The organism is Rhizobiaceae bacterium, from assembly GCA_023953835.1.
Classification (GTDB): domain Bacteria; phylum Pseudomonadota; class Alphaproteobacteria; order Rhizobiales; family Rhizobiaceae; genus Mesorhizobium_G.
Genome location: JAMLJB010000001.1, coordinates 2498040 through 2555710, shown reverse-complemented (window position 1 = coordinate 2555710; position 57671 = coordinate 2498040). Strand labels below are relative to the sequence as shown.

Annotated in this window: 55 protein-coding genes (2 of these 55 cut by a window edge); 35 read left to right on the top strand and 20 right to left on the bottom strand. The window is 62.7% G+C overall.

Going from position 1 to position 57671, the window contains the following annotated elements; genetic code table 11:
- The 9 genes from pgeF to ychF form a co-directional block, all read left to right on the top strand.
- On the top strand, positions 1 to 624 hold the 3' portion of the coding sequence (gene pgeF / locus M9924_12050; GenBank protein MCO5065132.1) for a peptidoglycan editing factor PgeF. The gene continues 171 nt to the left of window position 1, outside the view; the window shows 624 of its 795 coding nt (coding positions 172-795); its start codon lies beyond the left edge, outside the window; its stop codon occupies positions 622 to 624.
- Complete coding sequence (locus M9924_12045; protein ID MCO5065131.1) at positions 624 to 1775, top strand: Xaa-Pro peptidase family protein; 1152 nt, start codon at positions 624 to 626, stop codon at positions 1773 to 1775. The genes pgeF and M9924_12045 overlap by 1 nt, the downstream gene beginning before the upstream one ends.
- 133 nt (positions 1776 to 1908) lie before the next feature.
- Positions 1909 to 2844 carry a ribose-phosphate pyrophosphokinase gene (locus M9924_12040; GenBank protein ID MCO5065130.1) on the top strand — a complete coding sequence of 312 codons (936 nt, stop codon included), beginning with the start codon at positions 1909 to 1911 and terminating at the stop codon, positions 2842 to 2844.
- A 204-nt stretch (positions 2845 to 3048) separates the two neighbouring features.
- Entirely contained in the window at positions 3049 to 5343 is a 2295-nt protein-coding gene (locus M9924_12035; GenBank protein ID MCO5065129.1) for an Ig-like domain repeat protein, read from the top strand.
- 176 nt (positions 5344 to 5519) lie between these two features.
- On the top strand, positions 5520 to 6146 hold the full coding sequence (locus tag M9924_12030; GenBank protein ID MCO5065128.1) for a 50S ribosomal protein L25/general stress protein Ctc: 627 nt from the start codon (positions 5520 to 5522) through the stop codon (positions 6144 to 6146).
- Positions 6147 to 6173: 27 nt separating this feature from the next.
- A complete protein-coding gene (gene pth, locus M9924_12025; protein ID MCO5065127.1) occupies positions 6174 to 6872 on the top strand; it encodes an aminoacyl-tRNA hydrolase in 699 nt (232 codons plus the stop codon).
- A gap of 73 nt (positions 6873 to 6945) precedes the next feature.
- A complete protein-coding gene (locus M9924_12020) occupies positions 6946 to 7203 on the top strand; it encodes a hypothetical protein (GenBank protein ID MCO5065126.1) in 258 nt (85 codons plus the stop codon).
- The gene (locus tag M9924_12015; GenBank protein ID MCO5065125.1) at positions 7190 to 7639 is read left to right on the top strand and encodes a PIN domain-containing protein; all 450 of its coding nucleotides are present in this window, start codon (positions 7190 to 7192) and stop codon (positions 7637 to 7639) included. The genes M9924_12020 and M9924_12015 overlap by 14 nt, the downstream gene beginning before the upstream one ends.
- An 11-nt stretch (positions 7640 to 7650) precedes the next feature.
- Positions 7651 to 8754, top strand: coding sequence for a redox-regulated ATPase YchF (gene ychF, locus M9924_12010; protein MCO5065124.1), 1104 nt, complete (start codon positions 7651 to 7653; stop codon positions 8752 to 8754).
- A 56-nt stretch (positions 8755 to 8810) separates the two neighbouring features.
- Here the strand turns inward: ychF and M9924_12005 are convergent, their stop codons facing one another.
- The 6 genes from M9924_12005 to M9924_11980 all read right to left on the bottom strand — a co-directional run bounded on the left by M9924_12005 (position 8811) and on the right by M9924_11980 (position 16624).
- Positions 8811 to 10346, bottom strand: a complete 1536-nt coding sequence (locus tag M9924_12005; GenBank protein ID MCO5065123.1) for an autotransporter outer membrane beta-barrel domain-containing protein — start codon at positions 10344 to 10346, stop codon at positions 8811 to 8813.
- Between the two features lie 797 nt (positions 10347 to 11143).
- Complete coding sequence (locus M9924_12000; protein MCO5065122.1) at positions 11144 to 11383, bottom strand: hypothetical protein; 240 nt, start codon at positions 11381 to 11383, stop codon at positions 11144 to 11146.
- 838 nt (positions 11384 to 12221) lie between these two features.
- On the bottom strand, positions 12222 to 12536 hold the full coding sequence (locus M9924_11995) for a hypothetical protein (GenBank protein MCO5065121.1): 315 nt from the start codon (positions 12534 to 12536) through the stop codon (positions 12222 to 12224).
- Between the two features lie 2 nt (positions 12537 to 12538).
- Positions 12539 to 14386 carry an ABC transporter ATP-binding protein/permease gene (locus M9924_11990; GenBank protein ID MCO5065120.1) on the bottom strand — a complete coding sequence of 616 codons (1848 nt, stop codon included), beginning with the start codon at positions 14384 to 14386 and terminating at the stop codon, positions 12539 to 12541.
- 48 nt (positions 14387 to 14434) lie between these two features.
- Entirely contained in the window at positions 14435 to 16303 is a 1869-nt protein-coding gene (locus M9924_11985; protein ID MCO5065119.1) for an ABC transporter ATP-binding protein/permease, read from the bottom strand.
- Positions 16304 to 16342: 39 nt separating this feature from the next.
- Positions 16343 to 16624 carry a hypothetical protein gene (locus M9924_11980; GenBank protein MCO5065118.1) on the bottom strand — a complete coding sequence of 94 codons (282 nt, stop codon included), beginning with the start codon at positions 16622 to 16624 and terminating at the stop codon, positions 16343 to 16345.
- Between the two features lie 252 nt (positions 16625 to 16876).
- Between M9924_11980 and M9924_11975 the strand changes: the two genes are divergently transcribed.
- The gene (locus M9924_11975) at positions 16877 to 17332 is read left to right on the top strand and encodes a tRNA (cytidine(34)-2'-O)-methyltransferase (protein MCO5065117.1); all 456 of its coding nucleotides are present in this window, start codon (positions 16877 to 16879) and stop codon (positions 17330 to 17332) included.
- A 168-nt stretch (positions 17333 to 17500) separates the two neighbouring features.
- Here M9924_11975 and M9924_11970 read toward each other — a convergent pair whose 3' ends face one another.
- Positions 17501 to 18340, bottom strand: a complete 840-nt coding sequence (locus tag M9924_11970) for an SDR family oxidoreductase (GenBank protein MCO5065116.1) — start codon at positions 18338 to 18340, stop codon at positions 17501 to 17503.
- 124 nt (positions 18341 to 18464) lie between these two features.
- Here M9924_11970 and M9924_11965 point away from each other — a divergent pair, with 124 nt between their 5' ends.
- Positions 18465 to 18830, top strand: coding sequence for a helix-turn-helix transcriptional regulator (locus M9924_11965; protein ID MCO5065115.1), 366 nt, complete (start codon positions 18465 to 18467; stop codon positions 18828 to 18830).
- Here the strand turns inward: M9924_11965 and M9924_11960 are convergent.
- Positions 18827 to 19297 carry a MaoC family dehydratase gene (locus M9924_11960; GenBank protein MCO5065114.1) on the bottom strand — a complete coding sequence of 157 codons (471 nt, stop codon included), beginning with the start codon at positions 19295 to 19297 and terminating at the stop codon, positions 18827 to 18829. The two genes, M9924_11965 and M9924_11960, sit on opposite strands and share 4 nt — an antisense overlap.
- Positions 19294 to 19752 carry a MaoC family dehydratase gene (locus tag M9924_11955; protein ID MCO5065113.1) on the bottom strand — a complete coding sequence of 153 codons (459 nt, stop codon included), beginning with the start codon at positions 19750 to 19752 and terminating at the stop codon, positions 19294 to 19296. Before M9924_11955 ends, M9924_11960 begins: the two co-directional genes overlap by 4 nt.
- A gap of 602 nt (positions 19753 to 20354) precedes the next feature.
- On the opposite strand from M9924_11955, the gene petA reads away from it, so the two are divergent.
- The 4 genes from petA to M9924_11935 all read left to right on the top strand — a co-directional run bounded on the left by petA (position 20355) and on the right by M9924_11935 (position 23790).
- Entirely contained in the window at positions 20355 to 20918 is a 564-nt protein-coding gene (petA, locus tag M9924_11950) for a ubiquinol-cytochrome c reductase iron-sulfur subunit (GenBank protein ID MCO5065112.1), read from the top strand.
- Positions 20919 to 20937: 19 nt separating this feature from the next.
- Complete coding sequence (locus M9924_11945; protein ID MCO5065111.1) at positions 20938 to 22239, top strand: cytochrome b N-terminal domain-containing protein; 1302 nt, start codon at positions 20938 to 20940, stop codon at positions 22237 to 22239.
- A 26-nt stretch (positions 22240 to 22265) separates the two neighbouring features.
- Positions 22266 to 23132, top strand: coding sequence for a cytochrome c1 (locus M9924_11940; GenBank protein MCO5065110.1), 867 nt, complete (start codon positions 22266 to 22268; stop codon positions 23130 to 23132).
- Positions 23133 to 23244: 112 nt separating this feature from the next.
- A complete protein-coding gene (locus M9924_11935; protein MCO5065109.1) occupies positions 23245 to 23790 on the top strand; it encodes an adenine phosphoribosyltransferase in 546 nt (181 codons plus the stop codon).
- Positions 23791 to 23883: 93 nt separating this feature from the next.
- On the opposite strand, the gene M9924_11930 is transcribed toward M9924_11935, so the two are convergent.
- Positions 23884 to 24141, bottom strand: coding sequence for a hypothetical protein (locus tag M9924_11930; GenBank protein MCO5065108.1), 258 nt, complete (start codon positions 24139 to 24141; stop codon positions 23884 to 23886).
- A 94-nt stretch (positions 24142 to 24235) separates the two neighbouring features.
- Between M9924_11930 and hemF the strand changes: the two genes are divergently transcribed.
- Positions 24236 to 25141, top strand: coding sequence for an oxygen-dependent coproporphyrinogen oxidase (gene hemF / locus M9924_11925; protein ID MCO5065107.1), 906 nt, complete (start codon positions 24236 to 24238; stop codon positions 25139 to 25141).
- Positions 25142 to 25229: 88 nt separating this feature from the next.
- Positions 25230 to 25415 (top strand): DUF1059 domain-containing protein, encoded by a 186-nt coding sequence (locus tag M9924_11920; protein MCO5065106.1) that lies wholly within the window; start codon positions 25230 to 25232, stop codon positions 25413 to 25415.
- A 34-nt stretch (positions 25416 to 25449) separates the two neighbouring features.
- Here M9924_11920 and M9924_11915 read toward each other — a convergent pair whose 3' ends face one another.
- The 3 genes from M9924_11915 to M9924_11905 are packed head-to-tail and all read right to left on the bottom strand — an operon-like array spanning position 25450 to position 27979.
- Positions 25450 to 26715 carry a CCA tRNA nucleotidyltransferase gene (locus M9924_11915; protein MCO5065105.1) on the bottom strand — a complete coding sequence of 422 codons (1266 nt, stop codon included), beginning with the start codon at positions 26713 to 26715 and terminating at the stop codon, positions 25450 to 25452.
- The gene (locus tag M9924_11910) at positions 26712 to 27350 is read right to left on the bottom strand and encodes a CoA pyrophosphatase (protein MCO5065104.1); all 639 of its coding nucleotides are present in this window, start codon (positions 27348 to 27350) and stop codon (positions 26712 to 26714) included. The genes M9924_11915 and M9924_11910 overlap by 4 nt, the downstream gene beginning before the upstream one ends.
- Complete coding sequence (locus tag M9924_11905) at positions 27350 to 27979, bottom strand: DUF1285 domain-containing protein (protein MCO5065103.1); 630 nt, start codon at positions 27977 to 27979, stop codon at positions 27350 to 27352. Before M9924_11905 ends, M9924_11910 begins: the two co-directional genes overlap by 1 nt.
- A 387-nt stretch (positions 27980 to 28366) precedes the next feature.
- On the opposite strand from M9924_11905, the gene M9924_11900 reads away from it, so the two are divergent.
- From M9924_11900 to M9924_11885, 4 genes are read left to right on the top strand one after another with little or no spacing between them, the layout of a single operon-like run.
- Complete coding sequence (locus M9924_11900) at positions 28367 to 29371, top strand: MoxR family ATPase (GenBank protein ID MCO5065102.1); 1005 nt, start codon at positions 28367 to 28369, stop codon at positions 29369 to 29371.
- A complete protein-coding gene (locus tag M9924_11895; GenBank protein MCO5065101.1) occupies positions 29368 to 30276 on the top strand; it encodes a DUF58 domain-containing protein in 909 nt (302 codons plus the stop codon). The genes M9924_11900 and M9924_11895 overlap by 4 nt, the downstream gene beginning before the upstream one ends.
- On the top strand, positions 30273 to 33089 hold the full coding sequence (locus M9924_11890; protein ID MCO5065100.1) for a DUF4159 domain-containing protein: 2817 nt from the start codon (positions 30273 to 30275) through the stop codon (positions 33087 to 33089). Before M9924_11895 ends, M9924_11890 begins: the two co-directional genes overlap by 4 nt.
- 1 nt (position 33090) lies before the next feature.
- Entirely contained in the window at positions 33091 to 35175 is a 2085-nt protein-coding gene (locus M9924_11885) for a glutamine amidotransferase (GenBank protein MCO5065099.1), read from the top strand.
- A gap of 1 nt (position 35176) precedes the next feature.
- Here M9924_11885 and clpS read toward each other — a convergent pair whose 3' ends face one another.
- The 4 genes from clpS to choX all read right to left on the bottom strand — a co-directional run bounded on the left by clpS (position 35177) and on the right by choX (position 38758).
- Complete coding sequence (gene clpS, locus M9924_11880) at positions 35177 to 35482, bottom strand: ATP-dependent Clp protease adapter ClpS (GenBank protein ID MCO5065098.1); 306 nt, start codon at positions 35480 to 35482, stop codon at positions 35177 to 35179.
- A gap of 201 nt (positions 35483 to 35683) precedes the next feature.
- Positions 35684 to 36868 carry a choline ABC transporter ATP-binding protein gene (gene choV, locus M9924_11875; GenBank protein ID MCO5065097.1) on the bottom strand — a complete coding sequence of 395 codons (1185 nt, stop codon included), beginning with the start codon at positions 36866 to 36868 and terminating at the stop codon, positions 35684 to 35686.
- Entirely contained in the window at positions 36865 to 37719 is an 855-nt protein-coding gene (gene choW, locus M9924_11870; GenBank protein MCO5065096.1) for a choline ABC transporter permease subunit, read from the bottom strand. Before choW ends, choV begins: the two co-directional genes overlap by 4 nt.
- A 97-nt stretch (positions 37720 to 37816) precedes the next feature.
- Complete coding sequence (gene choX, locus M9924_11865; protein MCO5065095.1) at positions 37817 to 38758, bottom strand: choline ABC transporter substrate-binding protein; 942 nt, start codon at positions 38756 to 38758, stop codon at positions 37817 to 37819.
- A gap of 251 nt (positions 38759 to 39009) precedes the next feature.
- Here choX and M9924_11860 point away from each other — a divergent pair, with 251 nt between their 5' ends.
- From M9924_11860 to M9924_11830, 7 genes are all read left to right on the top strand, one after another.
- The gene (locus M9924_11860) at positions 39010 to 40098 is read left to right on the top strand and encodes a hypothetical protein (GenBank protein MCO5065094.1); all 1089 of its coding nucleotides are present in this window, start codon (positions 39010 to 39012) and stop codon (positions 40096 to 40098) included.
- Between the two features lie 9 nt (positions 40099 to 40107).
- Positions 40108 to 41253, top strand: a complete 1146-nt coding sequence (locus M9924_11855; protein MCO5065093.1) for a hypothetical protein — start codon at positions 40108 to 40110, stop codon at positions 41251 to 41253.
- 12 nt (positions 41254 to 41265) lie between these two features.
- A complete protein-coding gene (locus M9924_11850; protein MCO5065092.1) occupies positions 41266 to 43176 on the top strand; it encodes an ATP-binding protein in 1911 nt (636 codons plus the stop codon).
- Between the two features lie 15 nt (positions 43177 to 43191).
- Complete coding sequence (locus tag M9924_11845; protein ID MCO5065091.1) at positions 43192 to 44478, top strand: hypothetical protein; 1287 nt, start codon at positions 43192 to 43194, stop codon at positions 44476 to 44478.
- A gap of 12 nt (positions 44479 to 44490) precedes the next feature.
- Positions 44491 to 45660 (top strand): DUF2333 family protein, encoded by a 1170-nt coding sequence (locus M9924_11840; GenBank protein ID MCO5065090.1) that lies wholly within the window; start codon positions 44491 to 44493, stop codon positions 45658 to 45660.
- A 110-nt stretch (positions 45661 to 45770) separates the two neighbouring features.
- Positions 45771 to 47450: a formate--tetrahydrofolate ligase gene (locus tag M9924_11835; GenBank protein MCO5065089.1), complete on the top strand. Its 1680-nt coding sequence runs from the start codon at positions 45771 to 45773 to the stop codon at positions 47448 to 47450.
- A gap of 82 nt (positions 47451 to 47532) precedes the next feature.
- Positions 47533 to 48753 (top strand): MFS transporter, encoded by a 1221-nt coding sequence (locus M9924_11830; GenBank protein MCO5065088.1) that lies wholly within the window; start codon positions 47533 to 47535, stop codon positions 48751 to 48753.
- Positions 48754 to 48804: 51 nt separating this feature from the next.
- Here M9924_11830 and M9924_11825 read toward each other — a convergent pair whose 3' ends face one another.
- Positions 48805 to 50097 carry an NCS2 family permease gene (locus M9924_11825; GenBank protein ID MCO5065087.1) on the bottom strand — a complete coding sequence of 431 codons (1293 nt, stop codon included), beginning with the start codon at positions 50095 to 50097 and terminating at the stop codon, positions 48805 to 48807.
- A gap of 164 nt (positions 50098 to 50261) precedes the next feature.
- On the opposite strand from M9924_11825, the gene M9924_11820 reads away from it, so the two are divergent.
- From M9924_11820 to M9924_11805, 4 genes are all read left to right on the top strand, one after another.
- Positions 50262 to 50498, top strand: a complete 237-nt coding sequence (locus M9924_11820) for a hypothetical protein (protein ID MCO5065086.1) — start codon at positions 50262 to 50264, stop codon at positions 50496 to 50498.
- Positions 50499 to 50594: 96 nt separating this feature from the next.
- Complete coding sequence (locus M9924_11815) at positions 50595 to 51767, top strand: alpha-hydroxy-acid oxidizing protein (protein ID MCO5065085.1); 1173 nt, start codon at positions 50595 to 50597, stop codon at positions 51765 to 51767.
- Positions 51768 to 51877: 110 nt separating this feature from the next.
- Entirely contained in the window at positions 51878 to 52300 is a 423-nt protein-coding gene (locus M9924_11810) for a VOC family protein (protein ID MCO5065084.1), read from the top strand.
- A 125-nt stretch (positions 52301 to 52425) separates the two neighbouring features.
- Positions 52426 to 52707 carry an SCP2 sterol-binding domain-containing protein gene (locus M9924_11805; GenBank protein MCO5065083.1) on the top strand — a complete coding sequence of 94 codons (282 nt, stop codon included), beginning with the start codon at positions 52426 to 52428 and terminating at the stop codon, positions 52705 to 52707.
- Between the two features lie 165 nt (positions 52708 to 52872).
- On the opposite strand, the gene M9924_11800 is transcribed toward M9924_11805, so the two are convergent.
- Together M9924_11800 and odc2 are read right to left on the bottom strand one after the other, a co-directional pair.
- Positions 52873 to 53430, bottom strand: a complete 558-nt coding sequence (locus M9924_11800; protein MCO5065082.1) for an N-acetyltransferase — start codon at positions 53428 to 53430, stop codon at positions 52873 to 52875.
- 89 nt (positions 53431 to 53519) lie between these two features.
- Positions 53520 to 54656, bottom strand: a complete 1137-nt coding sequence (odc2, locus tag M9924_11795) for an ornithine/lysine decarboxylase (GenBank protein ID MCO5065081.1) — start codon at positions 54654 to 54656, stop codon at positions 53520 to 53522.
- Between the two features lie 543 nt (positions 54657 to 55199).
- On the opposite strand from odc2, the gene M9924_11790 reads away from it, so the two are divergent.
- The 3 genes from M9924_11790 to M9924_11780 form a co-directional block, all read left to right on the top strand.
- Entirely contained in the window at positions 55200 to 56099 is a 900-nt protein-coding gene (locus M9924_11790) for a LysR family transcriptional regulator (GenBank protein ID MCO5065080.1), read from the top strand.
- Between the two features lie 71 nt (positions 56100 to 56170).
- Positions 56171 to 56830, top strand: coding sequence for a DUF1007 family protein (locus M9924_11785; GenBank protein MCO5065079.1), 660 nt, complete (start codon positions 56171 to 56173; stop codon positions 56828 to 56830).
- 1 nt (position 56831) lies between these two features.
- Positions 56832 to 57671, top strand: partial view of a nickel/cobalt transporter gene (locus tag M9924_11780; protein ID MCO5065078.1) — the 5' portion only. The gene runs 177 nt beyond the window's last position; only the first 840 of its 1017 coding nucleotides appear in the window; it begins with the start codon at positions 56832 to 56834; its stop codon lies off the right edge, out of view.

Genomic DNA, 57671 nt, shown 5'->3' with positions numbered 1-57671 from the left:
AACCGCGAGCGGGTCGCCGCATGGATGGGCGTCGAGATCGAATCGCTCATGTCGGCGCACCAGATTCACTCACCCGACGCGCTTGTCGTGCGCGAGCCTTTTTCCGGCCCTCGCCCCAAGGTCGACGCGCTGGTGACGGACAGGCCGGGCATTGCCGTCGGCGCATCCAGCGCCGATTGCGGGCCGATTCTTTTCGTCGAGCCGCAGGCCCGCGTCATCGGCGCGGCGCATGCGGGCTGGAAGGGCGCGCTGACCGGCGTTCTGGAAAGCACCGTCGATGCCATGATCTCGCTTGGCGCAGAGCGCGAGCGGATCAGGGCCGCGCTCGGGCCTTCGATCAGCCAGGCCAATTACGAGGTCGGGCCGGAGTTCGTCGAGCGGTTCATCGAGCAGGACCGGGACAACGCCGCCTATTTCACCATGTCCGCCAATGCCGGGCATTCCATGTTCGACCTCAACAGCTATACCGTGGACCGCCTCAGGAAGGCCGGCGTTCAGGCCGAGGCGCTCTATCTGTGCACCTATGCGGACGACGCCCTCTTTTACTCCTATCGCCGTTCGACCCACCGGCGGGAGCCGGACTATGGCCGGCACATTTCGGCAATCGTCATGGAGGAAGGTTGATGGCCCTGCACTTTGAACGCGCAGAATTCGATGCACGCCGCGACCGGCTGGTGCTGGAAATGGCGGACAAGAAGCTCGACGCGATCCTGCTTTTCGCGCAGGAAAGCATGTACTGGCTGACCGGCTACGACACGTTCGGCTTCTGCTTCTTCCAGTGCCTCGCGGTCAAGGCGGACGGCACCATGTTCCTGCTGACGCGTTCGGCGGACCTCAGGCAGGCCAAGCACACCTCCACCATCGAAAGCATCACGGTGTGGACCGACCGCGCCGACGCCAACCCCGCGCTGGACCTGCGCAACCTGCTCAACGATCTCGGCCTGCTCGGCATGCGCATCGGCGTCGAATACGATACGCACGGCCTGACCGCCCGCAACGGCCAGTTGCTGGACGAGCAATTGAAAACATTCGGCCAGGTGGTCGATGCGTCCGGCATCGTCTCTCGCCTGCGGCAGTTCAAGAGCCCCGCCGAAATCAAAAAGGTGGAAAAGGCCGCGGAACTCGCCGACGAAGCCTTCGACGCGGCGCTGAAGCTGATCAAGCAGGGCGCGGACGAGGGCAAGATCCTCGCGGCCATGCAAGGCGCGATCTTCACGGGCGGCGGCGACTATCCGGCAAACGAATTCATCATCGGCTCGGGCGCGGACGCGCTTTTGTGCCGCTACAAGGCGGGGCGGCGCAAGCTGACGAAGAACGACCAGCTAACGCTGGAATGGGCCGGCGTTTTCCATCACTACCACGCGGCCATGATGCGCACCGTGCTGACCGGCAGGGCCAGCAAGCATCATCAGGAACTGTTCGAAGCCGCGCGCGACGCCCTCGTCGCGGTCGAGCGTGCCATGACGCCCGGCAACACATTCGGCGACGTGTTCGACGCGCATGCGCGGTCGCTGGAGGCGCACGGCCTCACGCGCCACCGCCTCAACGCCTGCGGCTATTCGCTTGGCGCGCGCTTCACGCCGTCCTGGATGGACATGCCGATGTTCTATCAGGGCAACGCCGAACCCATCGCGCCCGACATGACGCTCTTTGCGCACATGATCATCATGGATTCCGAAACCGAAACCGCGATGACGCTCGGGCGCACCTACCTGACAACCGACGCGGCGCCCAGACCGCTCTCGCGGCACGGGCTTGAACTGATCGTCAAGTGAGCCTGCTAACGCTGCGTTAGGTCGGAATTTTTCACTGGGTTATGGTCGGGATTCCGAACGACGCCGCTTGCATTGCGGCGTGATGGCGCTAAAAGCCCCGCATATCCGAGCGGCGCGTCGCCAGGGAATCTGCATGAAACTTTTCGCGGGCAATTCGAACCGGGTTCTGGCGGAAGCCGTCGCCCGCTACCTCAATATCCCGCTGGGCAAGGCGACCGTGAAGCGCTTCGCCGACCAGGAAATCTTTGTCGAGATTCAGGAAAACGTGCGCGGCGAGGATGTATTCATCCTCCAGTCCACCTCTTATCCGACCAACGATCACCTGATGGAACTGCTCATCATGATCGACGCCTTCATGCGCTCCTCCGCCCGGCGCATCACGGCGGTCATACCCTATTTCGGCTATGCGCGGCAGGACCGGCGCTCCGCCGGGCGCACGCCGATCTCCGCCAAGCTCGTCGCCAACATGATCACGCGCGCGGGCTGCTATCGCGTGCTGACACTCGACCTGCATGCAGGCCAGATACAGGGCTTCTTCGACACGCCGGTGGACAATCTCTTTTCCGTTCCGGTCATGGCTCGTGACGTGAAGGCCAAATACAAGCAACTCGCCAATGTCATGGTCGTTTCGCCCGATGTCGGCGGCGTGGTGCGCGCCCGCGCGCTGGCCAAGCGGCTCGACGCGCCGCTGTCCATCGTGGACAAGCGCCGCGATCAGCCCGGCCAGTCGGAGGTCATGAACATCATCGGCGACGTGGACGGCAAGGACTGCCTGCTGTTCGACGACATCGTCGATTCCGGCGGCACGCTCTGCAACGCCGCCGAAGCCCTGCTCGACGCGGGCGCGGCCAGCGTGACGGCCTATATCACGCACGGCGTTCTGTCGGGCGGCGCGGTCGCTCGCATCACCGGCTCGAAACTGCAGGAACTCGTCATCACCGATTCCATCCAGCCGACGCAGGCGGTCATGGACGCGCACAACATCCGAGTCGTCTCCATCGCAGAACTTATCGGCGAGGCGATCTCCCGCACCGCGCTGGAAGAATCCGTCTCCAGCCTGTTCGACTAAGTCAGCCCTTAATCTTTTTCCGTTGAACGCAGTCCTACCGGGGTGCGTCAGGATGCGGCTTGTCAGTCTGTGGATTGTTCAAGCGGCAGTACCGCCTACTAATTTTAGATTTTGCAAATTTAGAATCTGCTTCTATTATCTTCCGGAGATATGCCGACAGCAATCCATCGTTGAATCGATGTGCAAGGAAGCGGGAGACGCATTTTGCTGCGAAATTTAGGTTTGTTCCTGGCGCGCCTCGCCTTCAGTATCGCCCTTTCAGCCGCCGCAACGTTCCTCATTCCCGCCTTGGCCTTCGCCTCGGACGGCTGCGATGCCGTGAATAATGGCGCTTTCGACAAGACCGACTATGAGCCGGGCGGCCCGCGAGTTCTCAACACCCAAAGCGACTTTGCCATCGGCGACACGATTGTGTTGATGGTCTCCGGCAACAGCCCATCGGGTGAGACCATCTTCATGCTGTTGAATGATGCGTTTGGCGGACCGCTTGCGTCCTCGAACTTCGGAGATACGCCCGAACGTCTGGAATACACCGTTACCGGAACCGGCGATCTGACGATGCACACCCACGTCACCCCCATGCCCACTGGACCAACTTCAATCACGATAGAAGCCTCGTGCGAAAGCGCTCTTGCCACGCCTACAATCACGGTTTCGTCCTCAAACCCCAACCCTGCTCAGGGCGCGTCCGTGACATTCACCGCAACCTTGTCCGACGGTTCGTCGCCTTCTGGAACCGTCACCTTCAAGGATGGCGCCACCACGCTTGGAACCGGCACGATCTCCGGCACGACCGCGACCTATTCAACCTCGGCGTTGACCGTCGGCGCGCATACCATCACCGCGGAATATGCCGGCGACGACAGCAATGACGCCGCGACATCGGCTCCCATCACAGTTACGGTTGCGGTCGCCCCAACGACATTCGTTTTCAATCCAGCCAGTGGAAACCTGGCGGATGCCATGGCCGGCGGGGACTACAGCCAACCGATTTCGGCCACCGGCGGGTCTGGAACGCTGGTCTACAGCCTTATATCCGGCACATTGCCCGACGGCGTGGTGCTCAATGTCTCCACCGGCGCGTTGACCGGCCCCGTCGAAGCCGATGCCGAAGTCAGGGACTACACCTTCACCATTCAGGTCACCGATGGCAACGATGCGACCGGAACCGCGAACTATACGATCAAGGTCAAATCACGCACGGTGAGCATGCCCGACAGGACAATCGAGGTTGCCGCCGGGACCACGCCCAGAAACGTCGACCTGACCAGCGGAGCGACTGGCGGCCCGTTCGCTTCCGCGGATGTCGTATCGGTCGTCCCGGCCAACGCCGGAACGGCAACCATCGTCAATGGAGAATTTGCAAGTGCCGGCCCGATCACGTCGCTCGGCTGGTATCTGAAGTTCATCCCGAACCCGGCCTATTCAGGCCACGCGACCGTCCAATACCGGCTCACAAGTTCGCTCGGTGTATCCAGCACCGGAACGATCACGTACCTTCTGACCTATGATCCGGCACAGGTGGCAACAGAGATTGACGGGCTTGTCCACGGTTTCGTCAAGACGCGTCAGAACCTGATTTCATCCACGATCAAGGTGCCCGGCCTTATGGAACGTCGCCGCATGTCCACCTCTCGCGGTCCCGTCACCGCGAGCCTGACACCGTTGGCAGGCGGTATGACGACCACATTTTCCACCAGCCTCGCGCAGATCGAAGCAGCGGCAGCAAATGCGGATAACGAGGCCGGCACGGAGCCATCGCGATTCAACATCTGGATCGACGGCGCGCTCATGTTCCACAATCGCGACGAGAACGGCAGCCGATGGGGCACGTTCGGTCTCGTTTCCACAGGCGCGGACTACATGCTTTCGGACAAGGCGCTGATCGGCCTTTCCTTCCACTACGACCGGATGAGCGATCCGACCGATGAGGACGCCGAGCTTACCGGCAATGGCTGGCTTGCTGGTCCCTATGCCTCTCTGGAAATCCACAAGGGCGTGTTCTGGGATACGAGCCTGCTCTACGGCGGTTCCTCCAACGACATCGACACCGCATTCTGGGACGGGTCGTTCGATACGAGCCGTTGGCTGCTCGACACGGCCATCTCGGGACAGTGGCAATTGGATGAGGTGACGACTGTGACGCCGCGCCTGCGGGCGGCCTATTTCTCGGAAACCATCAAGGACTATGCAGTTCAAAATGGTTCCGGCGATCTGCTCGAAATCAAAGGGTTTTCGGAAGAACAGTTGCGCGTCAGCCTCGGCGCGGAGATCGCTCGGCAGTTCACCCTTGAAAACGACTCTGTCCTGACGCCGAAGATCGGCCTGACCGCCGGTTTCTCCGAACTCGACGGCTCAGGAGCGTTCGGGCGGCTTTCGGCCGGGCTGTCGCTCAACACCGCAAACAACTGGAACGTCGATTTCGGACTCTTGCTGAACGTCGAGGACCACAGCCAGGTCTCGACGGGCGCAAAGCTCGGGATCGGCGTGCGCTTCTGACCTGCCTGAATGCCCCGCGCTTGCGCTTTGGCGGCAGTTGCTATATGCAGCCGCCACCCGCGTAGACACCCTTGGAGGCAACGCGGCGGAGAGCCGCCTCATCCGGCGGCTTTCGACGTTTACGGATCGGCTCCAGCCGTCCCGCAGACGCTCCATACAACGCGAAAGGAAAAGCCATGAGCCACGATACGTACGAGCTCAAGGCCGAAGCGCGCGAACAGGTCGGTAAGGGGTCCGCCCGTGCAGTTCGCCGCAACGGTAAAGTACCCGCCGTCATCTACGGCGACAAGCAGTCACCCCTGGCCATCGCCCTGTCCTACAAGGACGTCTATTACAAGATTCACGGCGGCGGTTTCCTGACGACGGTCGCCACGATCGACGTCGACGGCAAGAAGATCCGTGTCCTGCCCAAGGACTACCAGCTCGACCCGGTGAAGGATTTCCCGCTTCACGTGGATTTCCTGCGCGTCAGCAAGGACACCGAGGTCAACGTGCAGGTTCCGGTTCACTTCATCAATGAAGAGAAATCGCCCGGCATCAAGCGCGGCGGCGTGTTGAACGTCGTGCGCCACGAAGTCGAATTCCACTGCCCCGCCGATGCGATCCCCGATTTCATCACGGTCGATCTGGACGGCGCCGACATCGGCGATTCCATCCATATCTCGGCGGTCAAGCTTCCCCAGGGCGTCAAGCCGGTCATTTCCGACCGTGACTTCACCATCGCCACCATCGCCGGCTCGTCCGCGATGAAGTCGGACGAGAGCGAAGCCGCGCCGGCCGCTGCGGGCGAGAAGGAGGAATAGTCCTCCTCCGCGCTGGAGATTGCTGCGATGCTCATCTTTGCAGGTCTCGGCAATCCCGGCGCGAAATATGCGAACAACCGGCACAATGTCGGCTTCATGGCGGCGGACGCGATTGCCCGCCGCCATTCTTTTTCTCCGTGGACGAAGAAGTTCAGCGCCGAGATTTCCGAAGGCAGGCTGGGCGGCGATAAGGTGCTGCTCGTCAAGCCGCAGACCTTCATGAACCAGTCCGGCCAGTCGGTCGGGGAAGTGCTGCGCTTCTACAAGCTCGACCCGGCCTGCCTCACCGTCCTCTATGACGAGATCGACCTCGCCGCGGGCAAGGTGCGCATCAAGACAGGCGGCAGTGCCGGCGGCCACAACGGCATCCGCTCCATCGACCAGCATGTCGGCAACGACTACCGCCGCGTGCGCATCGGCGTGGGCCATCCGGGCGCGCGCGAACTGGTGCACGGCTATGTGCTCGGCGACTTCGCGAAGGCAGACCATGATTGGCTGGACCCGCTGCTGGAGGCAGTCGCCGCCCATGCCGACCTGCTCGCCGGGGGGGACGACGCCAGCTTCATGAACAAGGTTTCGCTCGCCGTCGGCGGCAATGTCGGCGCGCCCAAGCCCGAAAAAGGCCAGAGCCATATCCGCCAGGCCCGGCCGCACCAGCCGCAGGTCAAGCTGCCGCAGGACGGCCCGATGGCCGCCATGCTGAAAAAACTGCTCGGCAAGGAATAACCCGTCCTTGAATCAACGACGGGTGCGGTATAGATACGAAAACACGAAGTTCGTGTTTTCGTGAGACAGCACAATGAAGAATGTCACCATTTCGATGGACGATGAACTGGCGAGCCAGACGCGCATCGCAGCCGCCAAGGCAGGCATGAGCGTGTCCAGATATCTTGCCGACGCCGCGCGCGAGAAGATCGATGCGGATGAGAAGCGGGCCGCGGTCCAGACGCGCAACGAACATCTGGACGCGCTGGAAAAAGTATGGGCCCTTCCCAGATGGGATGTGACGGAGGATGGCCGGATGCCCACCGCCGAGGAACGAAATGCCCGGCGCTAGGGTCTTCATCGACACCAATATTCTTCTGTATTCGCATGACCGCAGGAGCCCGGAAAAGACGGTCCGGGCAAGAGACTGGGTGCGTGAACTGGCAGGCGCGCAACTCGCGGTGTCGAACCTGCAAGTGCTCAACGAGATGACCAATGTGCTTCTGGCAAAGAAGTGGCTCGACACGCGTGAACAGGTTTTTGAGGCGGTTGCGCGCTTTTCCTTCCTCGGGAGCGCGCCTGTTACAATCTGGGAAATGGAAGAAGCCCGCACTATTCATCTCCGCTATCGCTATTCCTGGTGGGATTGCCTGCTGCTTGCTTCCGCCACCAATCTGGGCTGCACGCACTTCCTGTCCGAGGACCTTCAGGACGGACAGGCGATTGAAGGCTTGACGATCGTCTCTCCCTTCGCCCATACGCCGGAGCAAATTCTGGTTTCCCGATAGGATTCACCGCCATGGGTTTCAAATGCGGCATCGTTGGCCTGCCCAACGTTGGCAAATCGACGCTTTTCAATGCGCTGACGCGGACGGCGGCGGCGCAGGCGGCGAACTATCCCTTCTGCACCATCGAGCCGAACACGGGCGAGGTGGGAGTTCCCGACCCGCGGCTGGAGAAAATCGCCGCCGCCGCGAAGTCGAAGGAGATCATCCCGACCCGCATCTCCTTCGTGGACATCGCCGGCCTTGTGCGCGGCGCGTCGAAGGGCGAAGGGCTGGGCAACCAGTTCCTCGCCAACATCCGCGAGGTGGACGCCATCGTGCATGTGCTGCGGTGCTTCGAGAATGACGACATCACGCATGTCGAGGGCCGCATCGATCCGGTGGCGGATGCCGACACGGTCGAGACCGAGCTGATGCTGGCCGACCTCGACAGCCTCGAACGCCGCATCGTCAATGTCCGCAAGCGCGCGCAGGGCAAGGACAAGGAAAGCATGGAGCAGTTGCCTGTCATGGAGCGCGCGCTCGCGCTGCTCCAGGAGGGCAAGCCGGTGCGGCTGATGCGCAAGGACCTCGACCCGGCGGAGCTTCGCCTCCTTGAAGGGCTGAACCTCCTGACCTCGCATCCCGTCCTTTATGTGTGCAACGTTGCCGAAGCCGATGCGGCCACCGGCAATGCACACACCAGGGCGGTCGAAGAGATGGCCGCGAAGCAGGGCGCGTCCGTGGTGGTGATTTCGGCAGCGATCGAAGCGGAGGTCGCGCAGCTTCCCGACGAGGAGGAGAAGGAATTTCTCGAAGCTATGGGGCTTGAGGAAGCCGGTCTCGACCGTCTCATCCGCGCCGGCTACGAGTTGCTCCACCTCATCACCTACTTCACCGCCGGCCCGAAGGAAACGCGCGCCTGGACCATCGTGAAGGGCATGAAGGCGCCGCAGGCGGCTGGCGTGATCCACTCTGATTTCGAGCGCGGCTTCATTCGCGCGCAGACCATCGCCTATGACGATTTCGTCAATCTCGGCGGCGAAGTCGCGGCGAAAGAAGCAGGCAAGGCCCGCGACGAGGGGAAGGAGTACGTCGTGCAGGACGGAGACGTCATGCACTTCAAGTTCAACACCTGATCGCCAGGCACCACCTCTTGCCGGCCCGCCGGCAGGCTCCATTCAACCGATGCGCCCTACCATTTGTAGCTGAGTTTCGCGGCAGCACCGTATGCGGTCACATTGCCTGAAAACTCGCCCTGGAAGGAAAGCTTCGCTGCAAGCTTGTCGGACAGGCCGAATTCCGCTCCCGCATCGACAAGCAATGCGTGCTCGTCCGGCTCCGCACCGTCAATCGTGAAGCTCGGCGCCGCCAGGCTCTGGAAGGCACTTGTCACATCGCGCGCATTTTCGGCGTTCCATGCCCAGGCGAGGCGACCGGTCAGCTTGATGGCGCCGGTGTCAGTGGCGATGATGTGCTCGATGCGCGCGCCCAGTTCGGTGCGAAGCGCCGACTGCGTCTGAGAATCGTAGCTGAGCGCGAACGGACCGCCATTGACCGATTCCTCCGAGTAGTCCGGCAGGAAATAGCTCGATCCCTGCACTGCGGCATAGGGCGTAATCGCGGCAAAGGAGGTATCGAAGCGATAGCCCCCTTCCACGCGGCCCGACAGGGTATGCGCGTCGTAATCCGCTTCGAGCCTGTCGCCGAATACGGAGCGCGTGGTGTCCACGCTGTTGAATGCGTATGCCGCCGCAGCCGCCACATAGGCGTTACCGAAGAACTTCGAACCATAGATGCCCGCGTTGAACACCGCCGCATTGCCGGAGCCCAGATTGTCCTCAAGCGAAAAGCTGGAGCCGCCGCCGCCAAGTGCGAAGCCGATCTTCCCGTCCTCGATGTCATAGTCGAAGCCGGTCGCTATGCCCCAGTTCCGGGTCGTCAGGTCGGCGGAGCCCACGGCGGCATCGCCGTCGATCTCCTGCGCGCCGCCATATGCCGCGCCCCAGATGGTCCAGGGCGAACTGACATAGCTGCCCGGAGCGTCCGCGCTGTGAGCTCCCGACATGGCAATCTTGCTGTTTGCCGTTTCGGCCGCCGAAGCCGTTTCTTCTCCAAGCGCCGCCAGCGCCTGCACCGAAGACGGCTGCACATTGTCGGGCGCATAGCCCATCCGTGCTGCCATCGACTGCGATCCCCCGGTCGGAATGCCCGGTTGGCCCGTCAAGGGATCGCTGATTGCGCCCATGAAAAGGTCGGCCGCGTGCAGGCCCGATGAAATCGCCGCCGTCGCGACCTCTCCCGAAACGCGCGTCAACCCGTTGGCGTCAAGCGATGCGAAAGCCGCCGGCAGGGATCCCGTCGAATTGAAATAGCTCAACAGCGAGTTTGCGACCGCCTTCTGGTTGGTCGTCAGCGCATCGTACGCCGGATCCCCGCCACCGCTATCGGCGGCAGTCCGCACATAGACGTTGTTGGCATCATATCGAAGCGAGGTTACAAGACCCGGCAACACGCCGGCGGTCAGGCCAGAAAACGTCGTCCCGCCAAGTCCGCCAGCCGCATTCAGGATCGCATAATTCCGGGTGACATAGGTTCCCGGTGCATAGCTCAATACGACGATGCCGCCTGTCAGCGTTGCAACGCCGGTGACATTGGTCGTATCGGCATCGGTTGGCGACACATCGACCGCATAGCGCGACCCGCCATTGAAGGTGAGATTGCCGTTCACGGTCAGTGTGCCGATGCCATTGCCCGGCGCGAGCGCGCCGCCGGATTGGACCGTGGTGGGGCCAAGCGTGCCGGAGCCGCTGACTGTTCCTGTACCGCCGACGAAAACCGGCGAATTCGCAATGGACCCATCCACCACAAGCGTGCCGCCGTTGACCACGGTGTTTCCCGCGTAGGGATTGGCTCCGGCAAGCAGAAGCGTCCCTGCCCCTGTCTTCTGGAGTCCCCATTTTCCGGGCGTATAGCCCGCAGGCGCGATATAGCCATTCGCGACGAGACCGGCCTCATCCGTGATTTCATCCAAAATTGTCTGGGTCGTGCCGCCCGCCTGATTAAAGGCAAGAGTGCCGTTGCCGTTGAGGAAAAGCCCGCTGCCCGCCGCGAGGCCCGCATTGGCGCCGGCTCCGCCCGTGACCGTTCCCCCTGAGATGCCACCGGTGCCCTTGATTGTCAGGGTGCTTCCTTCACGCACGAAGATGGCCCCGCCAAAGCCGGCGCCGCCGCCGCCCTCGCCAACCAACGTAGTTTCAGACGCGCCGTCACCGCCCCCAAAGCCGCCGACACCGGCTGTGCCGGGCAAGGAACCGCCACCGCCTCCACCGCCGAGGCCGCCATTGCCACCTGAGCCATTATATGATGAGCCACCGCCCCCGCCACCGCCAAGGCCGCCATTCCCGCCAGTCCCGCTAAGCGCGCCTCCATAGGCCGCGCCGCCGCCGCCACCGCCAGCAGACCCATTACCGCCTGAGCCGCCATTGCCAAGACCGGCGCCACCGCCGGCGCCACCGTCACCTTCGTTCACAGCATCGCTGCCGTCGCCGCCATCGCCCGCTGGGTTGTATGCACCACCGGTTGGTCCGGGACCGCCGCTGGGCGTGCCGCCATCGCCACCAGGCAAGCCATTGCCGGTGCCGCCCCCGTCGGAGCCGGGAACCGAACCCCCGCCTCCGCCGCCTCCGGGCCAGCCGGAAGTTCCGCCTGCGCCGCCATTGCCACCCAGGCCGCCGCCACCACCGCCGGTCGAGACACCGGAGGCACCGCCGCTCCCTCCCTGCGCAGCGTTGCCTGCGAAGGCCACGTTCTCCAGCGTCACATTACCGTCGGAAATCACGATGGCACCGCCAGCACCCATGCCGCCGCCGCCGCCGCCCGAACCGCCATTGCCGCCCTGCGCAATGCCGTTGACAATCGTGAGGTTGGAAAGCGTGACGTTGATGTTCGTGCCAGGTGTCTGGCTCGTAATCAGAAAGACCCGGCCCGCGCCTGCGCCATCGATTGTGTTTCCGACGCCGCCGTCGATGGTTACATCACCTGCGATGACATAGGGGAAATTTGCGCCGCCGCCCACGTCCTGCAACAGGAATGTGCCCAGATTGTCCAAAATGGTGATCGTATCGGGACCGGGGCTCGCATAGTTCGACTGATTGATCGCGTCCGCGAGCGAGCCCGGACCGGAGGAGTTCGTGTTGGTGACAAGGTAGTTGGCTGCCTGCGCGGACGTCAGACCCCAAGGCGCCGACAGCACGCTTGCCGCAAGAAGCGCCGAAACCTTGCAACGCCGCATTGGAAACCTCCCCCTCAACACCCGCATAAGTTGCGCGTGAGCGGTATGGATGATCCGGTTCCCCTTAATACGCCATCACTCAAATGCACGCGATCAACCAATTCAACACCATTCCGGAGCCTCCGTGCTCAATTTGCAACAAAGTGACCCGATGCAATCTTCGGAATGGTAAACAATCTATGGTTGTAACAGGAACGCCGAAAGCCGGGCGCTCCGGCGCGTCTTTCCCCGCTCGCCAGGACTCTCCGGCTTTTTGACGATCACGCTTGCGCTATTTCATACCACTGGATGCGCATTCCCGGTGGCCTGAACCTACCTCGCCCCCAGCCGCACCAGCACTTCTCGGGGAATGCCATATTCGCGGATGGCGTCGTCGTGGCGGCGCAGGCCGCAGAGTTCTCGCTGGATGAAATAGGCCCAAACGGCGTCCGCCGCCTCTTTCAGGAGGCCGGCGCGCATCTGCGCCTCGCCCTCGAAATTGCGAAGCCGCTCGACCGCCCGCGCCACCGCCTCCCCTGCCCTTCCGAGCGAACTCGCCTTCTCGGCTGCGATTTCGTAGTCCAGCGCGCCCTGCATTGTTTCAGCTAGCGTTGCGGCGGAAAAGCGCGCGGGCGGGCGCAGGCTCATCTTCACTCCGCCGCTTCGGCGAGGAAACCGCCGGATTGCCGTTTCCACAGCCGCGCATAGAGCCCGTCGCGCGCGATCAACTGGTCGTGCGTGCCTTCCTCCACGATGCGGCCTTCATCAATCACGATCAGCCGGTCCAGCGCCGCGATGGTCGAAAGCCGGTGCGCCACGGCAATCACCGTCTTGCCCTCCATCAGCCTGCCGAGATTGTCCTGTATCGCCGCCTCGACTTCCGAATCCAGCGCCGACGTCGCTTCGTCGAGAATCAGGATCGGCGCGTCCTTCAGCATCATGCGCGCAATCGCGATGCGCTGCCGCTGGCCGCCCGACAGTTTCACGCCGCGCTCGCCCACATGGGCCTCATAACCGTTGCGCCCGCGCGGATCGGCCATCGTCTTGATGAACCCGTCCGCCGCCGCGCGCCTTGCAGCGTCTTCCACCTCTGCGGCGGTCGCGCCCGCGCGGCCATAGGCGATGTTCTCGCGGATGGACCGATGCATCAGCATCGCTTCCTGGCTCACCACGCCGAACTGCGCCCTGAGCGATCCCTGCGTCACCTCGCGCACGTCGTGCCCGTCGATCAGGATGCGCCCGCCTTCGACGTCGAACAGCCGCAGCATCAAATTGACGATGGTGGTTTTGCCTGCCCCCGACGGCCCCACCAGCGCTACGCGCTCTCCGGGCCTGATGTGGAACGACAGGTCTTCGATCACGCCCTCGCCCTTGTCGTAGTGAAACGAAACATGTTCGAAGCGGATGTCGCCACTGGCGCGCGGCAGTTCGAGCGCGCCCGGCGCATCCGAGATCGCGGGCTTCACCGAGATCGTCCGCGTCGCGTCCTGCACGGTCGCATAGTTGCGGATTAATCCGTTGATGTTGAACATCATCCAGCCCGACATCTGGTTCAGCCGGAACACAAGGCCAAGCGACGCGGCAATCGCCCCGCTGGAAATCTGTCCGTTCATCCACGACATCACAGCGAGCGTGCCGACGGCGCTCATCATCAGTCCGTTGAGGAACGCGACCGACGCACGCACCGTGGTGATCGTTCGGGTCAGCCGGATCACTGCCGCCAGCAGCCCTTCCAGCCCGTCGCGAATATAGGCGTGCTCGCGCCGTCCGCTGTCGAACAGCTTCACCGCCATGATGTTGGTAAAGGCGTCGACCAGCCGCCCGTTGAAAATCGAGCGCTGGTCGGCCGTCTCGCGTCCCGCCCGCCGCATTTCCGGCAACAGGAAACGCACGATGGCCAGATAGCCGAGGAACCACAGGCCGACCACGACGCCCATCATCGGATCGAGCGACACAAGGATCGTCACGGCCAGAACCACGAAGGTCAGGAAGGACCACATGGTCTGGAGCACGTTGACGATGAAGTCGCCGACTGCCTCGCCGCCCTGCATGATCTTGGTGGCGATGCGCCCCGCGAAATCGTTCTGGTAGAAGCCGTAGGGCTGCTCGATCACGCGGCGGAACGACTGCCAGCGCACCATGGAAAAGAAACCCGGCACGATGATCTGTTGCTCGACGATGGCCGATGCGACCATCACCACGGTGCGCCCGACGAGAATCAACAGCAGCAGCGCCAGCAGTTGCGGCCAGTGGTCGGCAAACAGGTTCGCAGGAGTGGAACGGTCCAGCAGATCGATCAGCCAGCCGACCGACCAGTACATGGCGGCATCGACCGCGCCCGCCAGTCCACCCGTGATGAGCAGGAGAATGAACGGCCCTCGTGCCTGCCGCGCGAAATACAGGATGAACTGCCAGGCGGAGTCCGGCAGCACCTCCCGTTCGGTGTCCTGAAAGGGATCGATCGCGCCTTCGAAGCGGCGGAAGAATGCGTCAAACATGACGCACCCTTGCCGTCCGATAAGGCGGATTTGCGACCCCGGCAGCCATCACTCGGCGGCTTCCTTCTCCGGCTCGGCGGCAGGTGCTTCGTCATGCGGCAGGAAACCGCCGGACTGCCGCTGCCAGAGCTGGGCGTACAATCCGCCAAGCGCAATCAGGCTGTCATGCGTGCCTTCCTCGATGATGCGCCCCTTGTCCATCACCACCAGCCGGTCCATCGCCGCAATGGTCGACAGCCGGTGCGCAATGGCGATCACCGTCTTGCCCTCCATCAGGCGATAGAGGTTTTCCTGTATCGCCGCCTCGACTTCCGAGTCGAGCGCAGACGTCGCCTCGTCGAGAATCAGGATCGGCGCGTCCTTCAGCATGACGCGCGCAATCGCGACGCGCTGGCGCTGGCCGCCCGACAATTTCACGCCGCGTTCGCCGACATGGGCGTCAAAACCCTTGCGCCCTTTCGGATCAGTCAGCGTGGCGATGAAATCCATCGCCTCGGCGCGCCGCGCTGCCTCGATCATCTCGGCTTCGGTGGCATCGGGCCGCCCGTAGAGGATGTTGTCGCGCACCGAGCGGTGCATGAGGCTGGTGTCCTGCGTCACCATGCCGATCCGGGCGCGCAGCGAATCCTGCGTGACCGCCGCAATGTCCTGCCCGTCGATCAGAACGCGTCCGTCCTCGATGTCGTAGAAGCGCAGCAGAAGGTTCACCAGCGTGGACTTGCCCGCGCCGGAGCGCCCCACCACGCCGACCTTTTCGCCGGGGCGAACCACCAGCGACAGATCCTCGATCACGCCCTTCGCGCGGCCATAGTGGAAACGCACATGGTCGAACTCGATGCGGCCTTCCGTGACCACGAGATCCTTCGCGCCCGGCCTGTCCTGCACCAGCCTCGGCAGCGAGATCGAATTGATGCCGTCGCGCACGGTGCCGATGTTCTCGAACAGCGCCGACATCTCCCACATGATCCAGTGCGACATGCCCCAAAGCCGCAGCACGAGGCTGATGATCACGGCGACCGAGCCGATCGTCACCGCATCGTTGAGCCACAGCGAAATCGACAGCGCGCCCGCCGACACCAGCAAGGCGGCGTTCAATATGCCGAGCGCGGCGAAGAGCAACGTGCCGAGCCGCATGGAACGGTACACCGTGTCGAGAAATTCGCCCATCGCCTCTTGCGCATAGGCGGCCTCGCGCCGTGCATGGGAGAACAGCTTCACCGTCTGTATGTTGGCGTAGGAATCGACAACGCGGCCCGTCATCAGCGAGCGCGCATCGGCCTGTTCCTCGGCCACTTGCTGGATGCGCGGAATGAAGAAGCGCAGCAGCCCGATATAGCAGGCAAGCCACACCAGCAGCGGAATGAGCAGGTAAAGGTCCGCCGACGCCGCGATGATCAGCACGCCGGTGAAATAGACCACGACATAGTTCAGCACCTCAAACAGCTTGAGAATACATTCGCGCACGGCCAGCGCCGTCTGCATCAGCTTGGTGGCGACGCGGCCCGCGAACTCGTCCTGGTAGAAGGTCATCGACTGCTTCAGCAAATAGCGATGCACATTCCAGCGAATGCGCATCGGGTAGTTGCCCATCAGCGTCTGCTGGCTCAACAGCGAGCGGAACCAGTCCAGCACCGGCATGGCGACAAGCACCAGCGCCGCCATGGCCGCCAGCTTCCAGCCTTCGGTTTGCAGGAAGGTCTCGCGATTGGCGTTGCTCAGCCAGTCGACAATGCTGCCCATGAAGGAAAACAGCCAGACCTCGGCGAAGGCCAGCACGGACATCAGCGCCGTGGTGACGGCGATGTAGGGCCACGCCCCGCGCGTGTAGTGGATGCAGAAGGCGACGAGCGTTTTCGGCGGCTCGACCGGCTCCTCCGGCGGGAAGGGGTTCAACAGTTTTTCAAATTTGCGAAACATGGTCTTCACATAGGTAAGGCACCCGCCCCTCCGCCGCAATCAGACGGCGCTGGAGGAGGGCTTGTGGTGGTTCTTCAATGCGCGCGGCGCGCCGAACAGGCGCTCGAACAACGAACGGCGCGGCTGCTCGACAGCCAGCAACGGATCGACATCCGGCAACATTGCCCGGTGCGGCTTGCGCGCTGCAGGCGCGCGCTCGGCCCCGCCCAGCGCGAAGGCAAGTGCGGCGCGGCGCGCATCGCCGATGCCGGTGGCGTCGGGATAAATATCCGAAACCTGCAGATAGGGGGCCTTGCGGCCCCGGTCCTTGTTGTAAGACATGACGTGATTCCTCGAAAACCGATGCGGCTCGGCGGAGTCAGGTCGATCTTGTGTCCGAAAAAGAGAGGTCGAACCGAATCCGCGGTCAGGCGGCGCGCCCATGCGAGAGGCGCGGAAAATGGGGGATGAACATCACTGCCATCTGTGCGCCTCCTTGGTTCGAGTTGACAGGTCGCGGTCTATAGCTTCATTCGCGCCAAAAGGCCAGCCGCCACGGCGGGCATCGGAAACCCTCCTGACAGAGTGTGTCCATTGGAACACAGGCTTCGCATCGCGCTCTACCAGCCCGACATCGCCGGCAACACCGGCACGATCCTGCGCACCGCCGCCTGCCTCGGCCTTGCCGTGGACATCATCGAGCCGGCGGGCTTCGACCTTTCGGACCGCAATTTGCGCCGCGCGGGCATGGACTATCTGGAATTCGCCGCGCTGACCCGCCATGTCGATTTCGCCGCCTTCGACGCTTGGCGGCAGGCCGGACAGCGCCGCCTTCTGCTGCTGACGACGCGCGCCGCCGAGCCCTATACGAGCTTCGCCATTCGCCCCGGCGACATCCTGCTGTTCGGGCGCGAATCGGCAGGCGTGCCCGATGCGGTGCATGAACGCGCCGACGCCCGGCTGATCATTCCGATGGTTGCCGGACGCAGCCTCAACCTCGCCGTCAGTGTCGCGATGGTCGCGGGCGAAGCGCTGCGGCAGATGGGGTGAGGGGTACCCCTCATCCGCCTGCCGGCACCTTCTCCCACAAGGGGAGAAGGACGAAGATTTCAGCGCCGCATTCATGCTGCAACGCCGCCGACTGAAGCCGGCGCGGATAACATTCCCTTCTCCCCTTGTGGGAGAAGGTGGCGGCAGCCGGATGAGGGGTGTTAGTCCTCAGCCCTTGAGCGCCGCTGCATTGTCGCGCGCATAGGTTTCGAGGTCACGCGGGGGCTTGCCCGTCAGCTTCTCGACATCGGCGGTAACAGCCGCCGTCCAGCCCTCGCGGACCGGATAGAAAATGGTGGCGAGGAAGGCGGCGTAGTCCTTCGGCACGCCCGCGCCCACCAGAATCCCGATGAAGGCTTCATCGTCTATCGCCTGATAGGATACCGGCTTGCCGATTGCGCCGGACAGCACAGCCGCCGCCTCGGCATAGCTGTAGGCTTTCGGCCCGGTGAGGTTGTACGCCTTGCCGTTGAAGCGGTTGTCCGTCAGCGCAGCAGCAGCGCTTTCCGCGATGTCCCGCACGTCGATGAAGGCGGATTTGCCCTCGCCCGCCGGAACGGCGATGGTGCCGTGATCGATCCCGGCTTTCCAGAATGTCTGGAAATTGTTGGAAAACCAGTTGGGCCGCAGGATCGCATAGGGCAGCCCCGATTTCTCGAGCGCGATCTCGACCTGCCGGTAGGGTATCGAATCGTCCGCATCGACGCCCCATGCCGTTTGAAGCACCACCTTGGCGCCTCTGGCTTTCGCTGCGTCGAGCACGGGCAGCAGCGTTTCCTTGATGGTGGTGCTTCCCGTCGGCGCGAGCAGGTACAGCCGGTCGACCCCCTCGAACGCAGCGCCGAAGGTTGCGGGATCGTTGATGTCGAACACCACACCTTCCGCGCCCTCGAAATCCTTGCCGGATCGCGAGGCGGCCTTGACCTTTTCACCCTTTGCGACGAGCGCCCTGACGAGCGGAGTGCCCACATTGCCCGTCGCGCCAATCACCAGAATCTTGCCGGCCATTTGAAATCTCCTTGGTATCTGTTGGAAACCTTGTTTCGAACGGCTACATACTGCATAGTGGAAACGTGCAAAAGAGAGCACTTTCAAGTCACATGGTTTCCTTGAGGAAACCGGAGGTCGGAAAATGGGTCGCATGTACGATGTCTATGAGGATCGCTGCCCCACGCGTATGGTGCTGGACCGGCTCGCGGACAAATGGGCGCTGCTGATACTTGACCGGCTTGAGGACGGTCCCTTTCGCTTCAATCATTTGCGCCGCGACATCAGGGGCATTTCGCAAAAAGTGCTGTCGCAGACCCTGAAGCGGCTCGAACGCGACGGGCTGCTCACGCGCACCGTGTTCGCCACGGTTCCCGTCACGGTGGAATACGCGCTGACCCCGCTCGGACACACGCTCACCGACACTGTGTCGGCGCTGGCGCATTGGGCGGAAAGCAACATGGACGCGGTGATCGCGGCGCAGCAGGCCTACGATCAGGCGGCCGCCTAGTCCGACTTAACGATCACCGCGCTTTCGAACTCCAGCACCTTGTCGCCGGTCGAATCATGGCCCTCGCCCCACACGGTGAGCACGCGATAGCCGGGGCGCGACGCCAGAAGGCGATGGGCCAGAACCTTGCGGGTATAGGTGACGGTTTCTCCGGCATAGACCGGCTTCAGCCATTTCAGGTTGCGAAAGCCGGGCGACGCTCCGACCGTGGGCGCGGGTCCCTCGCCGTTCCAGGCCTGCGCGCCCTTCAGCAGGCCCGTGCTCACATTGCATTTCATCCACGCCGCCGCCGTATGCCAGCCGGATGCGCAGAGCCGGCCGAATACCGTGCCCTTCGCTGCCTCTTCCGAAAGATGGAACGGCTGCGGATCGTATTTGCGCGCAAAAGCGACGATGGAATCGGGATCGAAATGGAAAGTGCCGATGGTCACCGTTTCGCCAAGCTGGAAAAAATCGTCGAGGCTCATGCGGCTGACCTCGTCAGGAACATGCCGGTGTTCTGCAATTCGAACACCTTGTCGCCGCGCTGATTCGCCATTTCCGAGCGCATGGTCACGAGGCCAAGACCGGGCCGCCTGGAGGAAACCCGCACCGACAGCACCGTGACGCTGGCGCTCAGCGTGTCGCCCGCGAGCACCGGCTTTGTCCATTTCACATAGTCGATGCCCGGCGCGCCCTGCGAGGTGGAATCCAGCAGCACCGCATCGCACAGCAGCCGCATGAACATGGAGCACGTATGCCAGCCCGAGGCGGCAAGCCCGCCGAGGATGCTGGCTTTGCCGGCTTCGTCGTCGAGATGCATCGGCTGGGGATCGAATTCGGAGGCGAACGCAACGATCTCTTCGGCGGTGACATGCTTCGAGCCCAACTCGACCGTCATCCCTTCCTCGAAATCTTCAAAGGCCCATTTCCTGGCAGTCATGTTTTCTGGTCCCTGCTCATTGTGCGGTGCGACAATGGCCATAGCTCGCGCAATTCGCAAGGGTAAGGGGCGGCCTCATCCTTGACATGATGGCTCTGCCCCTCATCCGCCTGCCGGCACCTTCTCCCCGCGAAGAACGGGGAGAAGGACGATAGTCTTCGACGCTGACGTCCCCCTCTCCCCGTTTTTTACGGGGAGAGGGTAAGGGTGAGGGGCGGCGCGGCGATAACAGATGCCCTGTACAATTTCCCGGAAGGATGCGTTGCAGAATCGGGGACCAAACCCGGCGGGATTCTGATCAGCGCGAGGCGAGAGCGGTGCTTTTCGAGAACCGGAGCGGAATGTACTTTTGGGTACATGAGCACCGGAAGCGCAGGAAAGTGCTGTTCGCAGGCCGCGCTCATCTGAATAACGTTGGGTTTGGCCGCGACAATGTGCCATCCGGGCTGGCACCGTCTGGACAAGAGTGTTTGTCACGCATAAACCGAAAACCGAATGCCGGAGGAACGCGCCCAGCCTGCAGCCATGCGCCGTCGGGAAGGGGCATGGAGCGGGGACATGGCTCCGCCGACGGCGAGTGAAGAGGCAGAAGGACATACCCCTTGAGCGCCACCGATCATTCGGACGTCACAAGACGCGATTTTCTTTATGTAGCGACCGGCACGGCCGGTGTCGTGGGAGCGGCTGCCGTGGCATGGCCGTTCATCGACCAGATGAGGCCCGACGCCTCTACGCTGGCTCAGTCGTCGATCGAGGTCGACGTCGGCTCGCTGGAGGCCGGCTCGTCGATGGTCGTCAAGTGGCGCGGCAAGCCGGTGTTCATCCGCAACCGCACGCCCGAGGAAATCAAGGCCTCGCAGGATACGCCGCTGGCCGACCTCAAGGATCCCGTCGCGCGCAACGACAACCTGCCCTCCGACGCGCAGGCCACCGACGTCGACCGCTCGGCCGGCGCGGGCAAGGAAAACTGGCTGGTGATGGTTGGCGTCTGCACCCACCTGGGTTGCGTGCCGCTCGGCCAGCAGGGCGATTTCGGCGGCTGGTTCTGCCCATGCCACGGTTCGCACTACGATACTGCCGGACGCATCCGGAAGGGACCGGCGCCGATGAACCTCGAAGTTCCGGTCTATTCCTTCATCTCCGACACCAAAATCAGAATCGGCTAAGGTCCGGGGGGATTTTACTATGAGCGGTGGACACTCGACCTATACGCCAAAGACAGGCATTGAGCGCTGGATCGACGCGCGCATGCCCTTGCCGCGCCTGATTTACGACTCCTTTGTCGCCTTTCCGGTGCCGCGCAACCTGAACTACGCCTATACGTTCGGCGGCATTCTCTCCATCATGCTGGTGGTGCAGATCCTGACCGGCGTGGTGCTGGTCATGCATTACGCGTCTGACACGAGCCTCGCCTTCGTGTCCGTGGAAAAGATCATGCGCGACGTGAACTGGGGCTGGCTGCTACGCTACATGCACGCCAACGGCGCCTCGTTCTTCTTCATCGCGGTCTATCTGCACATCTTCCGGGGGCTGTATTACGGCTCCTACAAAGCCCCGCGCGAATTGCTGTGGATTCTCGGCTGCATCATCTACCTGCTGATGATGGCGACCGGCTTCATGGGCTACGTGCTGCCGTGGGGCCAGATGTCGGGCTGGGGCGCGACGGTCATCACCGGTTTCTTTACCGCCATTCCGCTGATTGGCACATGGCTCCAGCAACTCCTGCTCGGCGGCTTCTCGGTGGACAATCCGACGCTTACCCACTTCTTCTCGCTGCACTACCTGCTGCCCTTTGTCATCGCGGGCGTGGTCATCCTGCACATCTGGGCGCTGCACGTTGTCGGCCAGACCAACCCGACCGGCATCGAGATAAAGTCCAAGACCGACACCCTGCCCTTCACGCCCTATGCGACCATCAAGGACGCCTTCGGGATGATCGTGTTCCTGGCCGTGTTCGCCTACTTCATCTTCTACATTCCGAACTATCTCGGCCACCCGGACAATTACACGCAGTTCAATTCGCTCAAGACGCCCGCGCATATCGTGCCGGAATGGTATTTCCTGCCCTTCTACGCCATCCTGCGCGCCGTGACGTTCAACATCGGGCCGATCGACTCCAAGCTTGGCGGCGTGCTCGCCATGTTCGGCGCAATCGCCGTGCTGTTCTTCGTGCCGTGGCTCGACACCTCGAAGGTCCGCTCGGCGGTGTATCGTCCCTGGTACAAGCTGTTCTTCTGGCTCTTCGCCCTCAATTCCGTGTTCCTCGGCTGGCTCGGCTCGAAGCCTGCGGAAGGCTGGTACATCCCGGCGATGCAGGTTTCGACGCTCTACTACTTCGCGTTCTTCCTGGTCATCATGCCGCTGCTCGGACTGTTCGAGACGCCGAAGCAGTTGCCGAACTCCATTACCGAGGCCGTGCTCGCCAAGAACAAGGGGGGCCATGCCCACCCGGCAGGCGCGACCGCCGCTCCGGAAACCAAAGGCTGACCGCACAGGACTTGCAGAGGGATATCATGAAGAAAGTTCTCCACGGTCTGGCAGCGCTCAGCTTCCTTCTCGCCGGCTCCTCGGCCTTCGCCCAGGAAGCGGCGCACGAAGCCAATCACGAAGCCGAGCCGACGCACTTCCCCATCAGGGCGCCGCGCGAGCAGAGCTGGTCGTTCGCCGGTCCGTTCGGCACCTATGACAGGGCGCAGCTCCAGCGCGGCCTGAAAGTCTACAAGGAAGTCTGCTCGGCCTGCCATTCGATGAACCTGGTTCCCTTCCGCATGCTGGAGGAACTGGGCTACAACGAAGCCCAGGTGAAGGCATTCGCCGCCGAATACACCGTCCAGGACGGCCCGAACGACGACGGCGAGATGTTCGAACGCCCCGGCAATCCGTCCGACCGTTTCCCCGCGCCCTTCCCCAACGAGCAGGCCGCGGCCGCCGCCAATGGCGGGGCTGCCCCGCCCGACATGTCGCTTCTGGCGAAAGCCCGCGGCGTGACGCGCGGCTTCCCGCAATTCGTCATCGACATCTTCACGCAATATGCCGAGGGCGGGCCGGACTATATCTATTCGCTGCTGACCGGCTACGATCAGACCCCGCCGGAAGGCATGGAAATCGCCGAAGGAACCCACTACAACCCGTACTTCATCAACGGCAAATCGCTCGCGATGGCCGCCCCGCTCTCCGACGGGCAGGTTACCTATGACGATGGTTCGCCGCAGACGGTCGACCAGTACGCCCATGACATCGCGGCCTTCCTGATGTGGGCCGCAGAGCCGCATCTGGAAGAGCGCAAGCGAACCGGCTTCAGCGTCATGGTCTTCCTGATCCTGTTCGGCGGACTGGTCTATCTCACCAAGCGCAAGGTCTGGTCGAACGTCGAGCACTGAGACCTCCGCCGACTGAGTTTCTGACGGCCCGCATCGGCGGGCCGTTTTGCTTTTTAGGACCCTCGACACATTCCCTCTTCACTTGAGGCCGCTCGTCGTTAATGTCGCGACCATGAAACAATCCGTCGAAGAAACCCTGCTCGCCGCCATCCGCACGATCCCGGATTATCCCAAACCGGGAATCCTCTTCCGCGACATCACCACCCTGCTTGGTGATGCCCGCGCATTCCGCCGCGCGGTTGATGAGCTTGTGCATCCCTATGCCGGGTCCAAGATCGACAAGATTGCCGGGATCGAGGCGCGTGGCTTCATCCTCGGCGGCGCGATTGCGCATCAGCTTTCGGCGGGCTTCATCCCGATCCGAAAGAAGGGCAAGCTTCCACATGAGACCGTCCGCGTCGCCTACAGCCTTGAATACGGGCTGGATGAAATGGAAATGCACAAGGACGCCGTCAGTCCGGGTGAAAAAGTGATCCTGGTCGATGACCTGATCGCCACCGGCGGCACCGCCGAGGCTGCGGTGAAGCTGCTCAACCAGATGGGAGCCGACATCGTTGCCACCTGCTTCGTGATCGACCTTCCCGACCTTGGCGGGCGCGCCCGGCTGGAAGCGCTCAACGTGCCCGTGCGTACGCTGATTTCCTTCGAAGGCCATTGAGAAAAACGCCGTTCTTCGCGTAAAACGGAATTTATGCGGGCGCGTTTTCGACGATTTGCACATTTTTGCGCGCGGACTGCGCGATGTTGCACGCTAATCCGCAGCCGGAAGCCGCCTTATCGTGAACTCGATCACGTCGTCCGGCCGCTCGAACCAACTTTCGATTTCGGTCCAGTAAGCCTGCTTCGGCCAGCGGTCGAACCACTCCCGCGCCTTCAGCCTGGCGTCCGACCGAGGCAGCACAAAGGTCTCGCGCAAGAACCCGTCATTGCGCTTGCCGCCGGTTTTTTCCCTGCTCTTCGCCAGACGTTGTTTCAGACCGTCCAACGGTGGCCTTGCCGGTGTCCGCAAGAAAGAACTCCTTGACCAGCACGCCTATGAGATTAGGGATCGTCGGCGACGATTGCGAGTCTTTTCGCAGGTTGCGAAGCAAGGAGCCAAACCATTGGATCGCAAGGAAATTCCGGTCGGCGTCCCGCCCGATATGGAGGAGCGGAAAGAAACCGCCTCGCGCTGGTTCGCTGCCCTGCGCGACCGGATCTGTGCGGAACTGGAAGCGCTGGAAGGCCGGTTTGGCGACGCGGCACTCCCTGCCGGACGCTTCGAGCGCACGCCCTGGCAGCGCGACGAAGGCCGTGGCGGCGGCGGGACGATGTCGCTCATGCATGGCCGCGTGTTCGAGAAGGCGGGTGTCCATGTCTCAACCGTGCATGGCGAGTTTTCGCCGGAATTCCGCAAGCAGATTCCCGGCGCAGAAGACGATCCCCGTTTTTGGGCAAGCGGGATATCCCTTATAATTCATCCGGTTAGCCCCAACGTGCCGACCGTCCACATGAACACCCGCATGGTGGTGACTTCGCGCTGGTGGTTCGGGGGCGGAGCCGATTTGACCCCGATGCTGGATCGCCGCCGGACGCAGGACGACCCGGACTCCGTAGCCTTCCACGCTGCGATGCGCGCCGCCTGCAAGGCTCACGCCGTCGCCAACTACGCCCATTTCAAGGAATGGTGCGACCGCTATTTCTTCCTGCCGCACCGAAATGAGCCGCGCGGAATTGGCGGCATATTCTTCGATTATCAGCATTCCTCGCCCGAAAATGGCGGCTGGGATGCCGATTTTGCCTTCGTCAGGGACGTGGGCGAGGCGTTTCTCGGTGTCTATCCGCAGATCGTGTCCGCCAATGCCGAAGCACCCTGGACGGACGCCGACCGCGAGGAACAGCTCGTGCGGCGTGGCCGCTATGTCGAGTTCAACCTGCTCTACGACCGCGGGACGATTTTCGGCCTGAGGACGGGCGGCAATGTCGCTTCGATCCTGTCCAGCCTGCCGCCGGTTGTCCACTGGCCATAACTTTCCCGCGACCGGTCATATTCTCGCAACCAATGCCGGGCATTCGTGTTATGCTGACAATCCCCCGCGAAACCATAAGGAGGAAAAAATGAAGGAATTTCATTGTGGTTCGCTCGTACCGGGCTGTGAATGGCACACCAGGCACGAAGACGAGGCGGAAGTGATCCGCAGGGCGGTCGAGCACCTGCGCGAAACGCATGGCGAAACGACCATTCGCGAGACGATGCTGGAAGCGATTCGCTCCCGGATCGAGCGTGTGCGCGACGCCGCCTGACCTCGACAAGTTATAAGCTTTACGGGCGCTCCCCTTAAACCGGGAGCGCTTTTGCTTTCTCCAGCAGGGTCGTCTGGTCGAGGGTGAAGCCCGAGCCGACCCACATCTCCTCAAGCAACCGCATCATCTCGCCGACCTTCGGGCCGGGCGGAATGCCGAGTTCGAGGAGATCGCTGCCGCGCAGCGGAAATGCGGGCTTTTCCCATGTTTGCGCGAGCTTCAGCAGCCGCGAATAGCCGGCGGCCTCTGTCAGCGCCTTGTCATCGGAAACCGCTTTGGCCCGCGCCTGCGCAAGAGCCAGTTTCAGGCGGTCCGCAATGCCCTGAGTATCGCCGCAATAGAGCCGCTTGCGAAGCGCGAGCTCGCTTGTGTCGGCCGCGGGCAGCGCCTCAGAGGCCCATCCACGCAGCCTGTTCGTTTCCCGCGCTGAAAGCTTGAGCCGTCTTGCGAGTTCACCCATGCGCGCCGGATCGGGCGGCACGATCGCCTCCAGCCGAAGCAGCGGGTCCGAGGGCCAGCCGAGATCGTGCGCCGCCGCGACGACGGAATGGACCGAATCGATCCCCCATTTCTCGCTCTCCGGCAGTATCCTTGAAAGCACGCCCGCCTGACGCATCCACAACAGAGCGCGGGACGGATCGGGAGCGGCAAGCGTCTTCTTCAGTTCCGCCCACACCCGCTCGGCGGAGAGCCGGTCCAACCCATCCTTGAGCCGCGCGCAGGCCTTCAGGCCCTCGGCATCCGGGCGACCCGCGCCATACCATGCGAAGAAGCGGAAAAAGCGCAGAATGCGCAGGAAATCCTCCCGAATGCGCGCCTCGGCGTCCCCGATGAAGCGCAGGCGGCGCTGTTCGATGTCGGCCAGGCCGCCCACAAGATCGATGACCGTTCCATCGGCCTCCGCATAGAGCGCGTTGATGGTGAAGTCGCGCCGCTCGGCATCGCGCTGCCAGTCGCGCCCGAAGCGCACGACCGCGCGGCGGCCATCCGTCTCGACATCGTCCCTGAGCGCCGTGACCTCATAGGGCACGCCCTCGGCAATGACCGTGACGGTGCCGTGCTCCACGCCGGTCGGCACCGTCTTGAAGCCGGCGGCGGTGGCGCGCCGGATCGTTTCCTGCGGCAGGTTCGTGCTGGCGATATCTACATCCGACACCGCGTCACCAAGCAGCGCGTTGCGCACCGCGCCGCCCGCGATGCGCGCCTGCTCCCCTCCTTCCCCGAGCGCGGCGAGCAGCTTCTGGAGATGCGGATTCTCAAGCCAAGGGGCACGTCCCGCAATCGATACTCGCGCGCTCATGCGTAATATCTCTCGTAAATGCTGCGGATGATCCCGGCGGTCACGCCCCATATGCGCTGGCCGCCATAAGGCATGTCGAAGAACGCCCAGGTGACGCCATTCCAGTCGCGGCTGCTGCGCAGATGATTGGCCGGGTCCATCAGAAACCGCAGCGGCACCTCGAAGGCGGTGTCGACCTCGTCGCGGTTGAGCGCCAGCCGAAAACCGGGGCGAACGATGCCGATGACAGGCGCGATGCGATAGCCGCTGCCGGAAACATAATCGGGCATCCGGCCGACAATCTCGATCTGGTCGGGGTGCAGGCCGATTTCCTCGTCGGTCTCGCGAAGGGCGGCAAATTCGGCGTCCGGGTCGGTCGCATCGATCCGCCCACCGGGAAATGCGACCTGCCCCGAATGATTGCGCAGCGCCTCGTTGCGCTTCGTCAGGATGACCGACGCCTCGCCGGGATGGTCCACCACGGGCACCAAAACCGCCGCGTCACGGAGCTTGATTCCCCGCATTTCGTGCAATCGGGGATGATCGGGGTTCCAGCGGTGGTCCCCATATCCGTCCTTGTCCACGGTCTTGGGATCGGCTGCAACGCGCCGCCGCAATTCGTCGACCGTATAGTGGAGATTCGCCGCCGTGGGCATCATGCGCTCAACCTGTGAAGCTGGTCGGCAGGCATGACAGGAAAAATCGCGCCATGCGAGCGAACCGCGAACATGGTCGTGCCGCCGAGCAAAATTTCCTCGCCGTGGGAGACGAGCTCGTACATGACCGGCCGCGAAACCAGCGCCTCCAGCCTTCCGCGCACGAGGACATAGGGCTTGAGGCCACCCGTTTCCGGTTCGTCGACGAATCGAACGGGATGGGCCTCGTCGGCCTCGACCACGTCGCCGACATTGGTGCGAAAGGTGATGACCTGGTCCGCGCCGCTACCCGAAACATTCATCTCGACTGCGACAAAGGGCGCGTCGACCACGCGAATGCGCACTTTTTCGACCGGTGTCACCAGATAGGTCGCGCCGTCATCGTCCTTTCTGAGCACGGTCGAGAAAAGTTGAACGAGCGGTTGCCGGCCAATCGGCGTGCCGAGGTAGAACCAGGTGCCGTCGCGGCGGATTTCCATGTCCAGATCGCCGCAAAACGGCGGATTCCAGCGCTCCACAGGGGGCAGGCCCTTGCCGGCCCGGGCAGCCCGGGAAACCAGCGCTTCCAGCCCTTTGCTGTCGGCCGCGGAGGCGAGCTTTCCCTTTTGTGTATTGCTGTCTCTTGTCATGGTCACGAAATAGTCAATCTTGTTCCGATTGTCAGTCGAACTTGTTGAAATATTCTCCACCACGCGCCGATGGTTGCGCTAGGTCATGGACTCATAAATGCGTTTGAAATGGCGCCTGAAACGGCAAGAAGCTGCGAGAAGAAGCGCGAAGGGCGATGGGGTTCCATCGTTCGAGCGCTTCGACGCGGCAGCTTGCAGCCGTTTCGGCGTCCTTCGGATGTGGTCCATCGGCCCGGCTACTTTGTCGGAAAGACTTGAAAATGCACCACATTTCCTGCGTCTTTCCTTCGCGTATCCGAACCGATGGTCTCACACCATTTCAATCGGATTTATGAGTTCATGACCTGGTCTTGACGCCATAACGCTGCACTGCAAGATGAGGTTCATATGAGCGTCTATGTCAAAGAAATCCCGCTGAGCGACGCCGAGATGGTGGCGGAGGCCGACAAGGCGCTGGCCGAAATCGCCCGCATCCGCGAGGGTGTCGGAAAGGTGATCTTCGGGCAGGAAAGCGTCGTGGAGCGAACGCTGGTCGCCATTCTCGCCGGCGGACACACGCTGCTGGTCGGCGTGCCGGGCCTTGCCAAGACCAAGTTGGTGGAAACTCTGGGTACAGTGCTCGGCATGGATGCAAGGCGCGTCCAGTTCACACCCGACCTCATGCCTTCCGATATTCTGGGTTCCGAAGTCATGGACCAGGACGAAGCGGGCCGCCGCTCCTTCCGCTTCGTGCCGGGACCGATCTTCGCCCAGTTGCTGATGGCCGACGAGATCAACCGCGCCAGCCCGAGAACCCAATCGGCGCTGTTGCAGGCAATGCAGGAATATCACGTGACGGTGGCCGGCGCGCGGCATGACCTGCCCCGTCCGTTCCATGTGCTGGCGACGCAGAACCCGCTTGAGCAGGAAGGCACATATCCGCTGCCCGAGGCCCAGCTCGACCGGTTCCTGATGCAGGTGGACGTGCCCTACCCGGAACTCGACGCGGAACGCCGCATCCTGCTTGAGACGACCGGCATAGGCGATTCCAGCGCAAGCAATGTCACGACCCCCGAGCGGCTGAAGGAAATCCAGTATCTCATTCGCCGCATGCCGGTTTCCGAGAGCGTCGTCGAGGCCATCCTGTCGCTGGTGCGCTCGGCGCGCCCCGGACAGGGCGGCGCGGAAGCCGACAAGACAATCGCGTGGGGACCGGGACCACGTGCCAGCCAGGCGTTGACGCTGTGCGCCCGCGCCCGCGCGCTCTATGACGGGCGGCTGGCGCCTTCCGTGGACGATGTTCGCGCACTCGCCGAACCGGTTCTCCAGCACCGCATGGCGCTGACCTTCGGCGCGCGCGCCGAAGGCATGTCGGTTCGGGATGTCATCGCGAGGCTGGTGAAAGCGCTCTGATGGCAGTCGGCGAAGCACAGGCTCCCGTCGCGACGCGAGATGCGCTTGCGCGCGGACGGCTGCGCGCTTCGCTCGTGCCTGACCTGCTGATCGAGGCCCAGCGCATCGTCAACACCGTGATTGCCGGATGGCATGGCAGGAAGAAACGCGGAATCGGCGAGAATTTCTGGCAGTTCCGCCACTATGTGGAGGGCGAGGCGCAATCGCGCATCGACTGGCGGCGTTCGGCCCGCGACGAACATATCTATGTGCGCGACAAGGAATGGGAGGCTGCGCATACGGTTTGGCTATGGGCCGACCCCTCACCTTCCATGCTCTACAAATCGGGCGCCGCGACCGTTTCCAAGGAATCGCGGGCAATGGTGCTGACGCTCGCCATGGCGGAACTGCTTTCACGCAGCGGCGAGCGCATCGCCTGGCCGGGGCTGACCGATCCCTTCATCGCGCGCGACGGGGCCGAAAGGCTTGCCTCCCACCTGATGCATGCGGCGCAACTGCCGCTGCGGCCCGACCTCACGGGGGTCAAGCGCTTCTCGGAATTCGTCATCGTCAGCGACTTCCTCGATCCGGTCGAGGAAACCGTTGCGCTGCTGGAACCGCTCGCGCAGCGCGGCGTGCGCGTGCATCTGATCGAGGTCGCGGACCCTGCGGAAGAGAACTTCCCCTATGCGGGCCGCACGGAATTTCTTGATCCCGAGACGGGCCGGAAACTGACATTCGGGCGAGCCGAGCAGGTGAAGGACGACTATCGCGCGCTCTACCTTGCCCGCCGCGAAACGCTTGCCGCCACCGCGCGGCGGCGCGGCTGGAGCTACACCGTCAACCACACCGATGCGCTCGCCTCCGAAGCGCTGGTGCGCGTGCACATGGCCATGTCCGTCGAGAATACGGGCGGCGCGCGATGAGCTGGCTTCCGCTGTCCTTCGGCGTTCCCGCCGTTCTCTGGGGCCTGCTGGCGCTGCCGGTCATCTGGTGGTTGCTGCGGCTGACGCCGCCAAAGCCGCTTGTGGAGGTGTTTCCGCCACTCAGGATTCTGGAACGCGTGGCTAAGAAGGAAGAAACGCCGAGCAAGAGCCCCTGGTGGCTGACGCTGCTTCGGCTCGCCATGGCGGCGCTGATCGTGTTCGCCATCGCCGACCCGGTGCTCAATCCGCGCGAAAGGCTGCCCGCCAACGGAAGCCTGCTGGCAATCGTGATGGACAATGGCTGGTCGAGCGCCAGCGACTGGCGCATGCGCGTTTCGACCGCCGAACGCCTGATCAACGACGCCGAGGAGAACGGCGTGCCGGTCATGCTGGCGTTCACGGCGGAAAAGTCGAACCAGCAGATCGGGCCTTACACGACCGGGGAAGCGCGCAACCGGCTGGCAGCGGTGGCCCCGCGCCCTTTGCCGACCGACCGCGCGGAGGTGCTTCAACGCGTCGGCGACGAGCTTGCCCGCTATCCGGGCGCGAGCATTGCGGTGCTGTCGGACGGACTGGCCGCGGAAAACGACGCGCCGGCCTTTGCGCGGCTGCTCGCGCATGCCCCTGCAAACCTCGTCTGGGTGCAGCCCGACAGCCTTTCCATGCTGGCGATGACGGCGGCAAACAACGAGATCGACCGCTTCTCGATCACGGCGGTGCGCCCGCAGGGCAACGCGGCCCCGCGCAACGTGACGGCGGGCGCGCTCGACAACAAGGGCCGCCGCATCGGCGACGCCACGATCAGCTTCGGCCCCGGACAGACCGTCGGCAAGGGCGAGATGGTGGTGCCGTTCGAACTGCGCAACGATTTCGCGACCATCGTGCTTGACGGCGAGCGCCATGCCGCAGGTGTGCGCGTGCTGGACAATTCCGACAAGCGGCGGCGCGTCGGCCTGTTGTCGCAGACACCGCAGGACGCCGCCCGGCTGCTCTTGTCGCCAACCTACTACCTGCGCCGCGCGCTGCAGCCTTTCGCCGATATCGTGGAGCCGGAAAACCCCGAGATCGGAGCGGCGATCGCCGAGGTGCTGGACCAGAAGCCGGCGGTGATCGTCATGGCCGATGTCGGCGTAGTGCCGGAAACCGTGCGGCCCGACCTCGTGCGGTGGCTCAATAACGGCGGCACGCTGGTGCGCTTTGCAAGCTCAAGCCTGATCCAGGCGGGCAATGATTCCGAACTGCTGCCGGTGATGTTGCGGGCGGGCGAACGGCAACTTGGCGGTGCGTTGTCATGGACCGAGCCGCAGCCGGTCACCGAATTTCCGCCGAATGGGCCGTTCGCCGACCTCTCGCCGCCCTCCGAAGTGACGGTATCGCGCCAGATCCTCGCGGAGCCGACGCCGGACCTGATCGACCGCACATGGGCAACGCTGGCCGACGGCACGCCGCTCGTCACGGGCGACCGGCGCGGCAAGGGTATTGTCGTGCTCTTTCACGTAACGCCACAGGCCACATGGTCTAACCTGCCGATTTCTGGCACATTCGTGGAAATGATGCGGCGAATCGTGCAGCTATCGCGCAACCAGGGTGCAATCGCGCCCGGCGAAGCGTCTGCCCAGAACGCCCGGCTCGCGCCCTATCGGCTGATCGCGGCAGACGGGCAACTGGTGCCGCCGGGCGGCGAGGCGCGGCCCATCGAGGCCGGCGCGAAGGCGGCGGCGGTGACGATCGAGAACCCGCCCGGGCTCTACGGCAGCGAGGAAGGCCTGCTGGCGCATAATCTGCTGCCAGCGGATGCGGTGCTGGCTCCAGTCGTTCGCCCGCAGGTGTCGGTGCCGGTTCTGACCGAGCGATACGCACAGGACGAATCGACCGACCTGAAAGGACCGCTCTTGGCGGCGGCCCTGCTGTTTTTCCTCGTGGACGGCCTCATCATGCTGTGGATGGCGGGGCGGCTGCGCTGGCAATCGGCGCGGCCTGTCGTAGGAGCGGCGACCGCATTGCTCGTAGCGATCATGATTACTGTCGCGCCGGACTCAGCACGCGCGCAGGACAGCAAGCCGGACGACGCGACGGCAATCGATGCGGTGGCGGTGACGCACCTGGCCTATGTGGTGACCGGCAATTCCTCGGTGGACAATATCAGCAAGGCGGGACTGACCGGCCTGTCGCAGTTCATGACCGAAAAGACCGCGCTCGAACCGGGCGAGCCGCGCGGCGTGGACATCAGCAGCGACGAGCTTGCGTTCTATCCTTTGATCTACTGGCCCATCGACGCCAACGCCCCCATGCCTTCGCAGGATTCGATCGCCCGCATCGACGCCTACATGAAGGAAGGGGGAACGGTGCTTTTCGACACGCGTGACCAGTATTCGTCGGCGCTGGACGGCGCGGCCAGCCCGGCGACTCAACGGCTGCGCGACATACTGGGCAATCTCAACGTGCCGCCGCTGGAGCCGGTGCCCGAGGACCATGTGCTTTCAAAGGCGTTCTTCATCCTGAAATCCTTCCCCGGCAGGTATGACGGCAGCCCCCTATGGGTGGAGGCCTCGCTCGACGCGAGCAATCCGGACAATGCCCCCGTGCGCACCGGCGACGGCGTTTCACCGATCCTGATAACCGGCAATGATTTCGCGGGCGCATGGGCGATCGACGACAATGGCGCGCCGTTGCTGCCCACCATTCCGGGCGATCCGATGCAGCGCATCTATGCCTACAGGGCCGGCGTGAACATCGTCATGTACATGCTGACCGGCAACTACAAATCCGACCAGGTGCATGTGCCCGCCTTGCTCGAACGGCTGGGACAGTGACATGAACTGGACCGTCTCGTTCGAACCGCTGCTTTCGTGGACATTCCTCGGCCTGCTGCTGGTTCCGCTGCTGCTGCTCGCGCTGTTCGGCCTGTGGCTGCGCCAGCGCGGCGGCTGGCTGCGACTGGCGGCGCTGACGGCGTTGGCCGCAGCGCTTGCAAATCCCGTGCTGCTCGACGAGCAGCGCGATCCGCTCAAAAGCGTGGTGGCGCTGATCGTCGACCGCAGCCAGAGCCAGGACATCGGCGACCGGAAAGCCCAGACCGACGAGGCGGTGGCCCAACTTCAGGAACGGCTCGCCCGCTTCAACCAGTTCGAGGTCCGCACCATCGATGCGGCTCAGGCGGGCGCTGCCGACGAGCGCTCGGAAACGCATCTTTTCAGCGCCCTCGACAGCGCCTTCCAGGATGTACCCCCGTCGCGGGTGGCCGGCGCGATCATGGTGACGGACGGGCAGGTGCACGACCTTCCGCAGCCGTCCACCGTCCTCGAAGCACCGCTGCACGCGCTCATCACCGGGCAGGCCGACGAGTTCGACCGCCGCATCCGGCTGGAGCGCTCGCCGCGCTTCGGCATTGTCGGCAAGCCACTCGACCTCACCTATCGCGTCATCGCCACCAACAACGTCACCGGGCCGGTCGATGTGCGGGTTTCGGTCAATGGCGAACGTGTCGGCACGGAGCGCGCCTTCATCGGGCAGGAAATGCCGCTCCAGATCACGTTGCCGACGGCAGGCCGCAACATTGTCGAACTCGCCATCGATCCCGTCGAGGGCGAACTGACGGCGGCCAACAACCGGACGGTCGCGCTGATCGACGGAATCCGCGAGAATTTGCGGGTGCTGCTGGTCTCCGGCGAGCCGCATGCAGGCGAGCGCACATGGCGCAACCTCTTGAAATCCGATGCATCGGTCGACCTCGTGCATTTCACCATCCTTCGTCCCCCGGAGAAGCAGGATGGCACGCCGATCAACGAATTGTCGCTCATCGCCTTTCCGACGCGCGAACTGTTCGTGGAGCGGATCAACGATTTCGACCTCATCATCTTCGACCGCTACCAGCACCGCGACGTGCTGCCGATCCTCTACTACGACTACATCGCCGAATATGTGGAAAAAGGCGGCGCGCTGCTGATCGCAGCGGGGCCTGAATATGCGGGCGAGTCCTCCATCGCCAACACGCCGCTGATGGCCGCGCTGCCCGGCCTGCCGACCGGCGACGTGGTCGAGGAAGGCTTCTATCCGCGCCTGACCGATCTCGGCAAGCGACACCCCGTAACACGCGGGCTGGAAGGGTCGGGACAGGAGCCCCCGAAATGGAGCCGCTGGTTCCGTCTCGTCGGCATCGACCAGCCGACGGGCGAAGTCGTGATGAAGGGACCGGACGACCGGCCGTTGCTCGTGCTCGCGCGCAAGGGCGAGGGCCGGGTCGGCATGTTCCTTTCGGATCAGGGCTGGCTCTGGGCGCGTGGTTTCGAAGGCGGCGGCCCGCATGTGTCACTCTACCGGCGGCTGGCGCACTGGCTGATGAAAGAGCCGGAGCTTGAAGAGGAGCGACTGACGGCGGATTCGCGCGGCATGACGCTCAACATTCATCGCCAGACCATGAGCGAGGACCCGGGGCCCGCTGCGGTTATAACGCCGTCCGGCAAGCGCCTGTCGCTGCCGATGACGAGCGCGGAGCCCGGCGTTTTCACGGGCAGCGCCACCGTCGACGAGATCGGTCTCTATCAGGTCGCGAACGGCGAACTCACCGCGCTGGCTCATGTCGGTCCGGTCAACGCGCCGGAATTTGCCGATGTCGTTTCGACGGAAGAAGCTCTGCGACCGGCGGCATTGCGCAGTGGTGGCAGCGTGCAGCGGCTTGCCGCCGAGGGCATCTCCTCGCTCGGCTCCTCGATCAGCCTGCCGAACATCGTGCCGGTGCGCGCCGACGCGACCGCTTCGGGTAATGACTGGATCGGACTTCGCACGACCGATGACAGCGTGCTGCGCTCGGTGTCGCGCGTTCCGCTCTTCGGCGGCTTCCTCGGTCTGGCGCTGCTACTCCTCGCCATCGGCGCGATGTGGTTCAAGGAAGGCCGCTGAGCTATTCCTCGGGTTCCGTGGTGAACATCAGCGGATAGCCGGCGGCCTTGCCCGCATCGGTCGCGCGCGCCGCCTTCGTCTCCGCCACGTCGCGCGTGAATACAGCAACCACGCAGACACCGCGCCGGTGCGCGGTGATCATGATGCGATAGGCCTGGTCTTCGGTAACGCGGAACTCCGCCTTCAACACCTGCACCACGAATTCGCGCGGCGTGTAGTCGTCATTGATGAGAATGACCTTGTGAAGCTTCGGCCTCGCCAGCTTGGGGCGTGTTTTCGTTTTCGGCTTGGAAACGGAATCCGTCATATGCGCATCCCATCGGTTCGAATCACGACTATCGCCTCCGCACATGGCGAAAGCATGTTGAGCACCCTCCCTCAACCGTTCTTACAACTGGCGGTTTAGCCGGATAAAAATCAACAACTTCGCCGCGAAATCGGACTCACTTTGCGAAGGACCTGAATCATTGCGGCAAGCAGTTGATTCAAAACTTCAACCTGCAAGCCATCACCGCCGCAGCACCGCCTGCAGAACGTCGCGCACGCCGATGGCGCCCACGAAACGCGACGCCTCGTCGAACAGCGCGACCGGCGCTGTGTTCGACCGATGAATGGCCAGCATGACCGTTTTCAACGGCGTGCCGGGCGTTGCCCAGAACACCTGGCTACCGTCGTCGGGCGTGGTCTCGACATCCGCGACCGAGATCCACGATGCCGGTTTGCCCTCGCGCTCGGCGGCTGTCACAAGCCCGCTCTTGTCGATCTTGAACCGCGTGGTCTGCCGCCGGTCGAGCCACACCCAGCCTCCCCGGCCCGCCGGTTCGAGTTCGTGCATGGAACGCATCACGTTCCATGCAGTCAGCACCGAGAGCGGATTCACATTGGCGATGAAATCGCGCACATAGTCGTTGGCAGGCCGCAACACGATATCTTCCGGCGCGCCGGTCTGCACGATGCGACCGCCCTCCATGATCGTGATGTGGCTGCCGATCTTGAGCGCTTCTTCCAGATCGTGGCTGACGAAAAGGATCGTCTTCTTGAGGCGCGCCTGAAGCTCGAGCAACTCGTCCTGGAGCTTGGTGCGGATCAAGGGATCGAGCGCGGAAAACGGCTCGTCCATGAGCAGGATCGGCGCTTCGGTTGCAAAGGCACGGGCAAGGCCGACGCGCTGCTGCATGCCGCCGGAAAGCTCATGCGCATATTTGCGGCCCCATTGGTCGAGACCGACAAGCTTCAACTGCTTTTGCACGCGCTCCTTGCGTTCAGCTTCGGGAACGCCCGCAAGCTCCAGCCCGAAGCCCACATTTTCCTCTACCGTCCGCCAGGGAAGCAGGCCGAACTGCTGGAACACCATGGCGACCTGCTTCTGGCGGATCGCCCGCAGGGTCGCCTCGTCGCAGGTGGCAACATCGACCGTCCTGTTGCCCTCCTTCACGAAGATATTGCCGCGCGTGACGGTGTTGAGGCGATTGACCGCGCGGAGCAATGTGGACTTGCCCGAACCGGACAGGCCCATGAGCACGGAAATCTCGCCTTCGTTCACCGTGAGGTTGGCGCCTGCGCAGCCGAGCACATTACCCGTCTGCTCAAGTATCTCCGACCGGGTCGCACCCTTGTCGGCAAGTGCCAGAGCGCGTTCGGGATCACTCCCGAACATGATATCGACGTTCCTGAAATCGACAGCGACGGTCATTTCTTGCCTCCAACGCCGATGCGGGTCATGCGGTCGAGAACGATGGCGAGCACCACGATGGCCAGGCCCGCCTCAAGCCCGAGGTCGATGCGCCGCGAACCCAGCGCGCGGTTGATTTCGGTACCGAGACCGCCCGCGCCGATGAGAGCGGCAAAGACGACCATGGACAGGGAAAGCATGATGCACTGCGTCAGGCCCGCCATGATGGTGGGGAGCGCGGCGGGAAGCTCGACCTTCCAGAGCAGTTGCCGCTTGGTGGCACCGAACGCCTGCCCCGCCTCGACAATGGCGGTTGGCACGCTGGTCATGCCCAGATGCGTCAGGCGCACGGCTGTCGGTATGACGAAGATGATCGTGACGATGAGGCCGGGCGCGTTGCCGAGGCCAAACAGCGTCAGCACCGGGATCAGGTAGACGAAGGTAGGCAGCGTCTGCATCAGGTCGAGGATCGGCAGCATGACCTTGTAGACCTTCGGCTTGTGCGCGGCCCAGATGCCGAGCGGCACGCCGACGGCCATCGACGCGGCCGACGCCGCGACAACCAGCACGAGGGTTTGAACCGTCTGTTTCCAGAGCCCCTGGTTGATGATGAAGAGCAGCCCCAGGGCAACTCCGATCGCGAGGCCCCTGGACCGCTGCAAATACCACGCAAGCAGCGCGATCAGCACGACGAGCAGCACGGGGGGCAGGACGAGCAGCAGGTCCACCGCGCCGTTCAGCAGGAAGTTCAACCCGTTTGAAAAGCCGCGCAGCACGGCATTGAAGTTGTCCGTCAGGAACTCGAAGAACGCCTTTCCCCAAGCCCCAATGGGGATTTTATAGCTCGCAAGAAACTGGGATACCGGGTCCATCTTCCCCTCTTCTTTTCACTGGCCTGCTGTCGCAACAAAAAGGGCAGCCTCCGGGGAGGCCGCCCTTTCTGGATTTATGCTGCGCCGGACGCTGTCATCAGCCTTCCAGCGCCGCTTTGACCGCGGCGGCGGCATCACCCCCATCGAAGGTGGTCACGCCCTGAAGCCAGGGCGTCGCGACATCCGCATGACCCTTCAACCATTCCTTGGCGACATCGTTCGGATTCGCGCCCTTCAAAATGCTGTCCATCATGGTGTTTTCCATGGACAGGTCGAACTTCAGGTTCTTGATGAAGGTCCCGACATTCGGGCACTCGGTGAGATAGCCCTTGCGCACATTGGTGTGGACGGTGGCCGCCCCGAAGCCTGAATCGCCCATACCATCCAGATAGGTGATCTTCATCTCGCCCATCACCGGGTGCGGCGTCCAGCCGAGAAACACGATCCACGCATTGTCCTTCATCGAGCCTTCGGCCTGCGTGAGCATGCCCGCCTCGGAGGATTCGACAAGCTCGTAGCCGTGCAGCCCGCTGTCGGGATTGGCGATCATGTCGAGGATGATGCGATTGCCGTCATTGCCGGCCTCGATGCCGTAGACCTTGCCGTCGAGCTTTTCCTTGACCTCGGGCTTGGCGAGATCGGCAAGGGTCTTGACCCCGGCATCGGCCATGTAGGTCGGCACGACCAGGCCGTAGCCTGCCCCGTCGAGGTTCAGGCTGATCGTTTCGACCGAGCCTTCGGCGGTGTAGTCCTTGATGTCGTTGGTCATCGACGGCATCCAGTTGCCGAGGAACACATCGAGGTCGTTGTTCTTGAGCGAAGCATAGGTGACCGGAACCGAGAGCTGGATGACTTCCGGCTCGTAGCCGAGCGCGGTGAGCAGCACGGACGCCACCCCGGTTGTGGCCTGAATGTCGGTCCAGCCGACATCGGAAAGGCGAACTTTCTTGCAGGACTCGGCGTCGGCGGCATTGGCGGCGCCCGAAAGGGCGAAACTCGCCAGGCTGAGGGCCAAGGCAAACGACTTGTAGGCTGACATTCAATATTCTCCCATTTGATGCCCGGGCGCGCGCCGGATCTTTTCACTGTCCCTTGTGCGCGAACCAAACACCATTTTGACTCCCATGCAAGCAACAACATGCGCGCACGCGCCGCCCACTTCTCTATTCACGACATGGCAGGGGATACAAGCATTTACGCAGTGATGCGAAATCGAAGCCGCCTCCTTCCAATCGAAATCGGCCCCCCTTATATTCGCAACAGAAACGACCATCTCCGAGGAGGGTGCGCATGGCCGAACTTCAGAACTTCGACGCCGAGATCGAAAAGACCAAGAAGGTCGTCGAGGAGATGCGCACCAGGATCGACCAGTCGTCGACGGTCCTGGATCAGTTCGCCCGATCCGACGCCAAGATCGGCAATGCCGATTTCGACATCGAGAACGCGCGCATCGAAGATGTGCTCAAGCAGCAGAAGGTGATGGAAAGCAACATCGCCGATCTCATCATCGGGCTTGAGGATGCGACAAATGTTTTCGGGTCCGAGTTCGAGAGCATGAAGAGCTTCACCACCTGGGAAAGCATCGTCGGCATCTTCTCCGAGGCCTCCAAACAGCGCATGCGGACCGACCGCGTGCGCAACATGTCGCTGGCAGGCAACCTGCAGGAACTGCTCGCCAAGTCCGACACGATCGTCGGCATACTGAAAGGCCAGAAGCAGATCCTCGACCAGCGCTACAAGACTTCGGAAGCATCGCTGGAACAGGTCATCGAGCGCCGCAAGGCGACCATGGTGGAGCTTGAGGCCGTTCAGAAGCGGATCATGGAACTCAACCCGCTCCTGCTGGACGTCGAGAACAGGATCTCCGCATCCACCAACCAGAAGGAGCGGACGAAGCTTGAAGGCGAGCGCTCCAAGCTTGCGACCGAATACAATGAAAAGCAGGCGAAGGAGCAGGAACTGCTCGCGGGCAGCCAGACGCTGGAGCGCTACACCTCCATGTTCCAGACGTTTGTGGACTCGCTGAACAACCAGATCGCCGCTCAGAACACGCTGATCAACAAGCTGACCATCGACACCGAACAGCGCATCGTCCTCTACAAGGCGCTGGAGGACTCACTCAAGACCGCGGCGCAGCAGGACGTGGCCCACAAGATCAACACGCTCGGCTCGCAGGTGGACAACACCGCAGAGGAAACCATGGCGGGCATCGGCGCGGCCGCGCAGAAGCATATCGGCGACCTGCTCGAACTGCATGAGAAGAACATGGTCACCACCGCCGACATCCAGCGCCGCAAGAAGCTGGCGGATGAAGCCTTCGCGCGGCGCTTCGACGAGGTCATGCGCAAGCACAACACATCCGACTATGTGCGCGCCTGATCCTGACGCATGACGCCCGACAACGAACCCGCCGCGCAATATTTCGCGGCGATCTCGGCTGCGCTTTCCGGTCTGGAAACCTACATGTCCGACGAGCGGTCCGCGCTCTACCGGCACGATCTGGTGACCAAGGTCGCGGCGCAATACATCGCCCGGCTGGAGCGGACTTTCGCATGCTGGCAGAACCGGCTCGGCTTTGTGGAGAAGTTCCGCATCTCGCGCGCCGACAGCGGGTTTCCGGTTTTCCAGCATGTTCTCGAACTCGAAAACGACCGGCGGCAGGCAGAGGAACGGCTGTCGTCCATCCCACAGGCCGACGAACTGCGGGCGGAGATGGCGGACTTCATCCTGCGCCACAAGGATTTCCCCGCCGCACTCCAGCGCACCATGGCCGAACGGCTCTATCTGGAAGATGTCCGCAACGGGCAGATTTTCGCGCCCTTCGTGCTGGCGCAGACCTCCAAGGTTTCCGTCAATCCCAACAATGGCCGCCCCTACTATCTGGTTCACTGGGGGACGTTCGACGGCACCGCTAACCTGCCGCTGATCTACATGGCGACCATCGAGGATTCCTCGCCCGCACTCGTTTCGCAATTGGTGACGTCGGACAACAAGCTCAATGAAGGGGTCAAGATACCCCTGCCGGTGGACGGCCTGCTGAACCCCGAACTTGCCCACCAGTTCGACGCGTTCACCGAGAAGAACTCAGCCTATACGCTTTCGCCCGCGACAATCGCCGGAAATCTGGACAAGGACTTCCCGACGCTGCATCCGAAGCAATTGCGTCGCCTCGTGCTCGGGCCGTTCTATTCGGCGGGCATCACCGAAAACAATTCGACCGTGACCGAAGTACTTTCAAAGGTTCGCAAGCCCGAGAATGCGTGGCTGCTGACCTGGACGGTGCAGGAGGTCTACTCGAAGGCGGAGCGTCCCGGACGGCGTGGCCTTTGGTCGAGCGAGCAGGCGACGCAGGAATTCTACATCAACACCGACGACCTCGAAGCCGCGCGGCAGGGCGTGTCGTCCTATGAGAAGCACGCGCTGATCCCGCACGAAGCCTATCAGGTGCTCTACGCCGCCGGAGAGGCGCAGAAGATCTTCGGCGGATACAAGGTTCATGTGCTCTCGAAGGGGCAGGTGATTTCCGATGTCTAGGAGAAGGACCGCATGGATACCGGCCTGACCACGATCGCCGAAGCGGACATTGAAAAGCACGTGCCGACCGCGCAGAGCTTCATCACGCGCATCGTCGTGCTCGAATCCGCGGATGCAAAAACCGGAACGGCGCTCGCCGGCACCAACCGTCGCTTTGTCTCGACCGTTTCCACGGGTTCGGTCGGGCGCAGCCGCGAGGTCGAGCTGACCAGGACCGTTGCCGCCGTGCGGCCCGGCGACCAGTTGCTGGACATCGCGCAGCACACGCTGCTCTACCGCGCGCGACGCGGCATTGCCGTCGCGCTCGCCGTCTCGGACGTGTTCGCCCGCAGCACCGAGCTTGAGGCGTTTCAGGCGCGCAATGCGCGCACGCCGCTGGAGGGCGAAGACGCCTCCCGCTTCCGCAAGCTGCTCTCGGCGTCCGCCTATGTGTCGGCGTTCACATTCGCCTCCTACCTCCTGCAACTGATCGACGGCGACGGTGAGGCGCCGAACGACATCGCCGAACCGCAATTCAATTTCGACACGCCGCAGGATGCGGTGAAATCGCTCGTGGCAGGGCTGGATACGGCGATTTCCGGCGCGCAGGATGACGCCGCGCTCACCGCGCGTGCCCGCGCATTTGCCGGGGTGGCGATGGAAGGGCTGCTGTCTCGAAAGGCCCGCTTCGACGGGCTCGGCGCGTTCGAGGACACGCATATCCGCATCGAGAAGGACGACTTCAACATTGACGGCTTTGACGTTGCGCCCGGCAAGAAGTCGAAGCCGCTCGAAATGACCTTCAAGAAGCCTGACGAGGTCGTCGGCAATCACATCGCGAAGTACCAGTCGCTGAAACTGGCAAAGATGCTGATGGCCTATGATTTCGACCGGCAGATGAACCCGTTCGTCGAACTGGGCGGGTTCCTGTTCACCTTCATCGGCGACGGCGCGCCGGGCACCGGCAAGACGACGCTGATCCAGATGATCGCGGGCATGGTCAACGGTTACTGCCAGATTGCCGGCTATCCATTCCACTACGAGAATTTCGGCGTCGACCAGATTTCATCCTATCAGGGCAAGTCCGGCCAGAACTGCAAGGCGTTCATCGACAATGTGCTTAACCCGCGCGCCATCGGCTTCGGCACCGTCGATGACATCGACCAGGTTGCGGCGAAGCGTTCGGATGACCGCGCCTCCGCGGGGCAGCACGAAATCACCGGCGTGCTGATGGCCGCCTTCTCCGGCACGAACACCGTGATCCGGGGCAATTGTTCCTTCGGCATGTTCTCCAACTACCCGGAAAACGTGGACGATGCGCTGAGGCAGCGGGCAGGCGCGCGATGGCTGGTGGACGGGCCGCAGACGGAGGCGGACTACATCGACATTTTCGTTCTGCTGGCGGGAAAGAACCACAAGATTCCGCTCGGCAAGCACGAGCTTTATGCCGCGCAGGAGATCAAGCGCGCGGTGGACACGGCGTATGAGGGTCATTCCAGGCCCCACGAAGACGGGTTGATGAAGGTCTACGAACGCTTCACCAAGGACCACGGCCAGCCGAAAACCATGGCCGATGTGGGCGCGTACCTGCACATGATCAAGGAAGCCGAACCCCGCTTCACGGGGCGCGCGATCAAGAACGTCACCGATGCGATCAAGATGCGCGCCATGGACATCGAGCTTCCCGACGCATGGTTCGAAGCGCCCGAAACCTTCATGCGCAAATCCTATGACGAAAAGAAAGCCATGATCGAGGACCTGCGCGGCCCGTTCGACATGGAGATGGTCATGCAGGAGATCAATCGCTACGCCGACAGCGAGTTCCGCTATTCAGACCGCGCCGACGATTCCGCCGTGCAGAAGATGCTGCGCGACGCCCGCCTGCGTGAGCGCGCCGCACGCGAGATGGAGGAGTTGAAAAAGAAGGGGCTGTGGAATGCGTGAGCGCCGAGGCACCTGATGGACCTGTTGCGCCAGAATGAATTGATCTACGGGCGGCTGCTGCCGGTCGAGGAGCCGCATCTGATCGAGCGTTACAACAAGGCGCTGAAGGCATTCGGCCTCAAGCCGACCAAGCTGAAGAAATTCGAGATCGACCGCACCGGTTTCTCGCCGCAGGTTGCGAACGAACTCGGGGACCTGCTCTATCTCGATCCGAACGAGGTCAACCGGCGATTCATCATCCTGACGCCGCAGCAGATCGACCTGCCGGTCGTGCACACGGCGTTTTCGAACACCGGACAATTGATCTTCGAGTTCATGTCGAAGAACAGCCGCGCCATCGACGCGCTGACGATCAAGGACGTGATCTACGGGGAGATCGAGGACAGCGTCAACAAGGTGGAGTCAATCGAGGACCTGCTGTCCATCAACCAGGTCGAGTTCAAGGTGCTGTCGGCGGAAGATGTGCTGGGCAAGGCTGCAGAGCTTGGCAAGCTCGTCGACCGCCTCAAGCTCGAACCCGATGCATGGCGCGACGACAAGCTGCTCAACCGCATGGTCGAACTTGCGAAGGTCACAGGCGATATACGTGAGAACGCGCTGGTCCCGGACCAGGTGATTTTCCGGCACAATGCATTCTGGACAAGCCATTTCGGCGGCATCTACGTCTTCATCGACAAGGACATGACGACGGTGATCGGCGATCCGACGGCGCCGGGCTTCAAGCGCTCAAGGCCGTGGCAGGTGAGCTATCTTTCCATCACCGACGCGGACCGGGTGTTCCGCTTCCTTGCGGGCACGGGGCGCCTCGAATTGCCGCGCGCCTCGTGGATCGAGCAATCGGGCTATCTCGAACACCGCGCGGAAATGGCGATCCGGGCGATGATCCGTGAGGCCGAGCCGCAACGCGACCTGACCGACGCAAGCCTTGTGTGGTTCCAGACATGGATCCAGACACATGCCGACATGATCAATCGCGAAGGCACGTTCCCCTTCCTCAACGCGGCGAAGCGCGAAATCGCGCAATACGGCCAGATCCGGCTTGAAGAAATGCCCCCGCCGCTGCGCTTTCTGGTGGTGCGCGCCAGGCCGGACCACCCCGATGCATGGCTGACAAACCGGCTGATATCGGATTTCGTACGGTTCGATTTCGTGTCCCGCTATGTCTTCAACAAGCAGGGTTTCTACAAGGACTACGACTCTTTCACCCCGCAATGGCGGGAGAATGTTGTCGAGACGCTGAAAAGCTCATATCTCAAGGACAAGGCTGCTTTTCGCGAACACCTCTACGGCCTGATCGACTGAAGGAAGTGACAGATGCTCGACCCGATTGTAGCTTTCTTCGTGCGGCTATTCGGCTGGATCGGCCGGGGCATCGGTCTCGTCATCGGCATCATCCTGTGGCCCTTCCTTTGGCTCACCGGCTGGTACGCGCAGCGCAACTGGGCGATCAAGGGAGTTGTCGCGCTGGTGCTGCTCGGGTTGGTGGCCTTCTACGGCTATTTCATCTGGCAGACGCAGGTCTGGACCAATTTCAACCCGGACTACCCTGACGCCCGCGTCGCTGAAGACGCCAGCAAGACGCTCGCAGGCGTTCCGGTCGGCGTTGATGCAGCGGCGGCGCTCTCGGCGACGGAAGGAGGGCCGGCGACGGCGCAGGCCGTGCAGGGCACCGGTCAATCGTGCCAGCGTTCGGCAATCGTTGACGTCTCCGCCGATCTGGTCGATTTCAACGTGAACCAGAATGCGTGGATTTCCTCCATGCTCGCCTCGAAGATGGGTTTCTTCGGCATCCCCTGGCGCAACACGCCCTTCCTCGACAACAAGGCCGCTTTCCAGCTTGGCATCAATCAGGTGATGCGCCGCACCACCACCGAACTTGTCGATTCGCTCGGGCGCGTGCGCGGAACTTCGCAGATCGACCAGAATTTGCAGAATGCCCGTACCAATCTCGCCTGGAACGAGGAAGCCTGGTACATCGGCTGGCGTGGCCCGACGCGTCCGACGCCGAGCGTCTATCGTGAAGCCATCGGCAATCTGCACACTTTCAACGACCAATTGGCGAAATGCCAGGCAACGTTCGATGCGCGCGCCGACAATCTGCTGACCTTCCTCGACCGCATCACGGGCGACATCGGTTCGACCTCGGACATCCTGCGTGCGCGTATCGAAAGCTCCAATGCAGGCTGGTTCGACCCGCGCGCCGACGACCGCTTCTGGTTCGCCTATGGCCAGCTCTACGCTTATTACGGCGTGCTGCGGGCGACTCATGCCGACTTCAATGCGGTCATCAACGAACGCAATCTGCGGCAGATCTGGGACAATATGGAAGGCCAGCTCCGCACCTCGCTCAACATGCAGCCGTGGATCATTTCCAACGGCAATGAATCGTCCTTCATCTTCCCGTCGCACCTTGCGACCATGGGCTTCAACCTTCTTCGGGTGCGTTCGCAACTCGTGGAAATCAGAGGAATTCTCGACAGGTAGGGTCGCAATCGGGCCAATCGGCGGCTGTTTTACGACAGCCCGCAAAGTGGCGAAGCTGCGTCAATGCCGGACAAGAACGGAGGCGCTAAGCGCCCGCGGGAGGAACATCGATGGCCGAATTCAAGAGCGATATCGAGATCGCGCGCGCTGCCAGGAAGAAACCCATTCAGGAGATCGGCGCGAAGCTCGGCATCCCGGCCGAGCACCTGCTGCCATACGGCCATGACAAGGCGAAGGTTTCCGCCGAATTCATCGCTTCGAAGAGGGGCGGCAAGGACGGCAAGCTGATCCTCGTCACGGCAATCAACCCGACGCCAGCGGGCGAAGGCAAGACGACGACGACCGTCGGTCTAGGCGACGGCCTCAACCGCATCGGCAAGAAGGCGGTGGTCTGCATTCGCGAAGCATCACTCGGGCCGAATTTCGGCGTGAAGGGCGGCGCTGCCGGCGGCGGCCATGCGCAGATCGTCCCGATGGAAGACATGAACCTCCATTTTACCGGCGATTTCCACGCCATCACCACGGCGCATAACCTGCTGGCCGCACTCATCGACAACCATGTCTATTGGGGCAACGAGCTGGGCATCGACACGCGCCGCATCGTCTGGCGGCGCGTCATGGACATGAACGACCGGGCGCTGCGTGAGATCATCTGCTCGCTGGGCGGAGCGGCCAACGGCTATCCGCGCGAGTCCGGCTTCGACATCACGGTCGCTTCGGAGGTGATGGCGATCCTGTGCCTTTCCCGCGACCTGAAGGATTTGCAGAAGCGGCTGGGCGACATCATCGTCGCCTATCGGCGGGACAAGTCACCTGTCCATGCGCGCGACCTGAAAGCGGACGGTGCAATGGCCGTGCTGCTGAAGGACGCGATGCAGCCGAACCTTGTGCAGACGCTGGAAAACAACCCGGCCTTCGTGCATGGCGGCCCGTTCGCCAACATCGCCCATGGCTGCAACTCGGTTGTCGCCACCACGACTGCGCTGAAGCTTGGCGACTATGTGGTGACGGAAGCCGGCTTCGGTGCCGACCTCGGCGCTGAGAAATTCTTCGACATCAAATGCCGCAAGGCCGGATTAAAGCCCGCCGCTGCCGTGATCGTCGCCACCGTGCGCGCCATGAAGATGAATGGCGGCGTGAAGAAGGAAGAGCTTGGCGCCGAAAATGTCGAGGCGGTGAGGAAGGGCTGCGCCAATCTCGGGCGTCACATCGAGAATGTGAAGCAGTTCGGCGTTCCCGCAGTCGTCGCCATCAACCATTTCGTTTCCGACACCGATGCCGAGATTCAGGCGATGAAGGACTATGTCGCCTCGCTTGGCGCCGAAGCCATCCTCTGCAAGCACTGGGCGCAGGGCTCGGCGGGGATCGAGGAGCTTGCGCATAAGGTGGTGGAACTCGCCGAAGGCGGCAGCGCCCAGTTCTCTCCGCTCTACCCGGACGAAATGCGACTCTTCGAGAAGATCAACACCATCGTGAAGCGCATCTATCGCGGTTCCGAGGCAATCGCCGACAAGGTGGTGCGCGACCAGCTCGCGGCCTGGGAAGCGGCGGGCTACGGCGACCTGCCGGTCTGCATGGCCAAGACACAATATTCCTTCTCGACCGATCCGAACCTGCGCGGCGCACCGACGGGCCATGTCGTGCCCGTCCGCGAGGTCCGCCTGTCGGCGGGCGCCGGTTTCGTCGTCGCGATCTGCGGTGAAATCATGACCATGCCGGGCCTGCCGCGATCGCCCTCCAGCGAACGCATCTTCCTGAATGAGCAGGGCCAGATCGAAGGGCTGTTCTGACCGCTGGATCGATTGATAGGCCGCGGCTGGCGCTGCCCCGACCGGCGGCGCATCGCAATGGTGCGGCCTCCTGGAGGCGCATATGCAGAGCGGCACCGCCGAAGACATTGACGGGCGATACGCTTGGCTGAGGCTGGGCATCTCGGTGCTGCTCGCAACGATCGGCTGCGCGGGCATGTGGATCGTGGTCGTCGTGCTACCGGGCGTGCAGGCGGAATTCGGCATCGACCGGGCGCAGGCCTCCCTGCCCTTCACGAGCACGATGATCGGCTTTGCGGCAGGCAATGTGCTGGTCGGCCGCGCGGTGGACCGCTTCGGCTATTTCCTGCCTGCGCTCGCATCGACATTGATGCTGGGCGCAGGGCTCGTCCTCGCCGGACTGTCGGCAACGGCGCTCCAGTTCGCGCTGGTCCACGGGATAATCGGGTTCGGCTCCGCCGCCATGTTCGGACCGCTGATCGCCGACATCTCGCACTGGTTTAACCGCAGGCGGGGCGTGGCCGTGACGACAGCGGCGGCGGGCAACTATCTTGCGGGCGTGATCTGGCCGATTGTCACGCCGCATCTCATGGCCGCTTACGGGTGGCGCGGAGCCTATGTCGCGGTGGGAGCATTCTGCGTCGTGGCAATGATCCCGTTGCTCCTGCTGATGCGCCGCCGTATCGATCGCAACATTTCGGTGCATCCATCGCTTGCGCCACGCAGCCGCACTGCCGCGACGATCCCGCCGCGCGTGTTGCAGGGGCTGCTGGTGGTGGCCGGATTTGGCTGCTGCATGGCCATGTCCATGCCGCAGGTGCACATTGTCGCCTATTGCATGGACCTTGGATACGGCATCGCGCGCGGCTCCGAAATGCTGTCGCTGATGCTTGCCGGGGGCGTCGTGTCGAGACTGGTTTCAGGTGTGGTTGCCGACCGGATCGGCGGCATCCGCACATTGTTGATCGGCTCGGTCCTGCAATGCCTGGCGCTATTCGCCTATATCCCCTTCGACGGCCTGGCGTCGCTTTATGTCGTTTCGCTTATCTTCGGGCTGAGCCAGGGCGGCATCGTGCCCTGCTATGCGATCATCGTGCGCGAATACATGCCGCCCGCCGAAGCGGGTCAGCGGATCGGGATGGTGATGATGGCAACGATCATCGGCATGTCGGTCGGCGGGTGGATGACCGGCTGGATCTATGTACAGACTGGCTCATACACGGCAGCCTTCATGAACGGCATCGCGTGGAACCTGCTCAACATCGCCGCCATGCTCTGGCTGCTCGCAAAGGATCGCAGCAGGACCGAGCCTGCGCTGGCGTGAGCATCGGGCTTTCCCCCTCCCCGCCGGGCAAGGAGAGGGGCAAGGTGCCGGCTATTCCGCGAAGAACGCGAAGCGGATCACGAACAGGATGGCCACCAGCCAAGTAGCCGCGTGGATCTGGCTGATCCTGCCCGTCGCGGACTTGATGACGACATAGCTGATGAAGCCGAAGGCAAGGCCGTTGGCGATCGAATAGGTGAAGGGCATCGCAAGTGCGGTCAGCGCCGCAGGCGTCGCTTCGGTCACGTCTTCCCAGTCTATGTCGACAAGCTCGCGCATCATGAGCCCGGCCACATAGAGCAAGGCCGGGGCCGTGGCGTAGGCGGGCACCGCGGCGGCCAGCGGCGATATGAACAGCGCGGCAAGAAACAACAAGGCGATGGTGAGCGCAGTCAGGCCCGTGCGACCGCCCGCCTGCACGCCCGACGCACTCTCGACATAGGCCGTCGTACTCGATGTGCCGAGCAGCGAACCGGCGACAATGGCGGTGGAATCGGCGAACAGCGCCCTGCCGAGATTGTTGGGCCGGCCTTCCTCTATCAGCTTCGCGCGCTTGGCGACCCCGATCAGCGTGCCGGTGGCGTCGAACACCTCGACCAGCACGAACACCAGAATGACCTGGATGATGCCGGCATGCAGAACGCCTGCGAGGTCGAGTTGCAGGAATGTCGGCGCGATGCTGGGCGGCATCGAGACCACGCCCTGAAACTGGGTGATGCCGAAGGCCATGGACAGGATGGTGACGACCAGTATGCCGATGAGGATCGCGCCGCGCACGCGCATGGCGTCGAGCGACGCGATAAGGAAAAAGCCCAGAATCGAGAGCAGCGTTCCCGCATTGTGAAGGCTGCCGAGACCGATCAACGTGGCCGGATTGTCCACGACGATGCCGGAGCTCTTCAGCGCGATAATCGCAAGAAAGAGGCCGATACCGGCGGCAATCGCGCTTCGCAGCGAATGGGGAATGCCGGCGACCAGCCAGCTTCGGATGCCGGTGACGGTCAGGATGAAGAAGATCACGCCCGAGATGAAAACCGCGCCGAGCGCCTGTTGCCAGGTGAAGCCCAGCGCCGCGACGACCGTGAATGCAAAGAAGGCGTTGAGCCCCATTCCGGGCGCCATGCCGATCGGCCAGTTCGCGAGAAGCGCCATGACCGCCGAGCCGACCGCCGCGGCAAGACAGGTGGCGACGAAAACCGCGTTTCGGTCCATGCCCGTCGATGAAAGAATCTCGGGATTGACGAAGATGATGTACGACATGGTGAGAAATGTCGTCAGCCCCGCGAGCACCTCGGTGCGCACGGAGGTTCGATGCTCCGAGAGCCTGAACAGTTTTTCCAGCAATTTTTCCTCCCTCCGCCGCTCCTCGCGGCAAACGCTTCTGAATACCAGAGAAGCGAAGGGTCGATTTTCAAATTAAATCGCAAACTGCTTATGCATGGTCGCGACGAGGTGGAACAGTTTGAACAGTCGAGCGTTCATCAGTGCCATCGTGAACGGAGGCCGAAATGAGCCGCTTCGACGAAATGAAGGTCCAGTCCATCATGGACGACAACTCGCTCGACATGGATAAGAAAATAGAAGCCCTGCTCGAAATCGAGTCCGAAGCGCGCGCACTCCAGCGAGCAGCATCGGAAAGCCCTATGGTTGACGATGATGGCTGGGAGGCGGCGTTGCGCGACGTGCGCACGGCACTCGACCGCCTCGGTTGGGAAGAACCTCAAAAGGGTGCCGCAAGCCTGTAAATAACTCAATCATATGTGAATACGGGCGCAGAAATTTCGTGACGGCGGAGCAAAATGCGCTAAATCCTGTCCATCTCGTTGCAGATGGATTGCACTATGCCTCGCCCGATCACTTGCATTGCCGACCTTCAGGACCTCGCGCGCAGGCGCGTGCCGAGGATGTTTTACGACTACGCCGATTCCGGTTCGTGGACGGAGAGCACCTATCGCGCCAATGAAGAAGATTTTGGCAGCATAAAGCTCCGCCAGCGCGTGGCGGTCGACATGCGCAATCGCTCGCTCGCCACCACCATGGCGGGGATTCCCGTTTCAATGCCTGTTGCCCTTGCGCCCACGGGCCTGACCGGCATGCAATATGCGGACGGCGAGATATTGGCCGCGCGCGCCGCCGCGAAGGCAGGCGTTCCTTTCACCCTTTCGACAATGAGCATCTGCTCCATCGAGGATGTCGCGGAGAATACGGACGCTCCGTTCTGGTTCCAGCTCTATGTGATGCGTGACCAGGATTTTTCGAACGGGCTGATCGACCGCGCGAAAGCAGCCGGGTGTTCCGCGCTGGTCCTGACGCTCGATCTTCAGATCCTCGGCCAGCGCCACAAGGACATCAAGAACGGCCTCACCACCCCGCCTGCGCCGACACTTGCAAACATGCTCAATCTCGCGACCAAGCCGCGCTGGGTCTATCACATGGCGCAGACCCGTCGGCGGACTTTCCGCAATATTGTCGGGCACGCCAAGGGCGCGGACAATCTGCGCTCGCTGAGCAAGTGGACGGCAGAGCAATTCGATCCGGCGCTGAACTGGGACGCGGTGAAACGCATCCGGGACCGGTGGGGCGGGAAATTCATTATCAAGGGCATCCTCGACCCCGAAGACGCCGCGATTGCGGCAAAGAGCGGCGCCGACGCTCTCATCGTTTCCAATCATGGCGGACGCCAGCTCGACGGAGCGCTGTCCTCCATCGCCTCCCTGCCGCCAATCGTGCGGGAGGTAGGCAGCAAGATCGAAGTTCACATGGACGGCGGGATTCGTTCGGGGCAGGACGTCATAAAGGCCCGCGCGCTTGGCGCACGCGGAGTCTATATCGGTCGCGCCTTCCTGTACGGGCTGGGCGCAATGGGCGAACATGGCGTGAGCGAGGCGCTGCGCTGCATCCGCAACGAACTCGACATCACCATGGCTTTTTGCGGTCTGCGCGATATCGAGAAAGTCGATTCAAACATCCTCGCGGAGAATCCATTCGCGGTCGCACCGCGCAAGAAAGCCTGACCGCATCGAGGGATTCCGCGCCAAGCTGTCGGAACCACTGCTTTTCGGACGTCTTTCGACAAGGTCCGGCATCCGCCGGAACCGTATCGGCGGACACGAAAGGACACACCATGCAGGTTCAGCCATATCTCCTCTTCAACGGCAACTGCCGGGAGGCCTTTGAAACCTATCACCGTATCCTTGGCGGCCAGATGCAGGCCATGCTCAGGCAGGGCGACGCCCCGACAGACGTTCAGGCGCCCGAGGACATGAAGGACAAGATCATGCATGCCTGCCTCGTCGTCGACGGCGACATGCTGATGGCCAGCGACGTTCCACCCCAATATTCGAAGGAACCCGGCGGCTTCTCGGTTTCGCTGCAGGTGGACAGCGCGAGCGAGGCCGAACGCATCTTCAACGCACTTGCCGATGGCGGAAATGTCACCATGGCGCTCAGCCCGACATTCTGGGCGGAGAGCTTCGGAATGCTGGTCGACCGGTTCGGAACGCCCTGGATCATCAACTATGCCGGGTCGGTGAAGTTCGAGGGCTGATCTGCCGCACCGCAAACCACGGGATACAACTCGCCGGTTGCATCGATAACGTTGACGTAAAAGTCAATGATCTCTAGATAGGGGGCAAATGGCGCAAGGCGCCTTCAACCAATCCGGAGTTCCAGATGACCATTGAGACAATTGCCGCGCAGATGAAGCCGCGCGTGGAAAGCGCCGGCTTCGATCGATCCGTGAAATTCGACACGGGCTCGAACGGTGTCATCGTCATTGACGGCGCGACCATCTCCACAGCCGACGCACCGGCGGACTGCACGATCATGCTTTCGCTCGACGATCTTGAATCGCTCGTCGCGGGCGACCTCAATCCGACGATGGCCTTCATGCAGGGCAAGATCAAGATCGAAGGCGACATGTCGGTCGCCATGGCGCTGAGCCAGGTTCTGTAGTTTATCGTAATTCGAACAGCTTCGAACACCGGCCTCCTGGCCGGTGTTTTCGTTTGGGGCGACCGCCATGCGCGGGTTCACGTTAAAGTTGAGGTTGCGGAATCAAGATTGCAATCCGCGCTCATAAATGCCGGTAACGACTCATCTTTTGAGGAAGGCCACGCCTCACGCAGCGGCGCGCAGCTTGCGCTGCTTAAGGCGGCGACCGACCGGCACAATGACGCCAGTTGCGCCATCCAGCACGCCCTCGCCGAGTTCGAGCGCAAGAAGTCTGTGCCGTTCATAGGGGCCGGGCATCGCAAGCGCGCCGGTCTTTTCGGCGGAGAAGCCAAAGCGGGCATAATACGGCGCATCGCCAACGAGCAGGATTGCGCGATGGCCGAGCCGTGCAGCTTCCGCAATCGCGTGGCGCATCAGGGCGGAGCCGATCCCGCCGCTCTTCAGCGAAGGATCGACCGCGAGCGGACCAAGCAACAGCGCGCGCACGCCTCCCGCATCGACATCCCAAAGGCGCACGGTGCCGACCAGTGAGCCGGCCTCGTCACGAGCGACGAAAGCCAAGCCCTCCGACGGCTTGCGCCCGCGCCGCAGCTTCTCGGACGATTTGCGCTTGCGATTGGGTCCCATTGCGCGATCGAGCAATGCCTCGCGCGCATGTGCATCGTCCTGCCGCTCGGCAAGGATCGAAAAGGCAATGGTTCTTATTTCTTCATGCACGGTCATTTGAGAATCCCTCACCCGCAGAGTTGTTCCACAAGCGAACGCGTCGCCGGCGAAACCCCGGCGGCGCGCGGACCTGACGGCAAATGCCGTCAGATCACGTAGGATCGCAGCGGCTCGAAGCCGTTGAATGCGACCGACGAATAGGTGGTCGTATAGGCGCCCGCGCCCTCGATCAGCACCTCGTCACCGATGGTGAGCGTCAACGGCAGGGCGTAAGGCGTCTTTTCGTAGAGCACGTCGGCGGAGTCGCAGGTCGGACCGGCGAGCACGCAGGGCGCTTTCTCGTCTCCGTCGCGCGGCGTGATGATCGGATAGCGGATCGCCTCGTCCATGGTTTCCGCGAGACCGCCGAACTTGCCGATGTCGAGATAGACCCAGCGCACATTGTCATTGTCCGCCTTCTTCGAGATCAGCACCACTTCCGACTTGATGACGCCCGCATTGCCGACCATGCCACGGCCCGGCTCGATGATGGTTTCGGGAATGGCGTTGCCGAAATGCTTGCGCAGCGCGCCGAAGATTGCTTCGCCATAGGCGCGCGCCACCGGCACGTCCTTGAGATAGCGTGTCGGAAAACCGCCGCCCATATTGACCATCCTGAGCGTGATGCCTTCCTCGGCCAGCGTGGCGAAGACCTTCTTCGCATCGCCAAGCGCACGATCCCAGGCGGTCAGGTCGCACTGCTGCGAGCCAACATGGAAGGATACGCCATAGGCGTCGAGACCAAGGCTGCGCGCATGGCGCAGCACATCGACGGCCATGGCCGGCACGCAGCCGAACTTGCGCGACAGCGGCCATTCCGCGCCCTCGCCATCGGTCAGCACACGGCAGAAGACGCGGGCCTGCGGCGCAGCGCGGGCGATCTTCTCGACTTCTTCCACGCAGTCGACAGCGAACAGGCGGATGCCCAGCTCATAAGCGCGGGCGATGTCGCGCTCCTTCTTGATCGTGTTGCCGAAGGAAATGCGATCCGGCGTGGCGCCGGCCTCCAGCGCCATCTCGACCTCGGCAACGGACGCCGTGTCGAAGCTGGAGCCGAGCGAGGCGAGCAGACGCAGGATTTCCGGCGCGGGATTGGCCTTGACCGCATAGAAGATGCGGCTGTCGGGCAGCGCCTTTTCGAAGGCGCGGAAATTGTCGCGAACCACATCGAGGTCAACGACGAGGCACGGGCCGGACGGGCGTCGGGTGGCGAGGAAATCGAGGATGCGCTGGGTAGCGGCCATGGGTCTCACTCCATCTGCGCGGAACGACCCGCGCGACTGCAAGGTGCGGAGCGCGCTGTCTGGCGTTCATCCGCGGTGGACAAAGACGAGACGAGCAACCCTGGCGCCGGGCGGTGGATTCACCGGAACCATTGAGACGCGTCTCGCGCGAGTGCTTGCTTTGGCCAAATGGCCGCAGCTCGCTTTGTCTGCCTTGGCTTGGATTGGGAGACCCGTTCCGCACTACAGGCAATGAAGGTGTGCCTCTTCAGTAACCCCGGTTTATGGACAACCGGCAGACACCAGAAAGGCCCGCACCGTCGTTGCTTCAAGACGTCCTCGGATCGGCGGGTGGCCGCTGAACCGACCGGGCTCGTTACTTCCCGGGTACCGTCCCGAACACCTCTCCATTCAGAGGGCCGGGGGACGCCCACAGGCACGTGCGACTTTGGGCAACGGCGCATATAAGAAACGCGCCCGTCACAATCAATTAAAATCTCGGCCCGGATTGAATTTTTTCGAATGCTGAACGACTCTGCGATCTCTGTTTCACTGGATTGAACGATGGATACGCTGACCCGCATTCGCGCCTTTATCGAAGTCGTTGACGCAGAAGGGTTTTCTGCCGCCGCGCGCAAGACCGGGCGGTCCAAAGCGCTGCTGTCGAAATATGTGCGGGAGCTGGAGGACGATCTCGGAACGCTGCTGCTGAACCGCACCACGCGCCAGTTCTCGCTCACCGAGGCGGGACATACCTATTTCCGCCGCGCATCGGAGATTCTGCGCGACATCGACACGCTGGCGGATTCGGTGCGCGATTCCTCCGGGGATGTGCGCGGCCGGATCAAGCTTTCCGCCCCGCGCACTTTCGCCGATGCCGCGATGGGGCAATCGTTGATCGATTTCGCCATCGCCCATCCCGACATCGTGCTGGACGTCAATCTCGACGACCGCTTCGTCGATCTGGTCGAGGAAGGATATGACATCGCCATCCGCATTTCGCGTCTTGAAAGCTCCTCCCTGATCGCGCGGCGGCTCGCGCCGTTCGGAATGCGGCTCTGCGCATCCCCTGCCCTCATCGCCCGACGCGGCAGGCCGGAACGCCCGCAAGACCTGGCCAATCTGCCCTGCATCATCGATTCCAACGCGCGCACCCTTTCGAACTGGCCTTTTCGCAACGAAAACGGCGATACCTTCACGGTTCAGGTTTCGGGGCCGATCGAGGTCAACAGCCCGATGGCGGTGCGCGCCGCAACGCTTGCCGGGCTCGGCTTCGCGATCATGCCCGACTTCATCGTTGCCGAGGACATCGCCGCCGGACGCCTGTTCTGCATGCTGGACGAGTTCCTGCCGGAAGGCGGCGGCATCTTCGCCGTCTATCCGCATAGGCGCTACCTGCCGGCAAAAATCCGGGCTTTTGTGGACTTCACCGCAAAATGGTTCAAACAGCGCGAGAAATCGTGAAGCGCATTCGTCCTACTTCTGCCCCGTTTATGTTAGCTAACCGTGTCGATACCGAAGCCAGCGTCCGACTCATGAGCCTGATCCGCCTGTCCAGCCTTTTGTGCACCCTCGGTGCGCTTGCCCTCGGCACGGCGCAGGTGGAGGCGCATCCGCACGTATTTGCCGAAGCGCGGCTCGACGTGATGCTGAAGCCCGACGGAAAGACGGTGGATTCGCTGCGGCATCTGTGGCGCTTCGACGACGTCTTTTCGAGCACCGTTATCGTCGAGTTCGACAAGAACGGCGACAACAAGCTGGACGACGCCGAAATGGCCGCCGTGCGCGAGACGGTCTACAACTCGCTCGGCGACTACAATTACTTCCAGCTCGTGACGGCAAACGGCAAGGATGTAGCGATGCAGAAGCCGGACGAATTTGTCGCGCTTTTCGACAACAACCAGCTCATCATCATGTTCAAGGCGCAACCGAAGGAACCGCTCAAGCTGACGGGCACGGTCGATTTCGGCGTTTACGATTCGACGTTCTACACGGCCATCGATTTCCTCGAGGACGACCAGATGGCAGTGGAAAATCTGCCCGCCGAATGCAGCCGCAAGGTGGTGAGGCCCGACCCGGACGAGATCATCGCCCAGAACCAGCAGAACCTGACCGAAGCCTTCTTGAGCGATCCCGCAGGCACCGATATGAGCAAGATTTTCGCGACCCGCCTCGAACTGAAATGCCCGGCATGACATGAGCAGATCCGCAACCATCCGCGCGCTTGCCGTCCTGGCGTTTTCACTCGTGATCGCCTCGGCGCATGCGCAAAGCTCGCTCGGCATCGGGACGAATGATGCGATCACGCCGTCGACGGGCCTGTTCGCGGGCTTCACGCAATGGGTGAACGTGCACCAGCAGCAATTCTATCGGGCGCTGACCGGCGCGCTGAAGGCGATGCGCGACGATGGCGGCAAGATGTGGCTGCTCGTCGGCCTCTCCTTCGCCTACGGCGTTTTCCATGCCGCCGGTCCCGGCCATGGCAAGGCCGTCATCTCGTCCTATATGCTGGCAAATGAAGTCGCGCTCAGGCGCGGCATCACGCTCGCCTTCATCTCCGCGTTCCTGCAAGGTATCACCGCGCTGGTGGTCATGGGCCTCGTTTTCCTGGTCCTGCGTCGCACCGCCATCTCCATGACCGATGCCACCTGGTTCCTGGAAGTCGCCAGCTATGGGATGATCACGCTCTTCGGCGCGTGGCTGCTCTGGAAAAAGGCCGCGCCGAAGGTCAAGGGTCTGTTCTTAGGCAATCCCGCAGTCAGCCTGTCCTCCGCGCAGACGCATTTCCATACCGCAACCTGCACGCATCCGAGCCATTTCTCGGCTTCCGGATTCGCCTGCGAGAGCTGTGGCCACTCCCATATGGCCGATCCTGCCTTGCTTTCCGGCGACCGTTTCGACTGGCGCACCGCGTGGACGGCAGTCGCGGCAGTCGGCTTGCGGCCCTGCACGGGGGCCATCATCGTGCTTTCCTTCGCGTTCCTCAACGAGCTTTGGCTGGGCGGGGTATTGTCCGTAGCGGCCATGTCGCTCGGC

Bases quoted from the DNA above. Each gene is read 5' to 3' on its own strand.
- M9924_12045 (MCO5065131.1), top strand. From the start codon at position 624: ATGGCCCTGCACTTTGAACGCGCAGAATTCGATGCACGCCGCGACCGG.
- M9924_12040 (MCO5065130.1), top strand. From the start codon at position 1,909: ATGAAACTTTTCGCGGGCAATTCGAACCGGGTTCTGGCGGAAGCCGTC.
- M9924_12030 (MCO5065128.1), top strand. From the start codon at position 5,520: ATGAGCCACGATACGTACGAGCTCAAGGCCGAAGCGCGCGAACAGGTC.
- pth (MCO5065127.1), top strand. From the start codon at position 6,174: ATGCTCATCTTTGCAGGTCTCGGCAATCCCGGCGCGAAATATGCGAAC.
- M9924_12020 (MCO5065126.1), top strand. From the start codon at position 6,946: ATGAAGAATGTCACCATTTCGATGGACGATGAACTGGCGAGCCAGACG.
- M9924_12015 (MCO5065125.1), top strand. From the start codon at position 7,190: ATGCCCGGCGCTAGGGTCTTCATCGACACCAATATTCTTCTGTATTCG.
- ychF (MCO5065124.1), top strand. From the start codon at position 7,651: ATGGGTTTCAAATGCGGCATCGTTGGCCTGCCCAACGTTGGCAAATCG.
- M9924_11995 (MCO5065121.1), bottom strand. From the start codon at position 12,536: ATGAGCCTGCGCCCGCCCGCGCGCTTTTCCGCCGCAACGCTAGCTGAA.
- M9924_11990 (MCO5065120.1), bottom strand. From the start codon at position 14,386: ATGTTTGACGCATTCTTCCGCCGCTTCGAAGGCGCGATCGATCCCTTT.
- M9924_11985 (MCO5065119.1), bottom strand. From the start codon at position 16,303: ATGTTTCGCAAATTTGAAAAACTGTTGAACCCCTTCCCGCCGGAGGAG.
- M9924_11980 (MCO5065118.1), bottom strand. From the start codon at position 16,624: ATGTCTTACAACAAGGACCGGGGCCGCAAGGCCCCCTATCTGCAGGTT.
- M9924_11970 (MCO5065116.1), bottom strand. From the start codon at position 18,340: ATGGCCGGCAAGATTCTGGTGATTGGCGCGACGGGCAATGTGGGCACT.
- M9924_11965 (MCO5065115.1), top strand. From the start codon at position 18,465: ATGGGTCGCATGTACGATGTCTATGAGGATCGCTGCCCCACGCGTATG.
- M9924_11960 (MCO5065114.1), bottom strand. From the start codon at position 19,297: ATGAGCCTCGACGATTTTTTCCAGCTTGGCGAAACGGTGACCATCGGC.
- M9924_11955 (MCO5065113.1), bottom strand. From the start codon at position 19,752: ATGACTGCCAGGAAATGGGCCTTTGAAGATTTCGAGGAAGGGATGACG.
- M9924_11945 (MCO5065111.1), top strand. From the start codon at position 20,938: ATGAGCGGTGGACACTCGACCTATACGCCAAAGACAGGCATTGAGCGC.
- M9924_11940 (MCO5065110.1), top strand. From the start codon at position 22,266: ATGAAGAAAGTTCTCCACGGTCTGGCAGCGCTCAGCTTCCTTCTCGCC.
- M9924_11935 (MCO5065109.1), top strand. From the start codon at position 23,245: ATGAAACAATCCGTCGAAGAAACCCTGCTCGCCGCCATCCGCACGATC.
- M9924_11920 (MCO5065106.1), top strand. From the start codon at position 25,230: ATGAAGGAATTTCATTGTGGTTCGCTCGTACCGGGCTGTGAATGGCAC.
- M9924_11915 (MCO5065105.1), bottom strand. From the start codon at position 26,715: ATGAGCGCGCGAGTATCGATTGCGGGACGTGCCCCTTGGCTTGAGAAT.
- M9924_11910 (MCO5065104.1), bottom strand. From the start codon at position 27,350: ATGCCCACGGCGGCGAATCTCCACTATACGGTCGACGAATTGCGGCGG.
- M9924_11905 (MCO5065103.1), bottom strand. From the start codon at position 27,979: ATGACAAGAGACAGCAATACACAAAAGGGAAAGCTCGCCTCCGCGGCC.
- M9924_11900 (MCO5065102.1), top strand. From the start codon at position 28,367: ATGAGCGTCTATGTCAAAGAAATCCCGCTGAGCGACGCCGAGATGGTG.
- M9924_11890 (MCO5065100.1), top strand. From the start codon at position 30,273: ATGAGCTGGCTTCCGCTGTCCTTCGGCGTTCCCGCCGTTCTCTGGGGC.
- M9924_11885 (MCO5065099.1), top strand. From the start codon at position 33,091: ATGAACTGGACCGTCTCGTTCGAACCGCTGCTTTCGTGGACATTCCTC.
- clpS (MCO5065098.1), bottom strand. From the start codon at position 35,482: ATGACGGATTCCGTTTCCAAGCCGAAAACGAAAACACGCCCCAAGCTG.
- choV (MCO5065097.1), bottom strand. From the start codon at position 36,868: ATGACCGTCGCTGTCGATTTCAGGAACGTCGATATCATGTTCGGGAGT.
- choW (MCO5065096.1), bottom strand. From the start codon at position 37,719: ATGGACCCGGTATCCCAGTTTCTTGCGAGCTATAAAATCCCCATTGGG.
- choX (MCO5065095.1), bottom strand. From the start codon at position 38,758: ATGTCAGCCTACAAGTCGTTTGCCTTGGCCCTCAGCCTGGCGAGTTTC.
- M9924_11860 (MCO5065094.1), top strand. From the start codon at position 39,010: ATGGCCGAACTTCAGAACTTCGACGCCGAGATCGAAAAGACCAAGAAG.
- M9924_11855 (MCO5065093.1), top strand. From the start codon at position 40,108: ATGACGCCCGACAACGAACCCGCCGCGCAATATTTCGCGGCGATCTCG.
- M9924_11850 (MCO5065092.1), top strand. From the start codon at position 41,266: ATGGATACCGGCCTGACCACGATCGCCGAAGCGGACATTGAAAAGCAC.
- M9924_11845 (MCO5065091.1), top strand. From the start codon at position 43,192: ATGGACCTGTTGCGCCAGAATGAATTGATCTACGGGCGGCTGCTGCCG.
- M9924_11840 (MCO5065090.1), top strand. From the start codon at position 44,491: ATGCTCGACCCGATTGTAGCTTTCTTCGTGCGGCTATTCGGCTGGATC.
- M9924_11835 (MCO5065089.1), top strand. From the start codon at position 45,771: ATGGCCGAATTCAAGAGCGATATCGAGATCGCGCGCGCTGCCAGGAAG.
- M9924_11830 (MCO5065088.1), top strand. From the start codon at position 47,533: ATGCAGAGCGGCACCGCCGAAGACATTGACGGGCGATACGCTTGGCTG.
- M9924_11820 (MCO5065086.1), top strand. From the start codon at position 50,262: ATGAGCCGCTTCGACGAAATGAAGGTCCAGTCCATCATGGACGACAAC.
- M9924_11815 (MCO5065085.1), top strand. From the start codon at position 50,595: ATGCCTCGCCCGATCACTTGCATTGCCGACCTTCAGGACCTCGCGCGC.
- M9924_11810 (MCO5065084.1), top strand. From the start codon at position 51,878: ATGCAGGTTCAGCCATATCTCCTCTTCAACGGCAACTGCCGGGAGGCC.
- M9924_11805 (MCO5065083.1), top strand. From the start codon at position 52,426: ATGACCATTGAGACAATTGCCGCGCAGATGAAGCCGCGCGTGGAAAGC.
- M9924_11800 (MCO5065082.1), bottom strand. From the start codon at position 53,430: ATGACCGTGCATGAAGAAATAAGAACCATTGCCTTTTCGATCCTTGCC.
- odc2 (MCO5065081.1), bottom strand. From the start codon at position 54,656: ATGGCCGCTACCCAGCGCATCCTCGATTTCCTCGCCACCCGACGCCCG.
- M9924_11790 (MCO5065080.1), top strand. From the start codon at position 55,200: ATGGATACGCTGACCCGCATTCGCGCCTTTATCGAAGTCGTTGACGCA.
- M9924_11785 (MCO5065079.1), top strand. From the start codon at position 56,171: ATGAGCCTGATCCGCCTGTCCAGCCTTTTGTGCACCCTCGGTGCGCTT.